Raw genomic sequence first — 56700 nt, 5'->3', positions numbered from 1 at the left:
GCCAGGCCAATGGTGAAGCGCTGGACTATGCGGATGGTTCGTTCGACCTGATCACCACCGCCATGTTCTGGCACGAGAGCTCGGCCACGGCGATGCCACGCAAACTGCGCGAGATCCAGCGCCTGCTGGCCAGTGGCGGCCTGACCGCGCATCTGGAGCAGCCGCAATACCACGGCATGGACCCCTACGAGCAGTTCATCCGCGACTGGGATGCGTACAACAACAACGAGCCGTTCTGGAGCGTGATGCACGAGTACGACCTGCGCCAGATGATGGCCGCGGCCGGCTTCGATGCCGAGCGCTATTTCGAAACCAAGGTCCGCGGCGTGGTGGACAGGGACATCTTCCCGGTCGCCAGCGAGAGCGGCGAAGACCACGGCCGTGCCGCGCTGTGGACCATGTTTGGAGCCTGGAAAGCATGAGCATCGATCCGATCGCCCTGGCCGGCAGCCGCGCCCGTGGCAAGCGTCCCTATTTCTTCAAGGACCCGGACGTGGAGCGGGTGCTGTCCATCGCCATGGCCATCGCCATGGAGAACGCGGTTACCCATCAACGCCTGGACGCGCTCGAGCGCCTGATCGAACACAAGGGCCTGCTCAGCCGCGAGGAACTGGACCAGTTCCGCCCGGACCGTGAGGCAGAGGCACAGCGCACGCTGTGGATGAAGGAATACATCGCCCGGGTGCTGCGCATCGTGCAGCAGGAAACCGAGGCGGTGGAAGGCGGTGCTATGGACGTGCCGATGGAAGAAGTCATGGATGAACTTCGCGACCAGTAAGACGCAACGGCGTCGCCCATCAAAGACCACAACCAAGGAAAGCACATGACCGATCTGGCCAAGCACATGCCCGCCCTCGCCCGCCATGAGGGCGTCTGGGATGGCGTGTACCGTTACTACGATGCCAATGGCGACAAAATTGACGAGCACAAATCGCGCCTGATCTGCCGCATTACTGGCGACGAAAAAGCGCCATACCACCAGACCAACCATTACAGCTGGGAAGACGGCAAGACCGAAGTACGTGACTTCCCGACGTCCTACCTGTTCGGCCGCATCATTTTCGACAATGAATTGATTTACGGTTGGTGCACCGAAATCCCGGAGGACGACCATCACCGCACCTTGATGCTGTATTGGCAGCGCAAGGGTGAGGACGGCCTGGAGCTGTACGAAATGATCCAGCTCTCTGACGACGGCCAGCTGCGCAACCGCATCTGGCATTGGTACAAGCGTGGGGTGCTGGTGCAGCGCACACAGATTGACGAGACGTTTGTGAGCCGCGAGTGGCAGAAGATCAAAGGCGAGAGCTTTTACGGCGACGCGATTTGATCTTCCGCTTAAGCCCCACTCCCGCGCGCGGGGTGAGAAGGGCAGCTTGCGAACCACCGGTTCGCTGCCCATCGAACGCCCTTGCGCCAGCGCAAGGGCCGGGGCGCGGAGCGGGGGTTGGGGTGAGGGGAAGCTCCTGGCTAGCAGACCCTACGCTTTAAAAGCTCTTGAAGCTTTTAAAGCTCCCCTCATCCGCCCCTTCGGGGCACCTTCTCCCGCAAGCGGGAGAAGCAACAGCACAAGCAACAGCAACTGCAACTGCAACTGCAACAGCACAAGCACAAGCACAAGCACAAGCAACAGCAACTGCAACAGCAACTGCAACTGCAACTGCAACTGCAACTGCAACTGCAACTGCAACTGCAACCAAGATGATCCACGCCGTACATCCATCGAGGCAAGCAATGAGCAACACCCGCAGACATTTCCTCGGCAGCGCCGCCGGCCTGGCAGCACTCGGCGCCGTCGGCCCCGCCCTGCTTGGCAGCTCGGCGCCCGCACAGGCAGCCATGGGCAAGGGGCCGGATGCGCTCAACGAGCGCACCGACGGCACCTACGCCACGGTTGAACTGGCCAAGCCGGCATGGACCCTGGGCCTGGTGCAATCGCGCGTGCACAGCTTCGATGCCAGGGAATGGAAGGCGGGCAGCAAGCGTAATCTGGCCCATATGCTCGAGCTCATCGACAAGGCGCATTACCACGCCAAGCCCGATCTGCTGCAGTTCCACGAGTTCCCGCTCAGCGGCTGGCGCAAGTGGACCCGCGATGAAATCCTCAAGTTCGCCATCACCATTCCCGGTGCGGAAACCGAAGCCATCGCCGCCAAGGCACGCCAGTACGGCACCTGGATCGTGTTCGGCGCCTACGCCACCGATCCGGACTGGCCGGGCCACGTCTTGTCGATCACCACGATCATGAACGACAAGGGCGAGATCGTGGACAAGCACTGGAAGGCGCGTAACCTCAAGGGCGCGTTCCCGGACTTCGAGCTGTTCACCACCACCACCTATGACGTGCTCGATCGCTACGTGGAAATGTACGGCCGTGATGCGGTGGTGCCGGTGACGCGCACGCCGCTGGGCAATATCTGCACCAGCTCCACCCAGCGCGAGCCGGAGCTGTTCCGGGCGATGGCGTTCAAGGGTGCCGAGGTGTTCCTGCGTACTGCCTCGGGTGGTTTCTCGGACATGGATATCGCCGCCTGCGCGATGTACAACGGCGTCTACTCGTCCATCGTCAACAACTCGATCTCGCCGGACAACGGCCCGTACTTCGATGATCCGGGTTCAGGCGGCACCGCCCTGTATGACCCCAGCGGCAAGATCGTCGCCGAGGCACAGAGCAAGGAGGAGACGCTGGTGCTGGGCCGCGTGCCGATCGCCGAGCTGCGCGCGCGCAAGCGCCAACCTGTCGTGCACATGGATCTGTTCCGCGACGTCTACGACACCTACCAGAATGCCTATCCGCCCAACCTGTGGTCGCAGTACCTGCCCACTTCGCTGGAAGACGCGGCGCGCTACATCCGCGGCAAGTCGCGCTGGAAGTAAGTTGAACCGACAACGGCGCCGCAAGGCGCCGTTGCTTCATCCGGCGCCACCGCTGATTCCAACCGATCAAACCAAGACAGCTTCAAAGCGCAGCGCGGTTCTGCCCACAGCTACTCCAACTCACAAGCAGGTGACGCTGCTCGGGGCAAGCTGGGTGTCCGTCCTGCGACAACGGACTCGTCAATGCCAACCGTCTTCCATCTCGGCCTGCTGCTGTGCTGGGCGGTGGTGCTTGGCTATTGGGCCATCACCGCACTGCGCGCCAAGCCGGTGACCCGCAGCGAATCGCGTGCCAGGCAGTTCCTGGCGTACTGGCTGCCGTTGATCATCGCGGTACTGCTGCTGGGCCCGGGCCATTGGTTCGGCCACGGTTGGCTGCGTGAGCAGTTCGTTCCGCATTCATTGCCGGCCTACACGTTGGGTCTGCTGCTGTGTGCGGCCGGTGCAGCACTCGCGTTGTGGTCGCGCTGGCAGCTGGGCCGCAACTGGAGCGGCAACGTGCAGATCAAACAGGCACACGAGCTGATCAGCAGCGGTCCGTATGCGCATGTGCGCAACCCCATCTACAGCGGCTTCCTGCTGATGTTCAGCGGCACCGCATTGGTGGTTGGCGATTGGCGCGGGGTGATCGCCGTGGCAATCGTGTTCGCCTCGTTCTGGGTCAAGCTGCGGCAGGCGGAGCGCTTCCTCGCGGCCCACTTCGGGCCCGCCTACAGTGCCTATACTGCACGCACCAGACGCTTGATTCCCGGCCTGCTGTAAGGCCTCAGGCGCCGCGCTCCGGGTCATCCTCACCGCCGCGCCCTGCGCCGTAACCCAACCCGGCGCCCATGCCCATGCCGGCGCCCATGCCGCCCATGCCGCCACCACCGGCACCGCCTTTGCCACCACCCGCGCCGTCCTTGTTGCCGCCACCGCTGCCCGCCGGACGCAACGGCCCTTGGCGGGGAATGGCGACGGCAGCCGGTATCACTTCCAGGTCCAGCACGCTGCGGACGAAGTCGCGCAGTGACACCACCAGCTCGGCGGTATGGATCGGCCGGCCCTCGACCATATCGGTGGCAGCGCGCGCGGCCAGCCGCACCTGCTCCTCGGTGCCCAGCAGGATCACATCCGACAGCGCCGCCTCCACCGCGTCGCGGATACGACGCGCCCGGTCACCCGCCTCGCCCGGATCCGCGCTCGGCAACAGCAGGGCACCATCGGCGGTCGTAGCGGTCTGTCCCTGCGCCAGTTCGGCCGCACGTCGGCGTAGATCGCGCAGGTGGCTGGGGTCAACGCTGAGATCGCCTGTAAAGGAACCACCCAAGGTTTTGTAGGCGGCAATCAGGGTCTTCAGCCGCTCGTTGATCTGCCGGTTGGCCGCCTCACGTTTCTGCTGCACCGCCTGCATCACCAGCAGGCGGATGCCCACGCCGATCAGGGTGATGATCGCCAGGCCCACCAGCGTCGACAGCAGGCCCTGCCAGGAACTGAAATCCAGACCACGCATCCGCGCACCCGTTGCTGCAGGCGCACATGCGCGCCGGGACCTGCATCGTACCGGCAGCATGCCAATCCCCACCAACGGCACAGCCACTGCGGCGGGCGGACGCGGTATCGTGTCGCCCTCTTCTTGTCCTAGAACCCGCCGATGCCCAGCACTTCTTCCGCCCCGGCCAGCGCCCCCTCACACAAGCTGGAACGCGCGCTCAAGCCGCGCCAGCTGATCATGATGGGGCTGGGCAGTGCCATCGGCGCCGGCCTGTTCCTGGGCTCGGGCGTGGGCATCCAGGCCGCCGGGCCGGCCGTGCTGATCTCCTACCTGGTGGCCGGCACCCTGGTCATCATCATGATGCACGCCATGGGCGAGATGGCGGCCGCGCGGCCGGCCAGTGGCGCGTTCTCGGTGTACGCGGCCGATGCCCTGGGCGCCACCGCAGGGGCCACCGTGGGCTGGCTGTGGTGGGCGCAGCTGGTGGTGGTGATCGCGGCCGAATCGGTCGGCGCGGCCGGCCTGCTCAATACGGTCTGGCCACAGTTGTCGGTACCGATGACCTCGTTGGCCTTCATGCTGGTATTCACTGCCATCAACCTGCTGGGCGTGCGCAATTTCGGCGAATTCGAGTTCTGGTTCGCCATCCTCAAGGTCGGCGCCATCATCGCCTTCATCCTGGTCGGCATTGCCCTGCTGCTGGGCCTGCTGCCGAACGTGCCCTCACCCGGCCTGGCCAACATCACCGGCCATGGCGGCTTCATGCCCAAGGGCCTGGCCGGCATCGGCGCGGCCCTGCTGGTGGTGATCTTCGCCTTCGGCGGCACCGAGATCGTGGCCGTGGCCGCGGCTGAAACCCAGGACCCCGAGCGCAGCCTGGCCCGCGCCATCCGTACCGTGGCCTGGCGCATCCTGGTGTTCTACATCGGTTCGATCGGCGTGATCATCGCGGTGGTGCCGTGGAACAGCGAGACCCTGAAATCGCCGTTTGCCGCGGTACTGCAGGTCGCCAACATCCCCGGGGCCGCCACGGCGATCACCCTGATCGCGGTGATCGCCCTGCTCTCTGCGCTGAACGCCAATCTGTACGGCGCCTCGCGGATGATCTATTCGCTGGCCGAACGGGCCGAAGCGCCGCGCTGGCTGGGCCTGACCAATACCCGCCAGGTGCCGGTAGTGGCCGTCCTGGCCAGCGTGCTGTTCGGCTTCGTCGCCACCGTGCTGGAGCTGATCTACCCGAACAAGGTGTTGCCGGTGCTGCTCAACGTGGTCGGCTCCACCTGCCTGCTGGTGTGGACCATCACCCTGGTATCGCAGCTGATCCTGCGCCGTCGGGCCGACCGCCTGGGTACGCCACTGCCGTTCCGCATGGCCGGTTTCCCCTACCTGACGGTGCTGGCACTGGCGATCCTGGCGCTGATTTTCGCGCTGTTGCTGGCCACCCCGGAAACCCGCCTGCAGTTCCTGTCGATGGCCGCCTTCACCGCTTTCATCGCGCTGTGCAGCGGCCTGGCAAGGAAGTCGCAGCGCGGCTGACCATGCCAGAACAGGCTGTTCGCCCGCCTACGACCATGGCGGGCTTGTTTTAACGCGAAACTAACGGCAGGCTGCGCCCATCCGAGGCCAGTCATGCCCACTCCAGACCCCCGCGTAGACGACTACATTGCCAATGCCGCCGCTTTCGCGCAGCCGATCCTGCACGAGATCCGCCTGCGTGTGCACAGCGGCTGCACCACGGCTGAGGAAGCCATCAAGTGGGGTATGCCGGCGTTCCTGTACAAGGGCAAGCTGCTGTGTGGCATGGCCGCGTTCAAGGCGCACGCCACGCTGGGCTTCTGGCAACGCGAGGCCGGCAGCGGCGATGACTCGGCCATGGGCCAATACGGCCGCCTGCAGTGGCTTGGCGACCTGCCCGGCAAACGCGAATTCACAAGCCAGCTACGGGCCGCCATGCAACGTATCGATGCAGGCGTAACCCGCCCCAAAGCGGCCCCGCGCGCGCCCTTGCCGATGCCCCCGGCCTTCGCCGAGGCGCTGGCTGGTGCAGCCGTCGCCAAGGCGCACTTTGACGGTTTCAGCCCCGGCTACCAACGCGACTATCTGGAATGGATAGGTGAAGCCAAACGCGACAGTACCCGCCAGCAGCGGATCGCCCAGGCCATCGAGTGGTTATCCGATGGCAAGCACCGCGGTTGGAAACATGAGAAGCATTGACGTGGACCGCGCCAGCGATTCCACTTGCCGCAAACATCCCCCCATCAGTCCTGTTGCTACGCCATGATCGACCTAGAAGACCTCATCCAGCGCTCCATCGACCCTGAATCCGTCAGGCTGGAAGGCACCCTGACAAATCCGCCGTCGTTCGGCGTATATGCCATCGAGAACATCGACGACGGCAGCACCCATTACCGCTTTGGCAACCACCCGGTGCGCAAGCAGGAACTGGAGGACAAGTTCGGCAGCGCCGAGCTGGAGTACCTGTTCCTCAGCCGCGAAGACGCCGCTGCATTGACCGCGGCCCTGAATCGCCCCGAAGCGGACTGAGCAGGCCGAGGTAACGCCGAGCCATGCTCGGCTGGGGTTTTACCCTGTAGTGGGGGGGGGGGGGGGGGGGGGGGGGGGGGGGGGGGGGGGGGGGGGGGGGGGGGGGGGGGGGGGGGGGGGGGGGGGGGGGCGGGGGGGGGGGGGGGGGGGGGGTGTTTCCGCGGCCGGTTGCTGGGGGGGCGGGGCGGCCCCCGCCGCGCCTCCGCTTACCCCCCACGGCCCCTCGCCCTGCTGGGCGCGCCACTACGCTGTTGCCCCCTCCTTTTGGCAAAGCCAAGGGGGAGGGTTGGGGAGGGGTTGGCTTTTCGCTGCCCGATGCAGCTGTAGCTTCGCGGCTCACGCCGCCCCCACACCCGCCGGGAACGCCCCTTTGCCGAGCATGGCTCGGCACTACATTTCGTTGCACCGGTGAAGCCCCTCGCCGTGCATGGCCCTGCACCACAATCGTGCGGGTTCTTGATATTAGTCATCGAGAAAGCAGGCCCGCTGCGCGGAACATGGAACTACCCCCGAAGCCGGATAGTTCGCACCATGCTCAGCCCCACCCAACGCGACCTGATCAAAGCCACCGTCCCCCTGCTGGAAACTGGCGGCGAAGCGCTGACCAAGCATTTCTATGGGCGGATGCTGAGCCAGAGCGATGTCGCGCGCCCGCTGTTCAACCCCTCGCACCAGAGCAGTGGCGACCAACCGCGGGCGCTGGCCAACTCGGTGCTGATGTATGCCAAGCACATCGACCGCCTGGAAGCGCTGGGTCCGCTGGTGGGACAGATCGTCAACAAGCACGTTGCCCTGCAGATCCTGCCGGAGCATTACCCCATCGTCGGCCACCACCTGCTGGCCTCGATCCGCGAAGTGCTGGGCCCGGATATTGCCACCGACGAGATCATCGACGCCTGGGGCGCGGCCTACCAGATGCTGGCCGACCTGCTGATCGGCGCCGAGGAAGAAGTCTACGCGGCAAATGAAAAGGCCCCGGGCGGCTGGCGCGGCGCGCGTACGTTCCGCGTTGCCGAGAAAGTGCCCGAAAGTGCGGAGATCACCTCCTTCCATCTGGTGCCGGTCGATGGCGGCGCAGTGGTGGACTTCAAGCCCGGCCAGTACATCGGCATGAAGCTGGAACTCGACGGCGAGGAAACCCGTCGCAACTATTCCCTGTCGCGCGCAGCCAATGGCGTCGGTTATCGCATCAGCGTCAAGCGCGATGGCAACGGCAAGGTATCCAACCATCTGCACGACAAGGTGCAGGTAGGCGACACGCTGGAGCTGTTCGCCCCGGCCGGTGATTTCACCCTGGTTGCCAGCGAGCGCCCGGTCGCCTTCATCAGCGGTGGCGTCGGCATCACCCCGACCCTGCCGATGCTGGAGCAGGCGCTTGCCAGCGGCCGTCAGGTGCATTTCATCCATTGCGCACGCAACGGCCAGGTGCATGCCTTCCGTGAGTTCATCGCTGACAAGCAGAAGCAGCACCCCCAACTGCACAGCTACACCTGCTACAGCGAGGCGCTGCCGGGCGATGCCGCCGACGCCGAAGGCTTCCTCAGCCGCGAGCTGCTGGAGCAGTGGTTGCCGGCTGAGCGCAACATGGACGCCTACTTCCTCGGCCCGAAGCCGTTCATGGCGCAGGTGAAGAAGCTGCTGCGTGATGTCGGCGTGCCGGAAGCGCAGAGCCGTTACGAGTTCTTTGGCCCGGCCGCGGCATTGGAAGCCTGAGTCGCGTCATAGCAAGTGTGCGAGGTAGGAGGCCGGCGGGGAAACCCGCCGGCCTTCTTTGTCGTGGCGGCTACGCAAGCGCACGCGACAGCGCTAGGATGCGGCATCGCTCACTGCCCAGGGGAAATGCATGAACGTCTATGCCGTGGTGTTGGCCGCTGTATCGAGCTTCCTGCTGGGCGGCTTGTGGTACTCACCCGTCCTGTTCGGCCGTGCCTGGAACCGCGAGAATGGCGGCGAAGTACCGCAGGGGCATCCGGGCAAGGTCTTCGGTGTGGCCTTTGTGTTTTCGCTGGTGGCTGCGTTTGCTTTTGCCTGGTTTGTCGGCCCGCAACCGGAGCTGCGCAAGGCCTTGCTATGCGGCCTGGTTGCCGGTTTCGGAATCGTCGCGGCCAGCTTCGGCATCAACTACCAGTTCGCCCAGCGCAGCGGAAAACTGTGGGCAATCGACGGCGGTTACCACACCGCGCAGTTCCTGCTGTTCGGCCTGATCCTCGGCCTGTGGCACTAAACCAGTAGTAGTAGCAGCTGTTGCTGTTGCTCTAGCCCCCTCCCTTTGCCGCAGGCAAGGGGAGGGCTGGGGAGGGGTAGCCTTTGCAGTTGCAGTTGCAGTTGCAGTTGCAGTTGCAGTGGATTTTGACTTTGCTCTACCGGGTCCCCTTCCGCAGCGACGGAGCTGACGGACAAGACCCCGCATGGGGCGACGTGCAGGACGCACGTCGTTTTTCGACGATACATGGATGTATCGTCGAAAAATCCCGGCAGCGGAGTGGACCTGGAGCGCGCAGCGCGGAAGGCGCGTAGGCAGGGTGTGCTTTCTTTTGGTTATCTTTTCTTTGCACAAGCAAAGAAAAGTAACTCGCTCCCCGAAGGGGAGAGAAAGCCTTGGCTTCCGTTATTGCTGTTACTGTCTGCAAAACCAAAGCAAATACAAGTGCAGAGCTTTCGCCCGCCTACGGCGCGCGAGCGCACCTTTCTTTGCTTGTGCAAAGAAACGTGGCCCAAAGAAAGCACACCCTGCCTCCGCGCCCACGCCGCTGCGCGACGCGGGTCCACTCCGCCAGCGGGATTTTTCGACACGACATCCCTGTCGTGACGAAAAACGACGTGCATCCATGCACGTCGCCCTTCGGGTTCTTCCCACTGGCTCCGTCGCTGTGGAAGGGGCCCGGTAGATCAAGGTCCGGAGCTAAAGCAAAGGCAAGGGCAACTGCAACTGCAACTGCAAAGGCTACCCCTCCCCAACCCTCCCCTGCGCTTTGCGCAAGGGAGGGAGCTGAAGAGCTGCCTTACGCGAGGTTTGCACGTAGCCAGCGCATCACCGTTTCAACCACACCCAGCTTTTGCGGCACGTCCAAAGCAATTGCCCGCGCAAAGCCATCAGCATTGCGAATGAACGTCTGCCGCGCGATCCGCTGCGCCTGCTGCACCGTCGACTGCTGCCGGCGCAGCTGCACGATCTGCACCGACGGACGACCCGGCGGCGCGAACTTCTGGTAACGGCGCAGCTCATCGGCGACCAGACTCACGTCATTGTCTGCCTTGAGCTGGCCTTCACCCGCCAGCAACAGCTGCTCCAGCGCCAAACCCGCCGCAGTCAGCGCTTTGCCTTCGGCAGCGAAGATTGCCTGCGTACCCAACAACGCCAGTGCGCCATCGCGCTGCTGCAGTCGCTGCAGTTGCGGTGCCCAGGGGAAGCTTGCGGGAGGGGTGGCCATGGTTGTCTGGAGTGATGGAAGGTGGCGCACTTTACGGGTTGGAGCAGGGATGTTCCAGCGAACGGCTCCCCCTCTCCCCAACCTCAACCGATAACCCGTTTGAACGGTGGCAGGGAATCAATGATGCGCTTGCCATACCTGCGCGTCAGCAGGCGCGAATCCAGGATGATCACCCGCCCGGTATCGGTGGAGGTGCGAATCAGGCGCCCGGAAAACTGGGTCAAGGTGCGCAACGCATGCGGGATCGCGATCAGGTTGAACGAGTTCAAACCACGGCTCTCGAACCATTCGCTCAGCGTCGAGGTCTGCGGGTCGGTCGGCACCGCGAACGGCACCTGGGTGATCACCACCGTGGTGCAGGCCTCGCCCGGCAGGTCCAGGCCTTCACCGAACGAATTCAAGCCGAACAACACCGAGCCTTCACCCGCCGAGGTGCGCTTGATGTGCTCGTCGATCATCTTCTGCTTGGCGCCGTCGCCCTGCACCAGCACCTTCTTGCGCAGCGTCGCCGGCATCAGCTCGGCCACCTTTTCCATCTTCCAGCGCGAGGTGAACAGGACCATGCTGCCCTTGTCCCAATCCAGCTCGTTGACCAGGTACTTGGCCACTTCCTTGGGATGGCGCTCGCGGTCATCCGGCGTCACCGGGAACTGCGGCACGATCAGTTCAGCCTGGTTCGGCAGGTCGAACGGTGACGCCAGCGACACCATCTCCGCTTCCTCGGGGATGCCGTTGTCGATCGCCAGCGACTGGAAGTCACCGCCACCGGTCAGCGTCGCCGAAGTCATCACCACCGAGTCCACTTCATCCCACAGCAGCTTGCGCAGCACCATCGCCGCCGATACCGGCGAGCAGTGCAGGATGTAATCGCCATCGCGTGACATCGTCACCCAGCGCGCGATCGGCGGCTGGCCTTCCTTGTCCTCGCGGCGCCAGCCAGCCCACAGGTTGTACTGCTGCTCGACCATTTCCTGGGCCATGCCCAGGTTGCGCTGCAGGCGTTCGACCGCGGGATCATCCTGCTTGCCCTTGGCCACCGCCGAGGCCGCCGCCGTTGCCCAGTTGAGCAGCGTGCGGGTTTCATCGGCCAGCACTTCGATCGGCTGGCGCCAGGATTCGGGCAGGCGGCCATTGGCAGCGCGCCACATCGGCTCGCGGTCATCGGGCTGCGGAATCCAGACATTGCCGATCTCGTCGCGGAATGCCTTGAGCAGCTTGCTCACCCGCGATGCCACATCGATGGCCTCGTTCGGCAGCAGGTTGCCGATCTTGTCCTTGTCCACCGCACGGTAGGCACCGGCAATCAGGATCTGCAGGCGGCCGGTACGCTTGGCCATGTCGTCCAGCGGCAGATTGGCCGCGCCCTGGTCGATGGCGACGTTGCCGATGTGGTGGCCTTCGTCCAGCACCAGCAGCATGTCGCCGGGCGGCGCGATCAGGGGCTGGCCGCTGTCACTGTCGCCCAGCGACAGCGCCGACAACAGCAGCGCGTGGTTGGTGACGATGATCTGTGCGTCGCGTACTTCGGTACGTGCACGCAGAACCGGGCATTGCGCCGAATACGCGCAGCGGCGCCCGGCGCAGGCCGAGGCCGGCGTGGTGATGCGCATGCGCAGCGTGGGCGTGACGTTCTCCGGCGCGCTGTCCAGATCGCCGTTCCAGCGGCCCTCGATGAAGGCCTTGGTCAGCTTTTCGGCAACGTCCATTTCGATCGGCGCCAGTGGCCGGTCGTAGAGCTGCACGTCGTCGCCGAACATGCCTTCCTGCACGCCCTCGCCCTGCGCTTCGGCGGCGTTGCGGGTGCACAGGTAACGGGTGCGGCCCTTGGCCAGGGCAACGGTGGCCTGCAGGCCGGTGGACTTGAGGAAGTTGGGGATGTCGCGCTCGACCAGCTGCGACTGCAAGGCCACGGTGCCAGTGCTGATCACCAGCTTCTTCTTGCTGGCCAGCGCGATGGGTACGCCGGCGGTGAGGTAGCCCAGGCTTTTGCCGACGCCGGTAGGTGCTTCCACCACGCCGACGCCACCAGTGCCCAGCGCGCGCGACACCACGCCTATCATCTGGCTCTGCGAGCGGCGCGTGCTGAAGCCCGGCGTGTTTGCCTGCAGCTTGCTGTAAGCATCACGGATGCCGGTTTTGATGTCCTCGGTCAGCGCCCGTGGTGCTTCTACTTTTTCCGTCACGCCAACCTGCCCGCAGCTCAATCAAGGCGGATATTTTCCCATACCCGCCCGCATTCACCGAATGCGTTGCGGGCTCAGGCTTTGCCGGGGGCTTGCGGCCGTCGCAGGGCCTGCACCAGCGCCCAGGCCAGCATGATGTAGCCAACCGCTTCCAGCAGCGCCAAGCCAACATGGCCGATGCTGAGCAGCGTATTCATCGCGCCCATGCCGGAATAATTGCCAGTGGCGATAAGCACCAGCGGGATTGCCGTCAGCCCACCGCCTATCAAGGTGACGGCCAGCAGCAGCGACAGTGCGCCCAATGCCACGCTGCGCACCTTGCCCCGCGGGGTATCAAGCAGCATCACCACGGCGACGCCAAGCGCAATCATGATCGGCAGACGGTAGCCGATGGAGACCAGCAGTGTGGTCAGCAATTCAGTGGGTTCCATGTCCGGCCTCAGTCCGCGGTAACTAGCAGCGCATCACCGGCACGCAGTTCGGCGTAGATCGCATCGGTCTCCGGACGCATGCCGTGCCATTGCTGGAAACTCTCCGCGGCCTGCTCGACCAGCATGCCCAGGCCATCAAAGCTGTTGCGGCAGCCCGCCGCGCGCGCCCAGGCCAGGAACGGAATCGATGCCTCGCCGTAGTTCAGGTCCACCGCCGTGGTCATGCTGTTGACCAGCGACAGCGGCAGGTTGAAACCGCTGCCCTCGCCGCGTGCGGCCGAGGTGGCATTGATGATCAGCTCGAAATCGCCCTGCTCGCGCAGGTCATCCCAATACGCGGAGATGGCGCGGCCGGGTTCGCTCATCGCATCGACCAGCGCGTCGGCGCGTTCGGGCGAACGGTTGACCACGATCAGTTCGAGAATGCCGGCATCCAGCAGCGCCGGTGCCACACCGCGTGCGGCGCCACCGGCACCGAGCAGCAGCACCCGACGGCCGCGCAGGTCCAGGCCGTGGCGACCAGTGAGGTCACGCACCAGGCCGATGCCGTCGGTATTGTCGCCATGCCAGCGATCACCCTTGCGCAGCAGCGTGTTGACCGCACCGGCGCGATGCGCGCGCGAGGTAGTGGTGGTACACAGCGCGAACGCAGCTTCCTTGTGTGGCAGCGTCACGTTGGCGCCGACGCCGCCGTCAGCGGCAAAGGCTTCCAGCGCCGCCACGAAATCTTCGGGCGAGGCCTCGATGGCGCGGTAATCCACGGCGATGCCATGTGCCTTGCCGAACGCGGACTGGATGCGCGGCGACTGCGAATGGGCGATGGGCTGGCCGAAAACTGCGTAGCGTGGAGCGCTCATTGTGATCCTCTGCATGACCTAGACTGGACGCGACTTTGCTTGCTGGACCCGTATGCGGACCCGTCATTTGCTGCTCGCGCTGACCCTGAGTTTACCCTTTAGCCCCATGGCCTCGGCGCTTTCCGAGTTCGGCATCGAAGGCATGGGGGTAGTGTCCACCCGTGCAGATGAAATCCGCGCCACGTTGTCGGCGGACGGGCAACGCATCATCTGGGCCAGCAACCGCGAGGGCGGTGCCGGCGGCTGGGACCTGTGGCAGGCGACGCTGCAGGACAAGCGCTGGATGGAGCCGCAGCCACTGGCCTTGAACAGTGCCGCTGATGAGGTCGATCCCTTCCTCAGCGGCGATGGCCGCTGGCTGTACTTCGCCTCCAACCGGAAAGGCGGCCACGGCGGCTTCGACCTGTACCGGGCGGCCGTCGCCGCCGATGGCAGCCTCGGCCAGCCGCAGAACCTGGGCCCGGCGGTGAACGGCAGGCAGGACGAACGTTCACCCGCACTGGCCGACGACGGCCGGCTGTTGTTCTCCAGCAATCGTTCCGGTGGCAGCGGCGGTTGGGATCTGTGGCGTGCGCCGGCTGCAGGCGATGGTTTTGTCGCACCGTCCGCCTTGCTCGGCATCAATACCGCGGCCGACGAACTGGATGCGAGCTGGCTGGGTGGCGGCCGCGCGGTGGTGTTTGCCCGCGCCAATGCGGCGGGCGGTGCCCAGCTGTGGCTGTCGCAGTGCCGGCAGAGGCAATGGAGTGAGGCGACGCCGCTGGGCTTGTCGTTCAACAGCGCTGATGGCGACACGCGTGGCGCGGTGATTGATGCCAACAAGCCCGGAGAGCTGGTGGTCAGCGGCAAGGCGCGCTCACCACGGGCCGGCGGCATGGATCTTTACCGGATGAAGGCGCCGTTGGTTGATGGGGATGATTCTTGTCGGTGAGGCAGGAGCTTCACCCCTCCCCAGCCCTCCCCTTCGCTGCGCGAAAGGGAGGGAGCAGAAGCAACCCCTCCCCAGCCCTCCCCTTGGCCTTACGGCCAAAGGCAGGGAGCCAAGCAATCCGCCCCCTCCCTTTCGCGCAGCGAAGGGGAGGGTTGGGGAGGGGTGCTTCTGCTCTACCGCCTTCAGCTTTTAGCGTCAGCCAACACCGCAGCACGCATCGCTTCGTACTCCGCCTCACCAATCTGCCCACCCTGCCTGCGCTGTTCCAGCGCACGCAACCTGGCGTCCACATCGCCGCCCTGCGCCGCCTCACGCTGCAGCCGCTCGGCGGCAGAGTGCAGCTGTGGCGGACGCTTGCCGGCGCGGACGATGGCGGCGATGAACACACCGATCGCCACCGCGAACAGCAGCACGCCGATCAGCCATACCGCCCAGTTGTAACCTTCAAGACCGGGAACATTCATCTCAAGCCTCCTTCAGCCAGCGCGCGATCTGCGGCGCGTAATAGGTCAACACACCATCGGCACCGGCGCGCTTGAAGCCGATCATCGTCTCCATCACGCACTTGCGCTCATCCAGCCAGCCATTGGCTGCGGCCGCCTTCAACATCGCGTACTCGCCACTGACGTGATACGCGAAGGTCGGCACGCCGAACTCGGTCTTCACCCGGCGCACGATGTCCAGGTACGGCATCCCCGGCTTGACCATCACCATGTCCGCGCCTTCGTCCAGGTCCAGCGCGATCTCGCGCATGGCCTCGTCGCTGTTGGCCGGGTCCATCTGGTAGGTCTTCTTGTCGGCCTTGCCGAGGCTGCCGGAGCTGCCCACCGCGTCGCGGAACGGACCGTAGAAGGCCGAGGCGTACTTGGCCGAATAGGCCATGATGCGTGCGTTGATATGTCGGGCATCGTCCAGCGCGGTGCGGATGGCGCCGATGCGGCCGTCCATCATGTCCGAGGGCGAAATGATGTCCACGCCGGCTTCGGCATGCGACAGCGACTGCTTGACCAGCGCCTCGACGGTGATGTCGTTGAGCACGTAGCCGCTGTCGTCGATGATGCCGTCCTGGCCGTGCGTGGTGTACGGGTCCAGCGCCACATCTGTCATCACGCCCAATTCGGGGAAACGCTGCTTCAGCGCGCGTACCGCACGCTGTGCCAGGCCGTCCGGGTTCCAGGCTTCGGCCGCGTCCAGCGACTTGCGCGACGGGTCGATCACCGGGAACAGGTCGATCACCGGCACGCCCAACTCCAGCGCCTGCTCGGCTTCGCGCAGCAGCTCGTCGATGGACATGCGGTCCACGCCCGGCATCGATGCCACCGCCGCACGGCCGTCGAGCTCATGCACGAACACCGGCCAGATCAGGTCGTTGCTGGTCAGCGTGTTCTCGCGCATCAGACGGCGCGAGAACTCATCGTGGCGCATGCGCCGCGGGCGGTACTGGGGGTGCATCATCGCGGTACTCCTTGATACTGAAAACGGGAATTACTGCAGCCGGTAACCCTGCGGCTGCAGTGGCTCGGGCAGCGGGCGTTGGCCCAACACGTCGAGCAGATCGATTTCGATGGTACGCACCATCGCGTCCAGCGGCAGGTCATTGGCTTCGGTGCCGAACGGGTCTTCCATTTCCTCGCCGAGCTGGTCCAGGCCGAAGAAGGCATAGGCCAACAACATCGACACCACCGGCGTGGCCCAACCCAATGCACCGGCCAGGCCAAACGGCAGCAGCACGCAGAACAACCATGCACAGCGGTGCAGCAGCAAGGTATAGGCGAACGGCAGCGGTGTGCCGGAGATGCGCTCACAGCCGGCCTGCACGCTGGCCATGGCATGCAGGCGCGCCTCGAACTGGGCGTAGAGATAGGGATGCAAGCGGCCTTCGCGCAGCGGCGCGGCCAGCTCGCTGGCCAGTTGGGTCAGCATGCCGTCGGCGATGTTCTGCCGTGCCAGCACGGCGTGCTGGTCGGCCTGCAGCCAGGGCGCAGCGACAGCAGCCTGGTCGCGGCCGCGCAGGCGTGCCGCCAGCGCATGGGCAAAACCGATCACCAGGCGGGTGCCGCGCTCGCGTAGCTGCGGCTCGGCGGCCAGCAAGGCAGCCGCCTCACGGGCGAAGCTGCGCGACTCGATGACCAGTTGCCCCCACAGCTTGCGCCCTTCCCACCAGCGGTCGTGGCAGGCGTTGTTGCGGAAGCTCAGGAAGATCGACAGCACCAACCCCAGCAAGGTGAACGGCACCACCGACAAGCCACTACCACCCAGCGGGTGCCAGATCCGGCTGAACCCCGCCACCAGCACCGCCAGCACACCGATCGCCAGCACCTTGGGGGCGATGGCCGGCACGATGGAGCCGCGCAGGATGTACAGCAGCTGCCAGCCAGTGGGACGGGGGCGGATGATCATCGGGAAGCGGAAACGCCTGCAACAGGCCTACGGCGCCGGAAGGCTTCCGGCCAGCCGACGCATTTTACGCCCCCCGGCTGTCAGCCGCCGCCCCGGGCTTCCCCGCAGCCGGCGTGAACTCAGATGAAGCCGCCACCGATGCTCAGCCGGATCACCCCGACCACGATGACGATGGCATTGAGCAGCAGGCCGGTCTTGGCCCGGCCGCGCTTGCTGGCATGGGTGAACAGCAGTCCAATCGCGGCGATGATCGCGCCCACGGCGGCAAACGGGATCAGGAACCAGTTTCCCCAGCCCAGCAGCGGAATAAACGCCAGAATCATCCACAGCAAGGCAACAATGCCCCAGATCAGGCTGATCAGCCCCATGTACTTTCCTCCACCAGGCACAGCCTGCAAGATAGCCGGGAACACGTGCAGAGCAAAAGGCCCTCGCCCTGGCCGGAAGTTCTCGACAGATTCAGCCGGCGCCATGGATCATCCGCAATTACCGATCACCGGGGAGTGAAACCATGAAACTTCCGCTCGCTATCGCACTTTCGCTTGGCGTTGCCTTGGCCGTGGGCGGCTGCGCCAGTACCTCCAAGGTCATGCTGGGACAGGCCCGTGCGCCAGTAGACCCGGCCAGCGTGCAGATCTATTCCACGCCGCCGGCCGGTTCGGTGGAGATCGCCCAGCTCGAATCCTCCAGCGCGGTCGGCTTCGGCACCCAGGGCCAGACCGATGCCGCCATTGCCAGGCTCAAGCGGGAGGCTGCCGCACTCGGCGCCAATGGCGTGATCCTGATGGGCGTGGGCTCCGGTGGTTCGCCGGTCGGCATGTCGGTAGGCGCGGGCAGCTATGGCCGCCACACCGCTGGCGGCCTCAGCGTCGGCATCCCCACCCAGCAGAAGCGCGCTGCCGGCGTTGCGATCTGGGTACCGCCGGGCGCAGGCAGGTAAGTCTTCCCGCCAGTCCTGATGCAACAAGGGCGCCGTTCGGCGCCCTTGTCATGAGTGCTGCAGCAATCAGTTGTGATCGCGCAGGAAGCGGGCCATCGACGAGACGCCCGGTACCGCCGGCTCGAATTCGCCGGCAACGTCGATGAAGCCACGCATGATGGCGATGTCGCGCGGGCTACGGTTGATCGCATCGCGCATGTCCGGATCAGCGCCGGCACGCAGCAGGCGTTGCACCAGTTGTGGCAGGCCGTGCAGTGCCGCCAGGTGCAGCGGGCCGAAGCCACGCGGGTCGCGCACGTCCAGCGAAACCTCTTCGTCGAGCAGGCGGTCCACCGCGGCCAGCACCACGCTCTCGTCACAGGCGGTACCCGGTTCGGCACGTGCACCGAGCAGCAACAGCAACGGCGTCACCGTGCCGGCCGATGCCTGGTCCGGTTCGGCACCGGCCAGCAGCAAGGTATCCAGCAAGGCCAGCAGGCGGGTGCGGTCACGCGAGGTGAAGCCGTACAGCGCGGCGCAGTGCAGCGGTGCCAGCTGCTGGTCGTCACCGGCGTGCACGTCGGCACCGGCAGTGAGCAGGCGGGCGACGATGTCCGGCAAGCCCAGGGCAGCGGCCAGCATCAATACGGTGACGCCACCCGGCAGGCGGTGTTCAAGCTTGGCACCGGCATTGAGCAGTGCCGCCACGATCGTGGTCTGGCGCATGCTCACCGCCGCCGACAACGGCGTGGCACCGCTGGCAGCGGCGTGCTGCGGGTCGGCACTGCGCGACAGCAGCAGATCCACCACCGCCGCATGGCCGCCGCCGGCCGCACGCAGCAGGCCGGTGCAGCCCTGTGCATCGACGGCATCGACGGCAAAACCGAGATTGAGCAGGCGCCGTACCGCGTCGGCATCGCCGGCCATCGCCGCCGAGGCGACGTCGGCATCGCGCAGCGCGCGCAGCGGCAGCTGCCAGCCGCGCCAGTCCAGCAGGTCAGCCAGGTCGCGACGACCGCTGGACAGCGCAACACCCAACGGCGTCTGCCCGTCAGCGGCCCGCGCATCCGGTGAAGCGCCCTGCAGCACCAGCTGCTTGAGCGCGGACTCGCGTGCCAGGGCGGTGGCCAGGTGCAGTGCGGTCATGCCATGGCTGTCACGCGCCTCACGGTCGACGCCATTGAGCAGCAGGTACTGCTGCAGCTTCAGCCAGCCCAGGCGTACCGCCAGCGACAACGCCGGATCACCGGCCGGCGAAGCGGCGAACGGATCGGCGCCACGCTCCAGCAGTTCCAACGCGAATTGCTCGGTGCTGCGCGCACCGTGGTCGTGCTGCGCGCAGGCGGCGAGGAAGCGGGTCAAGCCACCGCGGCCGGCCGGCGACACGCCACGCTGCAGCAATACCTGCAGGGTCGGGATCGCATCGACGCCGCGCGACAGCAGCGCGAACATCGGTGTATCGCCGCAGGCGTCGAGCATCTCCGGCGCGGCATCGTGTGCCAACAGCCAATCGACCACGCGCGGCTGCAAGGCCAGCTCCGGATCGTGCAGCAGGCCGCCCAGTTCATCGGCCGCACACAGCCTGGCCAAGGGCGCCATGCCATCGACGTTGCCGAATACCAGCGCTTCGCGCAGCAAGGCCAGCGGCGCGCGATCGTTGAGCACCGGCATCGCATCACCATCGCCACCCTCGGCATTGCCGGCGGCCGCATCGCTGACCGCTGCCGGCAGCGGATAGCTCGGGTCGAGCAGCGAGACGATGCTCCAGCGACCTACTGCGGCAGCGTGCTCGATGGCACGACGGCCATCACTGCCGACCACATCGGCGGCAATGCCCAGGTCCAGCAGGCGGCGGATCAGCGCCGCCGATACGTGTTCGGCGCGGCTGGCCAGCAGCAAGGCATTGCTGCCTTCGCCATCGACGGCATGCACGTCAGGCTTGTGCGCCAGCAGGCGCTCGAGCACCGCGGCATTGCCCTGCGCGGCGGCATCCAGCCACGGCGTGCGGCCTGCGGCATCACGCGGCTCGACATTGGCGCCGGCATTAAGCAGGGTTTCGACGATATCGACGTGGCCAGCCAGGGCGGCCTCGTGCAGGGCGCTGCGGCGCTGACGGTCGCGCGCATCCAGCCGCGCCTTGTGCTTGAGCAGCAGCTGCACGCCAGCCGGGTCGTCGTCGTCGGTGGCCGCCGCCTGCACCAGCACCGGTACGCCATCGGCCGGTTCGACCTTGGCGCCGCGCTCCAGCAGGAACTTGCCCAGCCGCCAGTTGCCGGCCTGGCAGGCCACCGCCAGCGGGCTGTGGCCATCATTGTTGAGGGCATCGATCTCGGCCGCGGCATCGCGCAGCAGTGCTGCGACGCCCGGATCGGAACTGCGCGCGGCGTGGTGCAGCGGCGTATTGCCATCGGCATCGGGCGTGCGCGGATCGGCACCGTTGGCCAGCAGGGTCATCACCGCTTCCGGGCGACCGTGCCAGCTGTCGCGGGTGGCCGCCAGCAACGGCGTCATGCCTTTATGCGCCTGGTTGACGTCGACGCCACGGCTGATCAGCGCACGCAGCAGGCGCAGGTCCGGCAGCACTGCCGCCAGCACCGCCAGACTGCGCTGGTCGCGCGATTCGGCCGGGGCTGGCGCATGCGGATCAGCACCGGCATCCAACAGCTGCAGCGCGCGATCAATCCGGCCGCCGCGGGCGGCGTCATACAGCTGCGGCACCAGCTCGTGCTGGGCGATGGGCTCCAGCGGTGCCGGTTCGGCCAACGCTTCGGCAAACAGGTCGAAAGCAGGTTGTTGTGCCTCGCCAGCCTTGCCAGCGACGGCAACCGGCGCACTGCGCATAGCCTGCAGCAGGTGATGCAGCAACGGCGCGGCGACTGCGGTGGCAATGGCCAAGGGCCAACGCAAGGCACCGCCGACCAGACCCGGCCAGGCCGCTGCGACGATCGCCGCGCACAACAGCAACACCACCGCTGCCGCGCCCAGGCCATGCCATGAATCGAGATTCCGCCCGCTCAGGGCCTGCCATTGCGTGCGCAGCGAGCTGTCCTCGCGCTCCATCGCCTGCCATAGCGGCCAGGTGCGCCACAGCGCCAACAACGCCACGCTGACCGCGATGCTCAATGCCAACACCGCCGCCAGGCTGCCACTGTCATGCAGTGCCGCCAACGGCCAGGACACCAATACTGCAACCACCGCTGCGCCGCCGGTCCAAAGCCCCAGCAGGCCTGGCAGTTCACGTTTGAGTACGGCCAGCGACGGCGTCACCGTGCGGGTTCGCCGCCACCATGACACCGCCAGGGCGAAGGCGGGCTGGGCCAGCACGCCGCACACAGCCGCGGCCACACCACCGAACGCCGTGGCCAGGGTCAACAACACCCCCAGGCCCAGCGCGGCGGCAACTACGCGGCTGCGCAATGCTTCAGTCATCGCGACCGTCGATGCGGGCGATCTTCACCGGGGCCAACGGCAACGGCGGGGCCTGCAGGTGGAAACCACGCTCGGCCAGGTTGGCGCGCACCAGCGCGGCGTCGGCCTGGGCCAGGCGACGTTCGGGCGTCAGCGCCACCTCCAGCACGAAGGTGTAAGGCGCCAAGGTGTTGCCCAGCACCGCCGGGATCACTTCGAAATCATCACGCTTGGCGAGGTACAAGTAGGTGTCCTGCTTGCGTTGGCTTTTGTAGACGTAAGCTTGCATGCCAGCGGGCTTTGCCCTGCATCGGGAGTCAGGGATTGTGTCGGAAATCTGGCGCTGTTGAAAGGCGGCGGGCCAACAAGCACGTGGACCGACCAGGCTTTTGTACATTCATCTACATCAAGATTCCGTTGCCCCGGCCGTCCAGCCATCGCGTGTCGAAACGCCAGACAGCCAGCTGCCGATATACTCGCGCCCCGTCGAAGCCCTGGAAGATAACGTGACGCCTGCATCACCGCCGCGCCTGGCGCCGCTGAACATACTCGCGCACACCGCCACCACGGCCTTGGGTGCGGGTCTGGATGCACAACGGCGAGGCCTGGCCGGCTGCCACAGCGGTTTGCGGCAGAACGATTTCGGCGACCAGCCGCTGCCGTGCTGGATTGGCCGGGTGGACGGCCTGGAACGGCTGGCCTTGCCGGCGGAGCTTGCCGGGTTCGACTGCCGCAACAACCAGCTGGCCTGGCTCGCACTGCAGCAGGACGAGGTGCTGGCCGCGCTGCAGCAGGTACGTGAACGCCACGGCGCATCGCGGGTGGCAGTGGTGATGGGCACCTCCACCTCCAGCATCGGCGCCACCGAAGAAGCCTATGCCCGGCTTGAAAGCGGCGCCGATGGCGGCCTGCATTTCCCGCCGGACATGCTGCGCCCACGCATTCACACCCCACACTCGCTCGGCGATTTCGTACAGGTGGCTACCGGCTTGAGCGGCCCCTGCGTCACCGTTGCCACCGCCTGCTCGTCCAGCGCCAAAGTCTTCGCCCAAGCCGCGCGCCTGATCAACGCCGGCCTGGCCGATGCCGCCCTGGTCGGCGGCGTGGATACCCTGTGCGGCAGCGTGCTGTACGGCTTCAACTCGCTGCAGCTGGTTGCAGCGACGCCCTGTCAGCCGTTTGACGCTCGCCGGGTCGGCCTGTCGCTGGGTGAAGCTGGCGGCTATGCGGTCCTGGAACGTGCCGACGCAGGCCTGGCCACGGCCTTGCAGCTGCGCGGCTACGGCGAATCCAGCGATGCCCACCATATGTCCGCGCCACATCCCGAAGGCCTGGGTGCACGCCTGGCCATGCAGGCCGCGCTGCAGCGCGCCGGGATCGAGGCCGGCGACGTGGGCTATCTCAACCTGCATGGCACCTCGACCCCGGCCAACGACAGCATCGAGGCCGCAGCGGTCGCCACACTGTTCCCGCCCAGCCTGCACGCCAGCTCGACCAAGGGCTGGACCGGGCATACGCTGGGTGCAGCCGGCATCGTCGAATCGGTATTCGCATTGTTGGCACTGGAGGATGGGCTGCTGCCGGGCACCTTGAACAGCGAGATCCCCGACCCGGCCTGCGGCCCGCAGATCCGTTTCGAGAACGCGCAGGCCGATATCCGCTACGCAATGAACAATTCCTTTGGCTTCGGCGGCAACAACTGCTCGCTGGTCTTCGGCAAGGCAGGATGAGCACGATGCTGGAAGCAACACTGGAAGGCATCGGTTTCTGGGGTACGGGACTTCCCGATTGGGACAGTGCCTGCGCCTGGATGCGCAAGGGCGAACGCCCGCTGGATCCACCAGCCCGTCCCTCGCCGCAGCTGCTGGCAGCCAATGAGCGGCGCCGCGCACCCGGCACCGTGGCGGTTGCACTGGAGGCTGCGCTGGCTGCGTGCGAGGCCGCCGACCGCGCGCCGGCGACCCTGCCGTCGGTATTCACCTCCACCCACGGCGAGCTGACCATCACCGACTACATGTGCGCCACGCTGGCGGACGATCCCTGCGCCATCTCGCCGACCAAGTTCCACAACTCGGTGCACAACGCCGCCGCCGGTTACTGGACCATCGGCGCCGGCGCTCACGTCGCCGCCACCGCCATCAGCGCAGGCCGTTACAGCTTCGCGCAGGGCCTGCTGGAAGCGATGGTGCAGCTGCATGCCGGCGAAGAAGCCGTGCTGCTGGTTGCCTATGACGGCAATGCCAGTGGCCCGGCCGCCGAGGTGTCGCCAAGCACCGGCCTGCTGGGAGCAGCCTTCGTGTTGTCGCGCACGGCCTGTGCCGGCTTGCCTAGCCTGCAGCTCAGGCTGCACGACACCGCATCATCACCGCAGGACGCGGAGCAGGGCCTGCTGCTGCAGCTGTACGCCGACAATGCAATGCAGCCGGCGCTGCCGCTGCTGGAAGCCTTGGCAATGGATCAGGAAAAAGTATGGATGCGCTCAGGCACGGATCAGTGGCTGGAGATCGACATCCTCCATGAATGACCAGCGTCCGCTCTGCGCCGACAACGTCGCCGTGGTCATCCCGGCGCTGAACGAGGAACTGCGTATCCGCCAGGTGGTCGAGGGCGTGCTGCAGTACTTCCCCCATGTGATTGTGGTCGACGACGGTTCCAGCGACCGTACCACGGACTGCATCGCCGACCTCCCTGTCACCGTGCTGCGCCATCCACAGCGCATGGGCAAGGGCCAGGCGTTGCGCAGCGGTTTTGCCGAAGCCAATCGCCGCGGCCTGCGCGGCGTGCTCACCCTGGATGGCGACGGCCAGCATGTCGCCGCCGACCTGCCGCGGCTGCTTGCCAGCGCCAATCGTCATCCGGCCTGCATCATCATCGGCGCACGCCTGCGCAAACGCGCATCGCAACCGCTGTACCGGCGCCTGGCCAACGAGTTCGGCGACTGGGGCATTGCCTGGGGCACGCATTACCAGGTGGCCGACAGCCAGAGCGGCCAGCGCTTCTACCCCGCCGAGGTTATCGCCTTGCGCGAGATCTCCGCCGAGGGCTTCGTGTTCGAAGCGCAGGTGGTGATCTCGGCGGCGCGGCAACTGGGCACGCGGTGCGTGTCGGTGCCGATCGAATCGCGTTACCGCTGCGCCGACAGTGATGAGCAGTTCCGTCCAAGCCACTTCAAGCCGCTGCAGGACCTGTACCGCATCACTAGCCATATCGTGCTGCTTGCGCTGCGCCACGGCCATGTTTGGCGCGTTTACCGCACCATCCGCAGGAACCCACCGATCATCGACAGTACCGACGCCAACGGCTGAGCCGCGCGTTCAGCCCATGCCGCCGTTGATGCCGATCACCTGGCCGTTGATGTAACCCGCCGCATCACTGCACAGGAAGGACACCAGTGCTGCAACCTCCTCCGGCTTGCCGGCACGCGCGGCGGGTACGGTCTGCTTGATCAGTTCAGGCGGAAACGCCTCCGCCGCCATCTGGCCCTCAATCACTCCCGGCGCGACAACATTGACGCTGATTCCGCGACTGGCCATTTCCCGTGCCAGTGACTTGCTTGCGCCATGCAGGCCGGCCTTGGCTGCGGCGTAGTTGGTCTGGCCGCGATTGCCCAGCACCGCCGCCACCGACGACACGCTGACGATGCGACCCCAGCGGGTGCGCGCCATAGGCAACAGCAGCGGCTGGGTCACGTTGAAGAAGCCGTTGAGGCTGACATCGATCACCCGCTGCCAACGCTGCGCATCCATGCCAGCCATCGGCGCGTCATCGTGGATACCGGCATTGTTGACCACGATCTGGATCGGGCCCTCGGCCAGCAGCGCCTCCAGCGCAACACTGACCGCTCCGTCATCGGCAACATCGAACGCCACCGCCTGCGCGCTGCCACCGTCGGCAATGATCTGTGCCACCACTGCATCGGCACGCGCCAGGTTGGCGTTGGCATGCACGATCACATGTGCGCCATCGGCGGCCAGCCGGCGGCCAGCCGGCGGCAGATCGCACCGCCCAGATCACCACTGCCGCCGGTTACCAGCGCACGTCGCTGCTTGCTCATGAGGGGTTTGCTCCGCTTTGTCTCATTGAATGTTCATGGCAGCTGCAGCATCACCGCGGCCCGGCCTTCGGCCAGCAGCTGGTCGCGATGGTGGATGCGGAAGCTGTACTGCTGGCTGCCCTCGCCTTCGGCCAACACCTGTGCCGTGGCCTCCAGTGCATCCGGCAGGTCATCGATGCGCGCCACATGCAACTGCACATCGCGCAGCGCCACGAGCACGCCCGGCACCACCGCGCCACCGCGCTCGCGTCCGCGCAGGCCGCCATGCACGGCCATCGCCTGTGCACCGTACTCGCATAGGTGGATCGCGCGCAGCTGGTTGTCGCAGCGCAAGGGATGCAGGACATCGCGATGATTGAACGCGCGCAACGTGATGTCCTGCGCCGACCAGTCCACTACCTCGTCCCACAGGCACATGCTGCCCTGATGCGGAACGAGTTTGAGAATTTCCTCACGTCCCGGCATGGCCGAGCTCCTGGGCTGGATGGCGCGAGATCAACAACGCCAGGATGAAATTGCAGACCACACCCAGCGTCACCGTGCTGCCGATCGCACGCAGCACCGGGATCGACGACAACCCAAGCAGGCTGAATACCAGCAGCGTCATCACGCTGCACACCAGCAGCCCGTGCAGGGTGCGCAGCTGGTCGGCATGGCTGTCGCCGGCATGCTCGAAGAACAGACCGTAATCCAGGCCAAGCCCGGCGGCGAGGATCAGGCCGATCAGGTGGAACAGGTTCAACTCCACACCCAGGCCGCGCAGCACCGCCAGCACCAGCAAGGTGGTCAGGATCATCGGCAGCAACACCCGCAGCACGCGTCGTGGCGAGCGCAATGCAGCGCCCACGGTCAGTGCCAGCAGCAGTACGGCGAGCGCAAGCGCTACCAGCACACGGCTGCGATAGTCGGCAACCAGGGATTCGGAGGCCTGCTTCATGTCCAGCAACTGTGCGCCGTGCAACTGCACGGTGCTGGCTACGGCTGCCACATCGTTCAGGCCGCTCAACGAGACCAACGCGATGGCGTGATCCTTGCCCTGCACCAGCAGACCATCAACCGCCGTCGCCAATGGTGTGCCGTGCAGATCAGCCGGTTGCAGTGGCGCTGCGCTGCGTGCCTTCTGCACATCGGCGATGAATGGCTCGAACGCATCATCGATGAACGGCGTTCCCGCCACCGCCGTTGCCAGCGCGGCGCGAAGGTTGGCTTCATCCGGCAACTGTTGCTGGCGCTGGCGCTGCACGGCCGCGCTTGGCAGATAGCGCGCGGCCATGTCATAGCGCTCCAGCTCGCCGTTCGCAACCAGCGCATCCAGGGCCGGCCGCAAGCGTTCACTGGCGGCCAGTGCGGCTTGTGCATCGCTGCCGCGCACAGTGACCAGATAGCGCACATCCGGCGCGCCCAGTTCGCTGCGCAGCTGCGCGTCACGCTGCAGGTCCTGCGGGTCCACCGGGGTCAGCCGGCCCAGGTCGTTCTGCCAGAACGCACCAGGCGCCAACACCATCACCGCCACTGCCAGCGCGGCGAGCACGGCCAATGACCAGCGCGGTCGTGGCAGGCGCTGGGTGTGCTTCCACAGCCGCGCCAGCCGTGCGGAGTCGGCAAAATCGCGTGTCGCCGGATCGATCAATGCCGGCAGCAGATAGCGCGTGGCCAGCGCCGCCGTCGCCAACGCGGTGATGGTGAACACCGACAGCTGCTTCAGGCCATCCACGCCGGAGAACAGGAAGGTCAGGTAGGCGATGCAGGTAGCGATCACGCCGGTGCCCAAGGTCGGCCACAGCGCGCGCACGTTGTCCCACGCCGAGCGGCCAGGCCGCTGGTGGCTGAAGAAGTGGATGGGGTAATCCTGCACCACGCCGATCAGGGTGAAGCCGAACGCAATGGTGATGCCATGCACGCCATCGAAGCCCAGCGCCACCGCGCACAGGCCAGCGAGCCCCGCGCTGGCCAGCGGCAGGAAGCCGAGGATAGGCATCTTCCAGCTGCGGTAGGCAAACCACAGCAGCAGGATCATGCCGATGGTGTCCAGCGTGCCGATCATGCCGGCTTCGCTGGCGGTGCGGTTACCGATCTTCACCGAGAACGCGCCCGGCCCGCTCAACTCGATGCGGCTGCCGCTGTCCGCGGCAATGCGGGTGAACTGGTGGTTGATCGTATCCACCGCCAACTGCTGGGCGCCGGGATCAAAACCGGCGGCATGGGTCTGCACCAGCAGCAGTGCCTGTCTGCCGGCACGGTCGAACCAGACATCATCGATGCGCTGCGGTGCGTTGGCTGGCTGCAGGGCCTCGGCCACCCGCAGCACCTGCAGGGTGGGATCGGATGGCAGCAAGGGTTCGATCAAGCCGCCCGCCGGCGAGCCCAGGTCCTGCAGGCGCGCCTGCAGTTCCTCGCCGAGGGTGGCGCTGGAAAACGCATCTGCGGGCAATGCATCAATCAGATAGCGGTAGGGCAACAGGCGCTCGGGAAATGCCTCCAGCCCGGCCTGTTCGCCATTGGCGACCAACTCGAACTGGGTGTCGGCAGCCAACGCTTCACGCAGCGCGCGCGACTGCTGCGCCAGCTGCTCCGGCGCGGCTCCGGACAGTGCGACCAGCAACAGCCGCGCACCGGGGCCTTCGCCGAGTTCGTCGAGCAGTAATTTCTGTGCGGGTGTGCGTGCATCAGGCATGAACTTGCGCAGGTCGCCGCTGACCTGGATGCGGCTGCTGATCCACATGCCCAGCACGCCGAGCAGCAGCAACCAGACAATGGCCAGGCCGATGCGATGCGTGGACGAGAGCTTCAACGCGTGGTGCCCGAAGTGCACAGGCCATTCAATGCGGCAGCCTCGCGTACAACGGCCGCCGCGGTCGCAGCGCCGCCGAGCAGGGTGCGCTGCACATCGCCCTTCGCCGGCTGGGTCTCGATGCAACGCAGTTCCGCGTTCTGGCCATGCAGGGTCACGGCGCGCACGCGGCGGGCCAATGCCTCTGCCTTGGGCGTCAGCTGCAGCTGCCAGTGCTGGGCGCTGCCGGAGGCCTGCAGCCGGTAGCTGCGCTCCAGGGCAGCAAGGTCACCGGACAACATCGCGCCGAAGCTGGCCTGCAGGTCAGCCAGCTCAGGCACCCGCTGCAACGCGAACACGCGCGGTGGTTTGCCTGCACGGGCAATGCTGACCTGGCCATCGGCAATCGTGGTGGTTTCGGCATACGGCGCGCGTACCTCGCGGACCAGCGTGCCGGCATCGGGGCGGCGGTACTGGCCTTCGACCCGCAGTGGCTCCTTCAGCAACGCCGAGCCACGCAGTTCGAGGAAGCTGGTCTGGCTGGGTGCCGGCTGCGCCAGTTGCCGCAGTATCCACGCCGCATCGACGTCATTGGCCTGCGCCGGGCTACTGAGCAGCAGCGTCGTCAGCAGGCACAGCAACGGGCGCAGGGTCTTGGGAATGCCAGAAATCATAGAAATTGAACCAGTTGTAAGGGGCCTCGCGCAGGTGATGCTCCAACCTGCCGGCGTAACGGTGGATAAGTGCGGACAACAACTCGGCGCGACCGCGCCGGGGAATGTCCACGGCCTCGGCGAACGCCTCGAAGCGCAGGTCGTAGCGATTGCCGCCACGGTACAGGCCAAATGCCAGCACCACCGGTGCCTTCAGCACATTGGCGATCAACCATGGCGCGGTCGGGAAGGCTGCCGCGCTGCCCAGCAGCGGCGCCGCGATGGCGGGTTCGTCCGGGCGCGCCCTATCCACCAGCAAGGCCACCATCGCACCTTCCGCCAGGGCCTGCTGGATCGCCAGCACGATTGCCGTGCCATCCTGTGCGGCATCGATGATGCAGTCGGCCAGCTTCGGATCGAGTTCGGCCAGCAGCTCGGTGATGGCGGCGTTGTGCGCGCGGTCCATCAGCACCCGCAATTTCAGGTCCGGGCGCATCCGGGCCAGCACCCGCAGCGCATCGAAACTGCCCAGGTGGGAGCCGAACACCAGCACCCCGCGGCCCTGGTCCAGTAACTGCAGCAGCGGCTCGGTGCCGCTGCTTCGGATATCAAACAGAGCGGTGCGGCCGGCCAGCAGGAACACCCGATCCAGGATGGTGGCGGCAAAGGTATGGATATGCCGCGCCACTTCCAAAGCATTCACCGGACGACCATGCAGGCGCTGCAGGTAGTCGCGGGAGGCGCGCCTTTCGGCGCCGCGCACACAGTAGAAATAGCAGGTGATCGGGTACAGGCAGGCGCGCGCGATACCACGTCCACCATGGCGGGCAATGCCACCAATCAGGCGGACCGCGAAACGGCCGCCGCCTTCAGGTCGATGCTTCCAGTCGGACGCGTTCATGCCCATGCGTCAGCTTCGGCCAGCACCAGTTCGCCACGCACCAGCAGCTGGTCTTCGCGCAACACGCGGAATTTCCAGCGCGGCGCCTGTCCTTCCAGTTCTATCCGCGCCTGCTCATCCGGCAGCAGCGGCGCCATGAATTTCACCTGCGGCAGGCGCAGCGCGCCGACCGCATGCCCGCACTCGGCCGCCACCGCCTGCAATACCTGCTCCAGCACCACCACCCCGGGCACCAGCGGACGGCCCGGGAAATGACCCGGCAGGCAGGGGTGATCGGACGGAATGCTGAAGTACATGGCTGCGCTGGCGGCGATTTGTGCAGACAGGATACCGGCAGCCTTGTGCTTCAGCGCAGCAGGTCGCGCCAGAACGCCGGCCCAAGCTGGCCCATCTGGCGCATGAAATCCCAGGCGTTGCGGTAAGGGCGCTGCGGGAACAACTGCGAGCGCACCGCGTATTCCAACGCGAAGAAGCCGCCGATCAACCCCCAATCGGCGATGTTCGCGCACCACGACCATTGTTCATGGGTCACCGGCCACCACGGCTGGATGCCGAACGCCGCCAACAGGCCGTCCGGCACCGCGCTCATCGCCAGGCCCAGGTTGATCAGCGCCAGCAGCACCAGCACCAGGGCCCAGGCAGCACTGAGCCGCCGCGTGTAGCGTTCGAGCTGCGCCGTCAGCGGCATCTCTGCCCGCGCATACAACGCCCGCACGATGCGGGTGATCAGCGGAATCTGCCCGGGCAGCAGCGAACGGGCGAAGCCCCAGGCCACCAGCAACGGAAACACCACCGGCGGCGCCAGCAGCAGCATCCAGGCCCAGCTCGATCCACCCAGCCACCACAGCAGCGCACAGCTCGCCGCCAGCACACCGAATGCCCACGGCCGCCGTCGGGCAAGCGGTTCCAGCAGGCATAGCAGGACCAGCCCTGCCAGCGCGGCGGCAGCCCACATGCCTTCGTTGCGCAGGCTGGCCACGTGCGACAGCACCGGATAGGCCAGCAGCAGGAGCACCCGCAGCGCCAGCGCTACCGGCCCGTGGCCGGGTTCAGGGCTGGCAGCAGTCACGCCGTTCAGACCGTCTTGTTGGCTTGGATATGTGCCGACAGGGCACGCAGGGAACCGAAAATGCGGCGGTTGTCCTCGTTGTCCGAGCGCAGCTGGAAACCGTAGCGCTTGCTGATGGCCAGGGCCAGCTCCAGCGCATCGATCGAATCCAGGCCCAGGCCATCGTTGAACAGCGCCGCTTCCGGGTCGATCTGGGCCGGGTCCACGTCTTCCAGGTTCAGGCTCTCGACCAGCAGCCCGGCCAGCTCGCGTTCGGCGTCATTCTGTTGCGACATTTCCACTACCCACAGCAAATAGACCCGCAACGATCCGGCATCGCCGACTGTTGCGCAAGCATGACAGTTCAGACTCGCGGGGTATCATTGCCACCTCTGCGATGCCCGATACGCCGTGCAATGACGTTCCCGCTCCACTCTCGCCGCCGCCAGCCCTGCTCCGCCTGCCTGACCACCAATGTCACGGGGGCCTGAGATGAATGCCCTGACGTCCCCGGTGGCGGCTGCCGCGCTGCAGATCGACTATGCCGATCCATCCCAGTTGCCGGTCCTGCTGGCGGATCCGCAGGTGATGGCGATCTTCGGCTTCCAGGCCGGGGACGAGCCCGTGGCCAGCGCTGACCCGCGCTATCTGCAGGTAGGCCTGCAACCGGATGGCCAGGCCCAGTTGGAAGTGTGGCGCAGCGATAAGCCGGTCAGCAGCGGCCGCGACGCCAATGGCGTGGCCTGGGCCAGCGACGGTGCATTGATGTTCGGTGCGCTGCAGGTGGATGAGCACCAGCACGGCGGCATCATCGGCGCCTCCGAGCACGCCTATGCGCGCATGCTCGAAGCCCTGCCTGCGCATGCCTATCCGCACCTGCTGCGGATCTGGAACTACCTGGACGCGATCACCGACGGCGAAGACGACAGCGAACGCTACCGCGAGTTCTGCGTAGGCCGTGCCCGTGGCATCGGTGCCATCGACACCAGCACCCTGCCCGCCGCCACCGCCATCGGTCGCGTCGACGGCGTGCGCGTGCTGCAGGTGTATTGGCTGGCCGCGCGTGAGGCCGGCACACCGCTGGAAAACCCGCGCCAGGTCAGCGCCTACCGTTATCCGCGCCAGTATGGCCGGCAATCACCGAGTTTCGCCCGTGCCATGCTGGCCGCCAACGGCAGTCGCCTGCCGCTGCTGCTGTCAGGCACCGCCAGCGTGGTCGGCCACGCCACCCTGCACGGCGACAGCACCCAGCGCCAGTTGCAGGAAACCTTCGCCAATTTCGAAGCCCTGATTGGCGCTGCACGTGCGCATCGGCCGGGTTTGCCAACCCAGTTCGGCGACGGCAGCCGACTCAAGGTCTATGTACGCGATGCGGCCGAGATTGCCGAGGTGCGCGCAGCCCTGGCCGCGCATCTACCGCCACAGGTGCCGTATATCGTGCTGCATGCAGCGGTATGCCGACGCGACCTGCGGGTCGAGATCGACGGCGTCCACGACGCCTGATCGAACAAGCGCTGGTGAGCCATGCTCACCGGCATCACCTGCAGCGCGGCGTTTCAGTGCCCCAGCAAAGCCAGCACCGCGTCACGCGGTAGCTTGCCGGTATCGTTGCGTGGCAACACCGCCACCTTGCGCAGCGGCCGTGGCAGGAATACCGGGTCCATGAAGGCCCGCAGTTCGCGCAGGATCTCAGCCTCTTCACGCTCTGGCGCAACCACCAGCGCAGCGATGCGACCGACCGCATGACCAGGCTCGGGGGCCAGCTGCACCACCACTGCATCGACCACGCCCGGCACCGCCTGCAACTTGCGGGTCAGGTCGCCCAGCGAAGCGCGCTTGCCGGCAATTTCAAGCAGATCCGCGCGGCGGCCACGCAGCACGAAGCGATCACCTGGCAGCAGCTCCACCAGATCGGCCAGGTTCACCGGTGCCGGCAGATGCGCCGCATGCACGCGCGTGCCGTCCGGCTGCGGCTCCAGGCGCACGCCTGGCAGCAGGCTCCAGGCCGTCTCGCTGGCCGTGCGGCGGCGCGCGAAGATGCAGGTCTCGGTGGAGCCGAACATCTCACGCACCTCGGTGGAAAACGCCTGTTCGGCAGCCGCCGCAAGTTCCTGCGACAGCGGCGCGGTGGCGGTGACGATACCGGCCAGCGGCGGCAATTCCACACCTGATTCCACCAGCGCCTTGAGGTGCACCGGCGTGGTGATCAGCACGCGCGGCGCCTGCACCTGCTGCAGTGCCAGCACCACGTCCTGCGGAAAGAACGGACGCCCGGCCTGCAAGGTTGCCGGCGCCAGCAAGGGCAGCAGCACCGCCATCTCCATGCCGTACATGTGCTGCGACGGCACCGTCGCCACCAGCGCTGGCTGCGCATCACCCCACAGGCTTTGCAGCGCTTGCAGGTTCTGCGCGGTGCTGGCCAGGAACGAACCCCAGGTCTTGCTGTTGGCGCTGGGTGTGCCGGTGCTGCCGGACGTGAAGCCGATCGCCACCAGTTGATCGCTGGCCAGCTGCGGCAGATCGCCGTCCAGCTGCGGCAGCTCCGCGGGCAACACGAAGCTGTCCGCTGGCAACTGCTCGAGCGCGTCGTCGCTGATGCAATACGTCTGCGCATAGCGCTGCTGTACATCGGCGACGACGGCAGCTGCACGCGACGAAGGCAGCAGGTTCACCTGCCCGCGCAAGGCCACTGCACAGAACGCCACCAGGAAGCGATAGCGGTCATCGCACAGGTTGATCGCATGCTCGGCTGGTGGCAGCAACGCGGCCACGGCGCGCACATGCGCGAAGAAGGTCCGCAGATCGACCGAGCGACCCACGCCTACCGCCAGCAGACGGTGCAGCTCACCGTTGGCCAATGGATGGTGGGAAGGGGGTGACAACTGCTCGGGAACAACCGACATGCGACTACAGCGACCTCGTTCGATGGATGGCCCATCGTGACGCCAGCCACAACGGGGCGGCCAGCTTGGCCCTGCGGGGCCCGGCTGGCAAGCCGGGCCATGTCGCTGCGGTTCAGTGATAGCCGGTTTCAGCCGTCACCTTGCCGCGGAACACCCGGTACGACCACACCGTATAGCCGAGGATCACCGGCAACAGCAGCACCAGCCCGACCATGCTGAAACCCAGCGAAGACGCCGGCGCAGCTGCCTGCCACAGGGTCAGGTGCGGCGGCAGCAGGTAGGGCCACATGCCCAGCACCAGGCCGACGAAACCGAGCACGAACAGCGCCAGGGTCAGCAGGAAAGGCGGCAGGTCGCGGCGCGGGTGCATGGCGCTGCGCCATAGCGCCACCGCCACGGCCAGGGTCAGCAACGGCACCGGCGACAGCCACCAGAAGTTGCCATCACTGAACCAGCGCTCCATCACCCGCGACTGCAGGAACGGCAGCCAGGTACTGACCAGGCCCATGAACACGATCACCGCCACCATCAACGGCCGCGTCAGCGAGCGTGCCAAGGCCTGCTCGCGACCCTCGGTCTTGAGGATCAGCCAGGTGCTGCCAAGCAGCGCGTAGCCGGTGACCACCGCCACACCGGTCAGCATCGAGAACGGACTGAACCAGCCGAAGGCACCGCCGCTGTATTGCCCGTCCTGCATCGGCAAGCCCTGCACCAGCGCGCCGAGGATCACGCCCTGCGCGAACGAAGCCAGCAGCGAGCCCAGCGCGAACGACACGCTCCACAGCGCGCGCGAGCGATGCGCCTTGAAGCGGAACTCGAAAGCCACGCCGCGGAATACCAGGCCCATCACCAGCAGCAGCACCGGCAGGTACAGGCCCGACAGCAGCACCGCATAGGCCTTGGGAAACGCCGCCATCAGGCCAGCACCGCCGAGCACCAGCCAGGTCTCATTGCCATCCCAGATCGGCGCAGCGGTATTCATCATCACGTCGAGCTGCTGCTCGTCCTCGGCAAAGGGCGCAAGGATGCCAATGCCGAGCACGAAGCCATCCAGCACCACGTACATCAGCACGCCGAAGCCGATCACCGCGAACCATGCCACCGGCAGCCAGGTTGTCATCTCCATGTCAGCGCTCCTCCAGCGGTTCATTGACGCCGGACAGCGGCCGCGCCGGGGTGTGCATGCCGTCGTCGCGCGGTGGCAGGTCATGTGGTTTGGGCCCGCTGCGCATGATCTTGACCAGGTACCAGATGCCCCAGCCGAACACGAACAGATAACCGATCACATAGATGGCAAGCGACAGCACCGTCATCCACACACTCTGCGTACCCACCGCATCGGCGGTGCGCAGCACGCCATACACCACCCACGGTTGCCGACCCATTTCGGTGACGAACCAACCGGCCACCAGCGCGACGAAACCGCTGGGCAACATCCAGTTCCAGCCGCGCAGCAGCCACTTCGATTCCAGCAGGCGTCCACGCCACAACTGGAAGGCCGAGATCCACGCAACCAACAGCATCAACGAACCGATCCCGACCATGATGCGGAACGCGTAGAACACCGGCACCACCGGCGGCCGCTCGCTGGCCGGCACCGAGGTCAGCGGTGCGAAGGTACCGTCCGTGCTGTGGGTCAGGATCACGCTGCCGAGCTTGGGGATGGCAATCTCGTAATCGTTGCGCTCTTCCTTTTCATTCGGCACCGCGAACACCACCAGCGGCACGCCTTCGCCAGGCTTGCTTTCATGCCAGTGCGCTTCCATCGCCGCAATCTTCATTGGCTGGTGCTCCAGCGTATTCAAACCATGCATGTCACCAACGAATATCTGCACCGGCACAGTCAAAGCAGCAAAGGCGACGGCTGCCACCAGCATCTTGCGGCCGGCTTCCACATGCACGCCGCGACGCAGGTACCAGGCACCAACACCGCCAATGACGAAACAGGTGGTGATGAACGACCCCAGCGCCATATGCGCCAGTCGGTAAGGGAAGGACGGGTTGAACACGATCTGCCACCAGTCCTGCGGATGCACGATGCCGTCGACCAGCGTGTAACCCGCCGGCGTGTGCAGCCAGCTGTTGGAAGACAGGATCCAGAAGGTGGAAAACAGCGTGCCCAACGCCACCATGCAGGTGGAGAAGAAGTGCAGGCGCGGCGAGACCTTTTCCCAGCCGAACAACATCACGCCGAGGAAACTCGCCTCGAGGAAGAACGCGGTCAGCACTTCGTAGGTAAGCAATGGCCCGATCACCGTGCCGGCCACTTCACTCAGGCGCGGCCAGTTGGTGCCGAACTGGAAGGCCATGACGATGCCGCTGACCACGCCCATGCCGAAGGACACGGCGAAGATCTTCTGCCAGAAGAAAAACAGCTCGCGCCAGACCGGATTGCGGGTGCGCAGCCAACGCCATTCGACGAAGGCCAACCAACTGGCCGTACCGATGGTGAAGGCCGGGAACAGCACATGAAAACTCACCACGAATCCGAACTGGATCCGGGACAACAGCAGCGCTTCCACGGCCGCTTCTCCGCAACATTTTTAATTGGGGCGATTCTGGTCCGGTATTGGTGAAGAGCGGATGTGACCGGATGTCGCACTGCGTCAAAAAGTCGCAGCGGCTGTAGCCCCCTCCCTTTTGTCGAAGACAAAGGGGAGGGCTGGGGAGGGGTGCGCTTTTGCCTTTGGCTCTACAGCACCAGCTCAAAGCCAGAAAAGCAAAACCCAAAGCACCCCTCCCCAACCCTCCCCTGCGCCCATGGCGCAAGGGAGGGAGCAAGGCAACAAACATTGCCGATTCCGGCAGCTCAGCCGCCGAACCCTGCCTCCATGACCTGTGGCCCAGCCCGCCGCGCGGGCCTGCTGCTACCCTTGCCCGGTTCTCTACACCGGTGCCGAATGATGCCCAAGCTGCTGCCCCTGTCCCTGCTGTTGTTGACCGCTTTCGGCACCGCCCATGCCGCACCCACGCCGATCACCATCGAGCAGGCCATGGCCAACCCGGACTGGATCGGGCCGCCGGTGGAATCGGCCTGGTGGTCGTGGAACGGCCAGCAGGTCGAATACACGCTCAAGCGCCAGGGCAGCGCCGTGCGCGACAGCTTCCGCCTGCCGGTCAGTGGTGGTGTCGGCCAGCAGGTCGCCGATGACCAGCGCGGCACCCTCGATGCCGCCGACCGCGTCTATGACAGCAGCCGCCAGCGCATGGCCTTCGTCCGCAACGGCGACGTGTTCGTACGCGACCTGCGCAACGGCACGCTGACCCAGCTGACGCGCAGCAATGAACGCGCCGGTGGCGTCAATTTCGCCAGCGACGGCGGCGTGATCTGGGAAGTGGGCAACAACTGGTTCCACTGGAATCCACGCAACAACGTCACCAGCCAGGTCGCCCAGCTCAAGGCCGACAAGAACCCGGCCGACGCGCCCAAGGCCGACGTGCTGCGCGACCAGCAGATGCGCACCCTGTCCACCCTGCGCACCGATCGCGCCCAGCGCGAGGAACTGCGCGAGCAGGGCGAGCGTTGGCGCCAGGCCGACCCGACCCGTGCGCCGGCACCGATCTTCCTCGGCGCCGATGTCGAGATCGTCGACAGCGCGCTGTCGCCCGATGCCCGCCACCTGATCGTGGTCACCAAGCCCAAGGGCTACGACGAAGGCCGTGGCGGCAAGATGCCGCTGTACGTGACCGAGTCCGGCTACGAAGAAGCCGAAGACACCCGCACCCGCGTTGGCCGCAACAATCCCGAGCCGCATGCGTTCTGGCTGGCCGATGCAGTCACCGGCAAGGTCGAAGCGCTGTCGCTGGACAACCTGCCCGGCATCGCCACCGATCCGCTGGCCGAGCTGCGCCGCAAGGCCGGCAAGGACGCGCTGAAGGGCAACCGTCCGCTGGAACTGATGAGCGACTTCATGGGCGGCGGCATCCGCTGGAATGCCGACGGCAGCCAGGCCGCGCTGATGCTGCGTGCCAACGACAACAAGGACCGCTGGATCGCCACCACCAGCGCCACCAGCGCACGCCTGGAAAACCGTCACCGCCTGACCGACGGCGGCTGGATCAACTGGGGCTTCAACGATTACGGCTGGATGCCGGACGGCCGCACCCTGTGGCTGCTGTCCGAGGAATCCGGCTATTCGCACCTGTACACGCAGACCGGCAGCGCCAAGCCCAAGGCCATCACCTCCGGCAACTGGGAGACCTCGGCACCGGTGGTCAGTGCCGACGGCAACAGCTTCTACTTCGTCTGCAACCAGAAGTGGCCGGGCGATTACGAAGTCTGCAACGTCAACGCCAACGGCGGTGCCGTGCGCGAAGTGACCGCGCTCGATGGCGTGGAGGATTTCAGCCTGTCGCCGGATGGCCAGCAGCTGCTGGTCCGTTACTCCGCGCCCTACCTGCCTGCACAGGTTGCGGTGCTGCCGGTCAGCGGCGGCGAAGCACGCAAGCTCACCGATACCCGCAGCGCCGAATTCAAGGCCCGCGAATGGGTGCAGCCGCAGATGGTGCAGGTGCCGTCCAAGCACGGCGCCGGCCACGTCTGGGCCAAGTACTACGGCCCGGACAAGCTCGAGCCGGGCAAGCAATACCCGATCGCCATGTTCGTGCACGGTGCCGGCTACCTGCAGAACGTGCATGCACGTTATTCCAACTACTTCCGCGAGCAGATGTTCCACAACCTGCTGGTGCAGAAGGGTTACATCGTGCTGGACATGGATTACCGCGGCAGCGAAGGCTATGGCCGCAACTGGCGTACCGCCATCTACCGCAACATGGGCCACCCGGAGTTGGAAGACTATCTGGACGGCCTGGACTGGCTGGTCGAAACCAAGCAGGGCGACCGCGACCGCGCCGGCATCTACGGCGGCTCGTATGGTGGCTTCATGACCTACATGGCGCTGTTCCGCTCGCCGGGCACGTTCAAGGCCGGTGCCGCGCTGCGCCCGGTGGGTGACTGGCACCAGTACAACCACGCCTACACCGCCAACATCCTCAACACCCCGGACATCGATCCGGAGGCCTACCGCATCTCCTCGCCGATCGAGTATGCCGAAGGCCTGCAGGACAACCTGCTGATCGCGCACGGCATGATGGATGACAACGTGTTCTTCCAGGACTCGGTCAACATGACGCAGAAGCTGATCGAGCTGCACAAGGACAACTGGTCGATCGCGCCCTACCCGTTGGAGCGCCACGGCTATACGCGTGCCGACTCCTGGCTTGACCAGTACAAGCGCATCCTCAAGCTGTTCGAGCAGGAACTGAAGTAAGCATCAACAAGGGCGCCGCGAGGCGCCCTTGTTGTTTGTGGGTGTTGGATGTTGTTTGCGTACCGCGAAGAGCACCTCTCCCCAGCCCTCCCCTTGGCTGCGCCAAAGGGAGGGAGCACAGCGGCCCCTCCCTTGCGCGCAGCCAAGGGGAGGGCTGGGGAGGGGTGCTCTTGATCTTGATCCCGCTCCTGCCTACGCAGCACCCACCACCACCCAAGCCTCCAGTACCATTCCCCTCACGGAGCACTATTCGCAGGAAGCACATGTTCAACGCAGAAAACCCCATCCGCATCGTCACCGCCGTCATCCTCGATCCGCAGCAACGCGTGCTGGTCGTGCGCAAACATGGCTCGGATACCTTCATCCAACCCGGCGGCAAACGCGAATTCGGTGAGGACGCACTGCAGACACTTGCGCGTGAGCTCCTCGAAGAGCTCGGTGTTCACGTCGACGACAGCAGTGCAGTGGCACTTGGCAGCTTCGAAGACATTGCCGTCAACGAACCCGGACGCCGTGTGCAGGGCGAATCCTTCCTGGTAAGCATCACCGGCGTGCCGCAGGTGCAGGCGGAGATTGCCGAGCTGAAATGGATCCCGCTGCAGCCACCGCACGGCGTGAAGCTGGCGCCGCTGAGTGCGCTGCATGTATTGCCTGCAGCGTGCGCCGCGTTGTCCTCCTCGAAGAAAGCCGACTGACCCCTGCAACGATCCACCAGAACATCCGTAGCGAGCCACCGTGAATCCCCCACAGTTCCCACCAATCCCGGCCCCGCCCTCCGCAGCGGCCTCGTTCATCGCCGTCACCGCCAAGCTCTCGCTGGTAATGGCTGCGCTGGCCATTGTCTGGAGCCTGCTGCAACTGCTGGCAGTGGTCCTGATCGGCCGCCTGGACATCCTGCAGGCCATGCAGAACGAAGGCCTGCCGGTAACGCCGGGCATGCTCTGGATCGGTGAACACGCACTCTCGCTGAGCGTGCTTGGCCTGCTGCTGTCGATCGCGTTCCTTGCGGTGTCGTGGGCATTGCTCAGGCACCGCGAATGGGGCCGGATCGGCTTCATCGTCTTCCTGGTGCTGGTGGCCTTGGCCAACTTTGCCTCCCTGCCACTGATCCACGGCATGTTTGAAGCCATGCAGGCAATGGTGCCTGCCGACTTCCTCAATTCTCCAGAAGGCCTGGAAATGCGCGTGCAACTACGCGTTGGCCTGTGGACCTCGCTGATCACTGGCGGCATTGCCGCCCTGGCACTGGCCGGGCTGCATGCGTGGCTGGTGATCAAGCTGAGTCGCCCTGACGTTCGCGCCCTGTTTCGTTGAGTCCCCCGGAGTTTGCATGTCCCTCCTACGTTACCTCTCCGCCCTCACCGGTGGCCTGCTCGCGCTGAGTGCGCTGCCGGCCGCCGCCGCTACCCTGGGCTGCGGCAGCTATATCGCTGAAGAGGGGTCGGCCCGCTTCGTGGTTCAAAGCAGCAGCCAGGCCACGATGCGTTATGAAGGCCTGGCGCCTACCCAATATGTAATCCGCCAGCAGGGCAACACCCTGCACGCGGCTGACGTATCGAATGGCTTCAGCACTGAGTACAGCCTCAGCAGCGACGGCAAGCGCATCAGCGGCAGCCTCGGCGACTACGTGCTGGACACCAACAGCAGCTGCAAGACAGTGCCTACGCCGGCCGCAGGCAGCTGCCGTGCCGATATCGACAGCTGCATCGAGAATGCCAGCGCAGCAACGCCGCCGCAGCTGCGCCAGTGGTGCCAGGAAGACCTGCCCTTCGCCTGCGAGCGCCTGCTGTCCAGCTACCGCGATGAGGCCCAGGCCGCACAACAGGCAGTAACGCCGGACCCGGATCTGGAAGAGCCTGCCGTCTGCAAGGAAGGCACCCCGCAGTACAACGAAGCAGCCTGCCTGGCAGCGGCCAAGGAAGTCCTCGGCATCGCCATGGCCAAGGCGCTGGCCGGCGCCTTGAGCAGCAACACCGCGGTCCTGCCCGAACCGCGTTTGAACGAATTGCTGCAGCTGTGCCGCAGCCACCCGGACGCAGGCTTCTGCAGCGAAGTCGCCGATGCGCATTGGGATGCCGGGCGCTACCTGCCCGCGCGCGATGCGCTGCAGCTGGCCTGCAAGGCCGGCGCCGACGAGATGACCTGCAAGCGCGCACAAGCGCTGGCTGCACTGAGCGCTGCCGATGTTGACGTCGGCCCCGCCAGCAGCCTGCCCTGCGGCGACTACAAGGCCAGCACTGGCCTGATGGATGCGCTCGGTTTCGGCAACGATGGCCTGGTCACGATGGGCATGGGCAGCGAGCTGCGCGCACGCCTGCAGGATGGCGCCATCCATATCCGCCACGACAAGGGTGGCGACTTCGTGCTCAAGCCGCTGCGCAACGGCGGCCTGCTCGGCATCGACAGCTGGAACCGCTATGCCGTTTACCAACGCACTGGCGGCAGCAGCCAGTGCAGCGCGCCCAAGGTATTCGTCGAACTGCCGCTGCCGCAGGATTGCCCTGTGGGCAGTGATCCGCAGGCCTGCTGCGACAGTGGCAAGCTGCAGGGCTGCAATACCCTAGGCCATCGCCATGCGCTGGCCGGCGACTGGCAGGCCGCTGCGCCGGCATACCAGAAACTGTGCCAGGCCGGTGTGCGCGTTGGCTGTGAGAACCTGCGCGGCGTCTACGAGAACACCGGCGACGAAGACATCCCCGGCAAGCTGCTGTCCATCTGCAAGCGCGACGGCAAGGGCACCCATGTGGCCTGCGATGTCTACGAGACCACCAACTGGGCAATGGCCGGCCTTGGCGCGCAGCTGATGCGTGCCGCCGAAGACCTCGACAACGAAGAAGACGCCGACGCACCGGCAACGCCCAGCAAGGGCAAATCGCTGCGCAAGTAAGGCATGAGGCGCAGGCCGCGGCAGCGGCCTGCGCTACAGTACGCACATGAACGAATTCGACCGCGTACGCGACTATCTGACCGGCCTGCAGGACCGCATCTGCGCCGCCATCGAGCAGGCCGACGGCCAGGCCCGTTTCAACGAGGACCGCTGGCAGCGCGCCGAGGGCGGCGGTGGCCGCACCCGCATCCTGCGTGATGGCGCAGTGTTCGAGCAGGCCGGCATCGGCTTCTCCGACGTCGCCGGCACGCGCCTGCCACCCTCGGCCTCCGCCAACCGCCCGGAGCTCGCAGGAGCGTCCTGGCGCGCCTGTGGCGTGTCACTGGTGTTCCACCCCAGCAACCCCTACCTGCCGACCACCCACGCCAACGTGCGCTACTTCCAGGCCGAACTGGATGGCAAGACGGTGGCGGCCTGGTTCGGCGGTGGCTTCGACCTGACCCCCTTCTATCCCTTCGACGAAGACGTGCAGCACTGGCACACGGTTGCCCGCGAGCTATGCGCGCCTTACGGCGAAGATCGCTACGCCGCGCACAAGCGCTGGTGTGATGAGTACTTCTTCCTCAAGCACCGCAATGAAACGCGCGGCGTTGGCGGCCTGTTCTTCGACGACCTGCATGCTGACTTCGAAACCGACTTCGCCTACCTGCAGGCGGTTGGCGACGGCTTCCTCGATGCCTACCTGCCCATCGTCGAACGCCGCAAGGACACCGCGTATGGCGAACGCGAGCGCGAGTTCCAGCTGTACCGCCGTGGCCGCTACGTCGAGTTCAACCTGGTCTACGACCGCGGCACCCTGTTCGGCCTGCAGAGTGGCGGCCGCAGCGAGAGCATCCTGATGAGCCTGCCACCGCGCGTGCGCTGGGAATACGGCTATATCCCCGACAGCGGCAGCGACGAAGCACGCCTGGCCGAGTACCTGGTCCCGCGCGACTGGCTGTAGTGCCGAGCCATGCTCGGCAGGGGCTTTACCAGGAAACCAAACGTGTAGGAGCGGCGTAAGCCGCGAAGCTGACAGCAATGAAGTGGCGACGATGCTCGCAACCGGACCGACCATGAGCTTCGCGGCTTACGCCGCTCCTACAACACCTTTGCCGAGCATGGCCCGGCACTACCTGTTGTCCTTCTTGAGGATGATGGTGATGTGGCCGTTGGTTTCCAGCAGTGCCAGGTCTACTTCATCCACTTCATCGCAACCTGCATCGCGCATCGCCTTGGCGAAATCGGCCTTGCTGACCAGCTCGCGCTGCAGCACCTTCTGCAGCACGTGGCCATGCCGCGCCAACACCACCGGCTCACCTTCGATCACCTGCTCCATCACCGGGCTGCGGGTAGTGATCCAGCCCACGACGTAGTTCAACGCGATCAGCGTGGCTGCCAACAGCAAGCCGCCGCCCAATGAGGTGTCCGGACCGAGCAAGGCGTTCTGCACGGCGTTGCCCAACAACACCAGCAACAGCATGTCGAACGGGGTGAACTGGCCCAGTGTGCGCTTGCCCGCAACCCGCACCATCACCAGCACCACGACATAGACAATCACCGCGCGCAGGATGAACTCCCACCACGGCATCGCCAGTGCGAACAGGTCGGACATGATTCCCCTCCATCACTCGATGACCTCATCGTCGGCCAGTGCGGATAAAGATGGCGCGAGAAACTGGTCGAGAGCAGTCTCTCGTCGAAATAGTTTCAAATGACACAAAAAGAAGCCCCGCCGACCAGGGGGGGGTCGACGGGGCCGGGGAGCGGGCATTTGGGGAGGAATCCCCGCTCCGAGATCTGCTCCAGGGGATGGGAGAGATCCGCGACAGACGTTGCGTCTGTCGGGGACTATATGAGCATTCCCAACCTTGATGGATCGTGAAGATTCTGCCGCCTTTTCAAAAGAATTAAGGACAGATTCATCTGCCGAATAACACTGGCATTTACTAAATACGGTGTAACGCGACGCATTGTTTCATTTACTAAATGTTTCTAGTTAAGAAACTAGAAAATCAATGAGCTTCGTCCCAATTTTCACCGATTCCAGTGTCCACTACCAAGGGAACACGCAAGCTCGCTGCCGATGCCATTCGTTGCTCGACTTCCGCGCGCAAGGTGTCGATGAATGCGATGTCGGCCTCGAACACCAGTTCATCGTGCACCTGCAGGATCATCCTGGCCTTGTCACTGTGCCCTTGCAGCCAGGTGTCCACGCTGACCATCGCGCGCTTGATGATGTCCGCCGCGGTGCCCTGCATCGGCGCATTGATTGCGGCACGTTCGGCGCCTGCACGCAGGCCCTGGTTGCGGGCGTTGATGTCGTTCAAATACAGGCGGCGACCAAACAGGGTTTCCACATAGCCCTGCTCGCGCGCCTGCACACGCATGCGCTCCATGAAATCACGCACCGCCGGATAGCGGCTGAAATACAGCGCCACATAATCCTGCGCCTGGCCACGATCGATGCCCAGGTTCTTGGCCAGGCCGAACGCGCTCATGCCGTACATCAGGCCGAAGTTGATCGCCTTGGCCGCGCGACGCTCGTTCGGCGTCACTTCGTCCAGCGCGCGACCGAACACTTCGGCAGCGGTGGCACGGTGCACGTCGGCACCCTGCTCGAATGCGCGCACCAGGCCCGGGTCTTCCGACAGATGCGCCATGATCCGCAGCTCGATCTGCGAATAGTCGCAGGCCATCAGCTTGCGCCCCGGCGGTGCGACGAATGCCTTGCGGATACGCCGGCCGTCCTCGGTACGGACCGGGATGTTCTGCAGGTTGGGATCGGACGAGGACAGGCGCCCGGTCGCAGCACCCGACTGGTGGTAGCTGGTGTGCACGCGGCCGGTGTCCGGGTTGACCATCTCCGGCAGCTTGTCGGTATAGGTGCTGCGCAGCTTGGTCAGGCCGCGGTATTCGAGGATGACCCGCGGCAGCTCGTGCTGCTCGGCAATCGCTTCCAACGCTTCTTCGTTGGTGCTGGGCTGGCCCTTGGGGGTTTTCACCAACGCCGGCAGGCCAAGCTCATCGAACAACACCGCCTGCAACTGCTTGGGCGAATCCAGGTTGAAGGTATGCCCTGCCAGCTCGGTGGCCTTCTGCTGCGCGGCCAGCATGCGTGCGGACAGATCGCTGCTCTGCCGCTTCAGCTCGGCCGCATCGATGCGCACGCCGTTGGCCTCGATGCGCGCGAGCACCGGCACCAGCGGCATTTCGATATCGCGGTAGACGCTCTGCAGCGACGGCACCGCCGCCAGCTGCGGGCCCAGCACACGGTGCAGGCGCAAGGTGATGTCAGCGTCTTCGGCGGCGTAGGCACCGGCTTCGTCGATGCCAACCTGGGCAAATGAAATCTGCTTTGCGCCCTTGCCTGCCACGTCCTCGAACTTGGTGGTGGTGTAGCCAAGATAGCGCTGCGCCAGCGAGTCCATGTCGTGGCGGGTAGCGGTGGAATTGAGCACGAAGCTTTCCAGCATGGTGTCGTCGGCATAGCCCTGCACCTCGACGCCGTGGCGGCGCAGCACATGGATGTCGTACTTGCCGTGCTGGCCGAGCTTCTTCTTGCTGGCGTCTTCCAGCAGCGGCTTGAGCGCATCCAGCACCTGCTGCATCGGCAGCTGTGCCGGCGCGCCGGGGTAGATGTGGCCGACCGGGATATACGCACCCCTGCCGACCTCTACCGCCAGGCTGATGCCGACCAGGTTGGCGCGCATCGCATCCAGCGCATCGGTTTCGGTATCAAACGCGAATTCGTCGGCGGCCTGCAGGCGTTCCACCCAGGCCTGCAGCTGCTCGCTTGTGAATACCGTTTCGTATTCACCCTTGGCCGCCATCGCCGGGTCCAGCCCTGCAGCCGGCTCACTGTCGACGGCCTTGGCATAGCCAGCGGCAGTGCCGCGCAGGCCGCGCAGGCTGGGCTTGCTGTCGGCAGCGACGTCCGGTGCGGCAACCCCACCCAGTTCACGCAGCGCCTGGGTGAAGCCGTAACGCGCGTACAGGCCACGCAGCGACTCCACGTCCTGTTCGCGCAGCTGCAGGTCACGTGGCCCCTGTTCCAGCGGCACGTCGGTGCGGATGGTGACCAGATCACGGTTCAAGGGCAGCCGCGGCAGCGCGGCGCGCAGGTTCTCGCCAATCTTGCCCTTCATGCCCGGGGCAGCGGCGATCACGCCATCCAGGTCGTTGTACTCGGCCAGCCATTTGGCGGCGGTCTTGGGGCCGCACTTCTCCACGCCCGGCACGTTGTCGACGGTATCGCCCATCAACGCGAGGTAATCGATGATCTGATCGGCGCGCACGCCGAACTTGTCGATCACCGCCGCGTCCGAGTCGGTGCGGCTGCCGGTCATGGTATTGACCAGCACCACGCCTGGGCGCACCAGCTGTGCGAAATCCTTGTCGCCGGTGGAGATGGTGACTTCCAGTCCATCCGCAGCGGCGGCCAGCGCCAGCGTGCCGATCACGTCATCGGCCTCGACACCGTCGACGCGCAGGATGTCGATGCCCAGTGCCTGCACGATGTCGCACATCGGCTGCACCTGCGAGCGCAGGTCATCAGGCATGGGCGGACGGTTGGCCTTGTACTCGGCATACATGTCGTCGCGGAAGGTCTTGCCCGGCGCATCGACCACGAAGGCGACGTATTCGGGCTTTTCCTTCAGCGTGGACCGCAGCATGTTGACCACGCCAAACAGCGCGCCGGTAGGCTCGCCATTGGCGTTGGTCAGTGGCGGGAGCGCGTGGAACGCGCGGTACAGGTAACTGGAACCGTCTATAAGGACTAATCTGCTCATGCGCTGATTCTACGCGGCGGACCGTTGCCGCATGTGGACAGGCATAATCGAACCATTCCCACCGAAGGATGCGACCCCATGAAATCCCTGCTGCTGATTCCCCTGCTGGCCCTGGCCGGCTGCGCCTCCCTCGGCGACGGCTCGCCTCCGGTAGATGTCAAAGGTGCGGATATCACGCGCAAGTCGATGGACAACGGCGACACCATCGAGGAATACCGGGTCGGCGGCACCCTGCGCATGGTCAAGGTGACCCCGTCGCGCGGCGCACCGTTCTACATGTACGACCGCGATGGCGACGGCCGCATGGACAGCGACAAGGACGGCACCAAGCCGGTGTACTGGAAGCTGTATAGCTGGTGATCTTCTACTCCCTCCCTTGCGCGAAGCGCAGGGGAGGGTTGGGGAGGGGTGCTTTTGGCGGCCAAGCCTGAAGGCCAGCAGGCCCATTCACCCGGCACAACAAAGCCCTCGATCGAGGGCTTTGTTGATTTTGGTTTCTTGTTTCTTTGGGGCCACCGCGTGAAGCCCCCCCGCCCCAACCCTCCCCTTTGCCTACGGCAAAAGGGAGGGGGCACAAGCCCTCGCTCAGGGGGCCTTTGTTGATTCTGGTTGCTGGTTTCTTTGGCGACACAGCGGGAAGCACCCCTCCCCAGCCCTCCCCTTTGCCTACGGCAAAAGGGAGGGAGCTCAAAGCCTCAGCGGATTACCAGCACCGGGACCGTGCTGCGGGCCAGCACTTCGGAGGTCTGGCTGCCCAGCAATACCCGGGTGACGCCGCGGCGACCATGCGAGGTCATCACCACCAGGTCGCTGTTGCAGGCCTTGGCGGTGTCGATGATGCCGTCGGCGGCGTAGCGGTCCAGCACGTGGTGGGTCTGCACGTCGGCCACATCAGCGGCGTGTGCGGCGGCCAGTGCCGGCTGCAGGATCTTCTGTGCGGCTTCCTCGCGGTCCTTCTTGTACTCCGGGCTGGCCTCGTAGCCTGCGCTCCAGCCCATGGCGTCGTACATGCCCACCGCCCACGGCTCGGAAACCGTGACGATGTCGGCATGCGCGCCCAGCTGGGCGGCCAGCTCCAAGCCCTTGGCCAGGCCCTTGGCGGAAAGCTCGGAACCGTCGGTGGCGATCAGGATGCGCTTGTACATGGCAGTTCTCCTTGGATGAAGGGTGGTGGTGACACCATTGCACACCCGATGTTGCCCCCATGCCTTGCGCAAGATCAAACCCGGCCGATCAGGCGGTGACCCATACCTCCCAGTGTGGTCCGCGCTGCTGCCAGTCGAATTCCACCGGCAAGAACTTCTCGATAAGCCTGGCATTGCTGCGCAGGTGGTCGCTGAGCGTGGCGGTGGTGAAGCGACCGCCGCCGGCCAGGGCCATTGGCAACAGCAACTGGTCGGACAGGTGCTCGCCCACGCAGGCACCGCCCTCCAGGTAGGCCTGCACGGTGTCGGCCAGCCGACCCGCCACGTCCTCAGCAGCCAGCCCGCGCTCGCCATGGCTGTCGAAATGCTCGACATGCTGGTCATGCCGCACCGTCATCGAGGCCACGTTGCCCGGCCCCAGCGCCGGCCGCACCACCCGCACATGGCGTGGATGGGCGTCCACGCCGAAGCGCTTGGCCAGCACATCCAGCTCGCGCTGGCCGATGGCGGCGGGCAGGCCCGACACCAGTACCTGCGCCTCCAGCGCCTGCAATGGCCCGCGCACGCTGAACTCGAGTGGCTGCAGCTGCGCACACCCCTGCACCGTCGCTTCCAGCACCCCGCCACCGGCCGGATGGAAGCCCGGCACATGCAACTGCAGGTCCGCCTGCACGCCCATGCGCGCCAATGCCGGCAGATAGCAGCTGCTGATGAAGTCGGCACTCGGTGCCATCGGATTGTGCGTACCACCTTCCAGCCGCACACGTGACGGCGCGGAGGCCTGCCATAGCGCAGGCAGCACTGTCTGCAGCACCAACGTCGCCGAGCCGGCGCTGCCGATGGCGAAGTGGTAGTCGCCCGCCTGCACGATGCCGGGCACGAAACGCAGCGTGGTCGCCCCCAGCGCAGCGCCTTCCACCTGCGCATTGCTGATCCGCGCTGCGGCGTTGACCGCGGTCAAATGCTGGCGCATCAATCCCGGCCGCGGGCGCTTGGCACGGATGTCCTGCATGGCAAAGCCAATCCCGGTGCACAGGCTCAAGCTCAGCGCAGAGCGCAGCAACTGCCCGCCGCCCTGGGTTCCATCGATTTCAATCATTTCCATTGTCTTGCCTTCCTGTGGCGCCCCACCGCGGTGGAGCGCCATCTTGCCCTATCCCTTCACACATACCACCTGACGCAGGGTATGCATGATCTCAACCAGATCGCGCTGCGCCTCCATCACCGCCTCGATCGACTTGTAGGCGGCCGGTGACTCATCCACTACCTCGGCGTCCTTGCGGCACTCCACGTGCGCAGTGGCCTTGATGTGGTCATCCACGCTGATCAGCTTGCGCGCCTTGGTGCGGCTCATCACGCGGCCGGCACCGTGGCTGCAGCTGTGGAAGCTGTCCTCGTTGCCCAGCCCGCGCACGATGAAGCTCTTGGCGCCCATGCTGCCCGGAATGATGCCCATCTCGCCCTTGCGCGCGCTCACTGCGCCCTTGCGCGTCACCAGCACATCCTTGCCGAAGTGGTGCTCGCGGTTGACGTAGTTGTGGTGGCAGTTGACCGCCTCGGCCTGCGCCTCGAACGGCTTGCTGATCACCGTACGCGCGGCCGCAACCACATTGCGCATCATCACCTCGCGGTTGATGCGTGCGAAACGCTGTGCCCAATCCACCGCGAACACGTAGTCGCCGTAATGCGCGCTGCCTTCCGGCAGGTACGCCAGGTCCTGGTCCGGCAGGTTGATCATCCAGCGACGCATCTCCTGCTTGGCCAGTTCGATGAAGTAGGTGCCGATGGCATTGCCGACGCCACGCGAGCCGGAGTGCAGCATGAACCACACGCGCTGCGCTTCATCCAGGCATACCTCGACGAAGTGGTTGCCGGTACCCAGCGTTCCCAGATGCTTGAGGTTGTTGGTGTTCTTCAGCTTGGGGTGGCGCTCGCAGATCAGGGCGAAGTCGGTAGCAAGCTGCGACCAGCCTTCCACCGCAAGCTCCGGCGCGGTATCCCAGCTGCCCTTGTCGCGGCCGCCACGGGTCACGCTGCGGCCGTGCGGCACTGCGCGTTCGATCGCGCTGCGCAGCGCAGACAGGTTGTCCGGCAGGTCGCTGGCGGTCAGCGTGGTACGGGTGGCGATCATGCCGCAGCCGATGTCCACGCCGACCGCAGCCGGAATGATGGCGCCGATCGTCGGCACCACCGAACCCACGGTCGCACCCTTGCCAAGGTGCACGTCGGGCATCACCGCCACCCATTGATGGATGAAGGGCAGGCGCGCGATGTTCTTCAGCTGCTCGCGGGCTTCGTCTTCCAAGGGCACGCCGCGCGTCCACAGCTTGATCGGTGCCGCACCCAGCTCCTGGATGACGTTGTAATTGGTGTCGTTCATTGATGGCTTTCCTGTCATCTTCAAATCAAAGGTGCGGTGACAAAGGGGAGTGGAACTGTCCGCAGTACCAGAGCAGGTCTGGCAAGGCAGCCGGGACTTGAACCCGACCCCGAAGGGCTTCCAATGTAGTTCCACCTGCATTCACCGCGTGCAACATCTGCAAAAGGTGCCGGCCTGCACGACGAAGGTTGAAGGAACATCCTGCTCTAACCAGACTGAGCTACCGCTGCGTTTCCACAACGGGCGGGATTCGAACCCGCGACCCGGAGCTTAAGAGGCTGTAGTTCCTTCGGCATTCGTGCACGCCGCCGTTGAAACGTGTTCATGCCGAAACATGAAGCAATACGAACAAGGTGCCGGCAGATACGACAAGAATGATGGAACGTTTCACCGCTGTGCCACGAGGGCAAGGCGGCGATCCTGCTCTATCCACTGAGCTACCGATGCATCGCGGCATCGGGCGGGAATCGAACCCGCGACCTGGAGCGTGAAAGGCTGTAGTTCCATCGGCATTCGTACAAGCCGACATTGAGGGGGTGGGAGCAGACGGCAAGGGTTGGACTGACTCTCCGGATTCGAACCGGAGTGAACAACCAATGTAGTCAGGCCGGCATCCGCCTTCTCCCATGAAATAGTCTCCAGGCCCGGCCGGCCCCATTGCCGACCGGGCATCACATCGGCGACATCCGTATCGCCCTTACAGATCCATTGCCGCGATCCGCTGCACCCAGCGCGGACGCTGTGCCGGCGGCAGGCTGGCGTTGGCCAGCAGCTCGAACACCGCATCGCTGAAGCCGCCGATATGCAGCACGTCCTCGCGCTCTACCGTCTGGCTGCTGGCCACCGGCTGCAGATCAATGCAGACCAGCTGCGCCTGCGGGCAACGCGCCTTCAGCGCGGCCCACTCACGCATGGTTGCGGTCTCACGGTTGCCCCGGGTGTCACGCCAGCTTTCGTTGTCCGACACCAGCACCAGCAGATCCACCTGCGCCCGCTTGCGGTTGAGGTAGGCCAGCGGTGCACTTACCGACGTACCGCCACCATTGATTGCCAACTGCTTTGCCAGGGTCATCACGCTGTCACGCGGGTTCAACTGCTGTGGATGTACCTCGGTATCGAACGGCAGCACCTGCGCCTGCGGGTGACCGCGCAACACACAGGCCGCGATCAAGGCCGCCACGTCGACGCACCGCGCCGCCGAGCTTGCCCCCTTGCGATAGCCGGTCACCGGCCACTGCATCGAACCGGAGACGTCCACCGCCACAACTACGTTGCCCTGCAATGCCGGCACTGACGCGGTCGCCACTTCCATCGCGTCCTGCAGCGCGTCCAGGATCGGACGCGGCAGTGCCGCACCGGCGTGGTAAGCCATCAGCAGCTGGTAGGGCAGCACCCGCGAACGGGCGATCTGCTGCGGGTCACGCAGCTTCGCTGCCACTTCAGCCACCATCGCCGCATCCTCGAACACCCCGTGACGGGCAAAGGTGTTCAAGTTCATCCGCAGCTGCTGCCAGCTTGAGTTGCGCGCCAGCACCGACCACTGCGCGGCATCCAATGCCAGCGCGCTGTAATACTGGAACGGCAGGTCCGGCAGCATCCCACGCGGTTCGCGCTTGAACGCCTCGTAGGCACGCAGTTCCGCTGGCAACAGCGCCTCGTCGTATGGCCGCCCGATCACCCAGGCATACAGCGCCTCACGCGCGGCATCCTGCGGCTTGGGGTGGACCATGCGGATCACATCGGCCAGCGACGGCTGGTTGCCGATCGCCGCACGGATGATCGCCTTCGGCGACGCCTGCTCCAGCCACTGCCGCAGCAGGCGCTTCGGCAACGAGCCCAACGAACGGCGACCTACCCGACCACTGCGCATGATCTGCACGAAAGTACGCAGCATGCGGCCGTTGTCGATCACATGCGGGAAGGCCGCTGCAAACGCCTCACCATCACGCACGCTCAGCATCGCCAACAGCAGCGCGGGTACGTCCTTCATGTGCGCCACGCCGTGGGCATAAGCGGCGGTGCGGGCAATGAAGCCGGCATCGACCTCGTTGCACAGCGCCTGCACCTGCTCCAGCTGTCCATCGGCGCTGGCGTAGAAGGTGCTGTTCAAGCAACCGGTGGCGGCGAACAGGGCCAATGCCGCACGCGGGTCACGGGCATAGGCCGATCCACCGGCCTCGTTGCGGACCGTGGCCTTCGGCAGCAGCGCGCCGCGGAAGGATGCGAACAGGTTTGCGTTGGCCATTTCGTACTCCTTGGCGGGAACTGCCCGCCGCTTGTCTTGCCCCTATAAACGCAATGGCCGTGCCAACTTTTCCATCACTCGATCAATTCATTGATTTACAAAGGTATTTTTAGTTTCCAGGAGAGGGTTCGCGCATCCGTGATGCGGACTTACGTATACTTTCAGCGCGCCTTTTATAGGAATTGATATGTCCAAGCGTCAGGTCATCTTCGGCATGCTCGGCACCCAGCTCGATTCGGGCAGCGGCCCCGGTCGCTGGGAAAAATGGCGGCCCACCGTAGCCCTGGGCATGCATGAAGACTTCCAGCCCGATCGCATCGAGCTGATGCTGGACGAGCGCCGCTTCAGCCGGCTGGCCAAACTGGTGCAGGAAGATCTGGCACTGGTATCACCCGGTACCGAGCTGCGCCTGCACGACACCTACCTGGTCGATCCCTGGGAATTCGAAGGCGTCTACGCACGCCTGCACGACTTTCTCGCGGCCTATCCATTCCAGCCGGACGAGGAGGACTACTACGTCCACATCACCACCGGCACCCACGTCACCCAGATCTGCTGGTTCCTGCTGACCGAGAGCCGCCACTTCCCCGGCCGCCTGCTGCAGACCTCGCCGCCGCGCAAGCAAGGCAATGGCGACCCCGGCAGCCACGCCGTGATCGACCTGGACCTGTCGCGCTACGACCACATCGCCCAGCGCTTCGCCCAACAGCAGCTGCAGGATCGCGACCTGCTCAAGAGCGGCATCGCCACCCGCAACCCGGGTTTCAACCGGATGATCGAGCAGATCGAGAAAGTCGCCACGCGCTCGCGCGCACCGATGCTGCTCACCGGCCCCACCGGTGCCGGCAAAAGCCAACTGGCCAAGCGCGTGTTCGAGCTGAAGAAGCTCAAGCACCAGTTGCCCGGTCGTTTCGTCGAAGTGAACTGCGCCACCCTGCGCGGCGACGGCGCGATGAGTACCTTGTTCGGCCATACCAAGGGCGCCTATACCGGCGCCAGCAGCGACCGCGCCGGCCTGCTGCGCTCGGCCCACCAAGGCCTGCTTTTCCTCGACGAGATCGGCGAGCTGGGTGCGGACGAGCAGGCCATGCTGCTGCGCGCACTGGAAGAGAAGCGCTTCCTGCCGGTGGGCAGTGACCGCGAGGTGGAAAGCGACTTCCAGCTGATTGCCGGCACCAACCGCGACCTGCAGCACGATGTCCGCCAAGGCCGCTTCCGCGAGGACCTGCTGGCACGCCTGAACCTATGGACTTACCAACTCCCCGGCCTTGCCGAACGCAGCGAGGACATCGAGCCCAACCTGGAATTCGAACTGGAGCGCTGGTCACGCGAGCAGCACGAACGCGTGCGCTTCAACGCCGAAGCGCGTAGCCGCTATCTGACATTCGCCACCAGCAGCGAAGCTGCATGGCGCGGCAACTTCCGCGATCTGGGCGCCAGTGTTGTGCGCATGGCGACGCTGGCAAATGCAGGACGCATCCAGACCGACGGCGTCGATGAAGAGATCAACCGCCTGCGCACGCAATGGCATGGCGGCGATGATGCATCGCCACTGCAGGCATTGCTCGGCGATGTTGCCAACCAACTGGACCGCTTCGACCGCGTGCAGCTGGAAGAAGTGGTACGCGTCTGCCTGCGCTCAAAAAACCTGTCTGCGGCTGGCCGTGAACTGTTCGCGGTATCGCGAACGCAGCGCGCCAGCACCAACGACGCCGATCGCCTGCGCAAATACCTGGCCAAGTTCGATCTGGACTGGGAGCAGCTGCGGAATCACGCAACCCCACTGTAGTGCCGAGCCATGCTCGGCAGTCCTTCGCACACAGGCAATGCGCAGATCACGTCCCGGGTGCGCTGCGCTTACCCGGGCTACATGACTTACCGCTTGATCAAATCACCGTCAGATTCGCGTACGCCATCACCAGCCACTTGCTGCCGGCGTCGGCGAACTCGACCTGCACACGTGCATGCTGGCCGTTGCCTTCGTAGTCGGTGACCATGCCTTCGCCAAACTTGGGGTGATTGACCAACGCACCCAGCTTGATCGGCGGCGCTTCGATATTGGCGTGACCGCCCATCACCCGGTTTGCACCTAGCGAGGCCGGGCGCGAGACCTGCACCTTGGGACGAACCTCGTTGAGCAGCTCGCGCGGAATCTCGCGCAGGAAGCGTGACGGCAGACTGTAGTTGTCCTGGCCGTGGATGCGGCGCGACTCGGCATAGCCCAGCACCAGCTTCTGCCGCGCACGGGTAATGCCGACGTAAGCCAGACGGCGCTCTTCTTCCAGACGCCCACTTTCTTCCAGCGAGCGTGCACTCGGGAACAGGCCTTCTTCCATGCCGGCCAGGAACACCAGCGGGAATTCCAGACCCTTGGCCGAGTGAAGTGTCATCAGCTGCACACCCTCTTCGCCCGCCTGCGCCTGGCCTTCGCCAGCTTCCAGCGAGGCGTAGGACAGGAAGGCGACCAGCTCGCTCATGTCCTCGGCACCCTCCTCGATGTCGTCTTCGCGACGCACGAAGCGCGAGGCCACCGAGATCAATTCGTCGAGGTTGTCGGTACGCGATTCCGAGTCCAGCGCGTTGCGACTTTCCTTGCCCCAATGCTCACGCAGCGCCGAACGCGACAGCACGTGATCGATACGCTCGGACAGATCCATCTCGCCGGTCTCGGCGGTGATCTGCTGCACCAGGTTGATGAAGCCGGCCAGGGCATTCTTGGCGCGCGAAGTCAGGTCCGTGCCCTGCGTGGCCAGCATCGCCGCTTCCCACAATGGCAGCGCCTGCTGGCGCGCAATGCGTCGCACTTCATCTAGGGTACGCTCGCCGATGCCGCGCGTCGGCGTATTCACCGCACGCTCGAAGGCCGCATCGTCGTTGCGGTTGGTCATCAGGCGCAGGTAGGCCAACGCGTCCTTGATTTCAGCACGCTCGAAGAAGCGCATGCCGCCGTATACACGGTATGGCACCTGCTCGCTGAGCAGCGCTTCTTCGAAGGCCCGTGACTGCGCATTGCTGCGATAGAGCACGGCGACATCGCCGTAGCTGCCACCATCACGCACCCACTGCCGCGCACGCTCGACCAGGTAACGCGCCTCGTCCATCTCGTTGTAGGCAGCGAACAGGTCGATCGGATCACCGTCGCCGCTGTCGGTCCACAACTGCTTGCCGATGCGGTCCGGGTTGTGCGCGATCACCGCATTGGCGGCGCCAAGGATGTTGGCGGTGGAGCGGTAGTTCTGCTCCAGGCGAATGGTCTGCGCGCCGGGGAAATCCTTGAGGAAACGCTGCACGTTCTCGACCTTGGCACCGCGCCAGCCGTAGATGGCCTGGTCATCGTCACCGACCACGAATACATGCGCGCTGTCGCCGGCCAGCACGCGCACGAAGGCGTACTGGATGGCATTGGTGTCCTGGAACTCGTCGACCAGGATCTCGCGGAAGCGGGCGCGGTAATGCGCCAGCAGCGCCGGGTTGTCGCGCAGCAGTTCATGCGCGCGTAGCAACAACTCGGCGAAGTCGACCAGGCCGGCACGGTCGCAGCGCTCCTGGTAGGCCGCATAGGCCTGGCGCAGGGTTTCGCCCCACTGGTCGTGCGGCTCGGGCTGGATGTGCTGCGGACGTCGGCCTTCATCCTTCTGCGTGTTGATCCACCACATCACCTGCTTGGGCGGGTACTTGCTGTCGTCCAGCTCAAGTTGCTGGACCACGCGCTTGACCATGCGCAGCTGGTCGTCCGAATCCATCACCTGGAAGGCTTCGGGCAGCTTGGCATCGGCCCAGTGCAGGCGCAGCAGGCGATGGGCGAGGCCGTGGAAGGTACCGATCCACATGCCGCGGCTGCCCTTGCTCAGCTGCAGGTCGATGCGGTGGCGCATTTCGCCGGCCGCCTTGTTGGTGAAGGTGACCGCGAAAATGCCGTGCGCAGGTACACCGCAGACTTCGGTGAGCCAGGCGATGCGATGGATAAGCACGCGCGTCTTGCCGGAACCGGCGCCGGCAAGAATCAGGTGGTGACCAAGAGGCGCGGAAACGGCCTCGCGCTGGGCTGCGTTCAGCCCGTCGAGCAAGTGGGAGACATCCATGCGCCCATTTTACGGGAAGCGGGCCAACGCTACCTGTAGTGGGGGGGGGGGGGGGGGGGGGGGGGGGGGGGGGGGGGGGGGGGGGGGGGGGGGGGGGGGGGGGGGGGGGGGGGGGGGGGGGGGGGGGGGGGGGGG

General features: G+C 65.5%; 52 protein-coding genes and 1 pseudogene (1 of these 53 only partly in view). 23 read left to right on the top strand and 30 right to left on the bottom strand.

Features of this window, described 5'->3' with window-relative positions; genetic code table 11:
- The 3 genes in view from ACVOLI_RS04230 to ACVOLI_RS04220 are tightly spaced (at most 45 nt apart) and all read left to right on the top strand, a layout consistent with a single transcriptional unit that may run on beyond the window.
- On the top strand, window positions 1-422 hold the final stretch of the coding sequence (locus tag ACVOLI_RS04230; protein WP_481533651.1) for a class I SAM-dependent methyltransferase. 766 nt of this gene lie to the left of the window's left edge; 422 of the gene's 1188 nt are visible here — the last part of the coding sequence; its start codon lies off the left edge, out of view; its stop codon occupies window positions 420-422.
- A complete protein-coding gene (locus tag ACVOLI_RS04225; protein ID WP_481533650.1) occupies window positions 419-778 on the top strand; it encodes a hypothetical protein in 360 nt (119 codons plus the stop codon). Before ACVOLI_RS04230 ends, ACVOLI_RS04225 begins: the two co-directional genes overlap by 4 nt.
- A 45-nt stretch (window positions 779-823) precedes the next feature.
- Entirely contained in the window at window positions 824-1330 is a 507-nt protein-coding gene (locus ACVOLI_RS04220) for a hypothetical protein (RefSeq protein ID WP_481533649.1), read from the top strand.
- A gap of 150 nt (window positions 1331-1480) precedes the next feature.
- Here the strand turns inward: ACVOLI_RS04220 and ACVOLI_RS04215 are convergent, their stop codons facing one another.
- On the bottom strand, window positions 1481-1696 hold the full coding sequence (locus tag ACVOLI_RS04215) for a hypothetical protein (RefSeq protein WP_481533648.1): 216 nt from the start codon (window positions 1694-1696) through the stop codon (window positions 1481-1483).
- A 38-nt stretch (window positions 1697-1734) separates the two neighbouring features.
- Here ACVOLI_RS04215 and ACVOLI_RS04210 point away from each other — a divergent pair, with 38 nt between their 5' ends.
- Together ACVOLI_RS04210 and ACVOLI_RS04205 are read left to right on the top strand one after the other, a co-directional pair.
- Window positions 1735-2877, top strand: a complete 1143-nt coding sequence (locus ACVOLI_RS04210; RefSeq protein ID WP_481533647.1) for a nitrilase-related carbon-nitrogen hydrolase — start codon at window positions 1735-1737, stop codon at window positions 2875-2877.
- 183 nt (window positions 2878-3060) lie between these two features.
- Entirely contained in the window at window positions 3061-3639 is a 579-nt protein-coding gene (locus ACVOLI_RS04205; RefSeq protein WP_481533646.1) for a methyltransferase family protein, read from the top strand.
- A gap of 4 nt (window positions 3640-3643) precedes the next feature.
- Here ACVOLI_RS04205 and ACVOLI_RS04200 read toward each other — a convergent pair whose 3' ends face one another.
- A complete protein-coding gene (locus ACVOLI_RS04200; RefSeq protein ID WP_481533645.1) occupies window positions 3644-4369 on the bottom strand; it encodes a hypothetical protein in 726 nt (241 codons plus the stop codon).
- A gap of 141 nt (window positions 4370-4510) precedes the next feature.
- On the opposite strand from ACVOLI_RS04200, the gene ACVOLI_RS04195 reads away from it, so the two are divergent.
- The 5 genes from ACVOLI_RS04195 (at window position 4511) to ACVOLI_RS04175 (ending at window position 9119) form a co-directional block, all read left to right on the top strand.
- On the top strand, window positions 4511-5887 hold the full coding sequence (locus ACVOLI_RS04195) for an amino acid permease (protein ID WP_282272859.1): 1377 nt from the start codon (window positions 4511-4513) through the stop codon (window positions 5885-5887).
- Window positions 5888-5980: 93 nt separating this feature from the next.
- Window positions 5981-6565, top strand: coding sequence for a YdeI/OmpD-associated family protein (locus ACVOLI_RS04190; protein WP_481533644.1), 585 nt, complete (start codon window positions 5981-5983; stop codon window positions 6563-6565).
- A gap of 63 nt (window positions 6566-6628) precedes the next feature.
- The gene (locus ACVOLI_RS04185) at window positions 6629-6895 is read left to right on the top strand and encodes a hypothetical protein (protein WP_282272864.1); all 267 of its coding nucleotides are present in this window, start codon (window positions 6629-6631) and stop codon (window positions 6893-6895) included.
- Window positions 6896-7426: 531 nt separating this feature from the next.
- A complete protein-coding gene (hmpA, locus tag ACVOLI_RS04180; protein ID WP_481533643.1) occupies window positions 7427-8608 on the top strand; it encodes an NO-inducible flavohemoprotein in 1182 nt (393 codons plus the stop codon).
- Window positions 8609-8738: 130 nt separating this feature from the next.
- Window positions 8739-9119, top strand: coding sequence for a DUF1761 domain-containing protein (locus ACVOLI_RS04175; protein WP_481533642.1), 381 nt, complete (start codon window positions 8739-8741; stop codon window positions 9117-9119).
- 778 nt (window positions 9120-9897) lie between these two features.
- On the opposite strand, the gene ACVOLI_RS04170 is transcribed toward ACVOLI_RS04175, so the two are convergent.
- The 4 genes from ACVOLI_RS04170 to aroE form a co-directional block, all read right to left on the bottom strand.
- Window positions 9898-10326: a hypothetical protein gene (locus ACVOLI_RS04170; RefSeq protein WP_481533641.1), complete on the bottom strand. Its 429-nt coding sequence runs from the start codon at window positions 10324-10326 to the stop codon at window positions 9898-9900.
- A gap of 83 nt (window positions 10327-10409) precedes the next feature.
- A complete protein-coding gene (gene dinG, locus ACVOLI_RS04165; RefSeq protein ID WP_481533640.1) occupies window positions 10410-12509 on the bottom strand; it encodes an ATP-dependent DNA helicase DinG in 2100 nt (699 codons plus the stop codon).
- A 74-nt stretch (window positions 12510-12583) separates the two neighbouring features.
- The gene (locus tag ACVOLI_RS04160; RefSeq protein WP_481533639.1) at window positions 12584-12940 is read right to left on the bottom strand and encodes a hypothetical protein; all 357 of its coding nucleotides are present in this window, start codon (window positions 12938-12940) and stop codon (window positions 12584-12586) included.
- Window positions 12941-12948: 8 nt separating this feature from the next.
- Window positions 12949-13797 (bottom strand): shikimate dehydrogenase, encoded by an 849-nt coding sequence (aroE, locus tag ACVOLI_RS04155; protein WP_282269333.1) that lies wholly within the window; start codon window positions 13795-13797, stop codon window positions 12949-12951.
- A 52-nt stretch (window positions 13798-13849) separates the two neighbouring features.
- Between aroE and ACVOLI_RS04150 the strand changes: the two genes are divergently transcribed.
- A complete protein-coding gene (locus ACVOLI_RS04150) occupies window positions 13850-14728 on the top strand; it encodes a TolB-like protein (protein ID WP_481533638.1) in 879 nt (292 codons plus the stop codon).
- Between the two features lie 182 nt (window positions 14729-14910).
- Here the strand turns inward: ACVOLI_RS04150 and ACVOLI_RS04145 are convergent, their stop codons facing one another.
- The 4 genes from ACVOLI_RS04145 to ACVOLI_RS04130 all read right to left on the bottom strand — a co-directional run bounded on the left by ACVOLI_RS04145 (window position 14911) and on the right by ACVOLI_RS04130 (window position 17496).
- A complete protein-coding gene (locus tag ACVOLI_RS04145) occupies window positions 14911-15192 on the bottom strand; it encodes an SHOCT domain-containing protein (protein WP_481533637.1) in 282 nt (93 codons plus the stop codon).
- A 1-nt stretch (window position 15193) separates the two neighbouring features.
- Window positions 15194-16183 carry a porphobilinogen synthase gene (gene hemB, locus ACVOLI_RS04140; protein ID WP_282269327.1) on the bottom strand — a complete coding sequence of 330 codons (990 nt, stop codon included), beginning with the start codon at window positions 16181-16183 and terminating at the stop codon, window positions 15194-15196.
- 30 nt (window positions 16184-16213) lie between these two features.
- On the bottom strand, window positions 16214-17128 hold the full coding sequence (locus ACVOLI_RS04135; protein ID WP_296248358.1) for a bestrophin family protein: 915 nt from the start codon (window positions 17126-17128) through the stop codon (window positions 16214-16216).
- A 119-nt stretch (window positions 17129-17247) separates the two neighbouring features.
- Window positions 17248-17496 carry a hypothetical protein gene (locus tag ACVOLI_RS04130; RefSeq protein WP_481530425.1) on the bottom strand — a complete coding sequence of 83 codons (249 nt, stop codon included), beginning with the start codon at window positions 17494-17496 and terminating at the stop codon, window positions 17248-17250.
- Window positions 17497-17639: 143 nt separating this feature from the next.
- Between ACVOLI_RS04130 and ACVOLI_RS04125 the strand changes: the two genes are divergently transcribed.
- Window positions 17640-18068, top strand: a complete 429-nt coding sequence (locus ACVOLI_RS04125; protein WP_296248354.1) for a hypothetical protein — start codon at window positions 17640-17642, stop codon at window positions 18066-18068.
- A gap of 66 nt (window positions 18069-18134) precedes the next feature.
- Here ACVOLI_RS04125 and ACVOLI_RS04120 read toward each other — a convergent pair whose 3' ends face one another.
- Together ACVOLI_RS04120 and ACVOLI_RS04115 are read right to left on the bottom strand one after the other, a co-directional pair.
- Window positions 18135-21476 (bottom strand): ankyrin repeat domain-containing protein, encoded by a 3342-nt coding sequence (locus ACVOLI_RS04120; protein ID WP_481533636.1) that lies wholly within the window; start codon window positions 21474-21476, stop codon window positions 18135-18137.
- Window positions 21469-21744, bottom strand: a complete 276-nt coding sequence (locus ACVOLI_RS04115; RefSeq protein WP_481533635.1) for a YcgL domain-containing protein — start codon at window positions 21742-21744, stop codon at window positions 21469-21471. Before ACVOLI_RS04115 ends, ACVOLI_RS04120 begins: the two co-directional genes overlap by 8 nt.
- A gap of 241 nt (window positions 21745-21985) precedes the next feature.
- Between ACVOLI_RS04115 and ACVOLI_RS04110 the strand changes: the two genes are divergently transcribed.
- The 3 genes from ACVOLI_RS04110 to ACVOLI_RS04100 are packed head-to-tail and all read left to right on the top strand — an operon-like array spanning window position 21986 to window position 24760.
- Window positions 21986-23185 carry a beta-ketoacyl-[acyl-carrier-protein] synthase family protein gene (locus tag ACVOLI_RS04110; RefSeq protein WP_481533660.1) on the top strand — a complete coding sequence of 400 codons (1200 nt, stop codon included), beginning with the start codon at window positions 21986-21988 and terminating at the stop codon, window positions 23183-23185.
- 5 nt (window positions 23186-23190) lie between these two features.
- A complete protein-coding gene (locus ACVOLI_RS04105; RefSeq protein ID WP_481533659.1) occupies window positions 23191-23979 on the top strand; it encodes a beta-ketoacyl synthase chain length factor in 789 nt (262 codons plus the stop codon).
- Window positions 23972-24760, top strand: a complete 789-nt coding sequence (locus ACVOLI_RS04100) for a glycosyltransferase family 2 protein (RefSeq protein WP_481533634.1) — start codon at window positions 23972-23974, stop codon at window positions 24758-24760. Before ACVOLI_RS04105 ends, ACVOLI_RS04100 begins: the two co-directional genes overlap by 8 nt.
- A 9-nt stretch (window positions 24761-24769) precedes the next feature.
- On the opposite strand, the pseudogene fabG reads toward ACVOLI_RS04100, so the two are convergent.
- The 8 genes and pseudogenes from fabG to ACVOLI_RS04060 all read right to left on the bottom strand — a co-directional run bounded on the left by fabG (window position 24770) and on the right by ACVOLI_RS04060 (window position 31177).
- Window positions 24770-25509, bottom strand: a pseudogene (fabG, locus tag ACVOLI_RS04095) (3-oxoacyl-ACP reductase FabG).
- Window positions 25510-25542: 33 nt separating this feature from the next.
- On the bottom strand, window positions 25543-25974 hold the full coding sequence (locus tag ACVOLI_RS04090; RefSeq protein ID WP_481533633.1) for a hotdog family protein: 432 nt from the start codon (window positions 25972-25974) through the stop codon (window positions 25543-25545).
- Window positions 25961-28231, bottom strand: a complete 2271-nt coding sequence (locus ACVOLI_RS04085) for an MMPL family transporter (protein ID WP_481533658.1) — start codon at window positions 28229-28231, stop codon at window positions 25961-25963. The genes ACVOLI_RS04090 and ACVOLI_RS04085 overlap by 14 nt, the downstream gene beginning before the upstream one ends.
- A gap of 65 nt (window positions 28232-28296) precedes the next feature.
- The gene (locus ACVOLI_RS04080) at window positions 28297-28953 is read right to left on the bottom strand and encodes a LolA-related protein (protein ID WP_481533632.1); all 657 of its coding nucleotides are present in this window, start codon (window positions 28951-28953) and stop codon (window positions 28297-28299) included.
- Entirely contained in the window at window positions 28886-29833 is a 948-nt protein-coding gene (locus tag ACVOLI_RS04075) for an LpxL/LpxP family acyltransferase (RefSeq protein WP_481533631.1), read from the bottom strand. Before ACVOLI_RS04075 ends, ACVOLI_RS04080 begins: the two co-directional genes overlap by 68 nt.
- Window positions 29830-30129 (bottom strand): ApeI family dehydratase, encoded by a 300-nt coding sequence (locus tag ACVOLI_RS04070; protein ID WP_481533630.1) that lies wholly within the window; start codon window positions 30127-30129, stop codon window positions 29830-29832. The genes ACVOLI_RS04075 and ACVOLI_RS04070 overlap by 4 nt, the downstream gene beginning before the upstream one ends.
- A gap of 50 nt (window positions 30130-30179) precedes the next feature.
- Entirely contained in the window at window positions 30180-30902 is a 723-nt protein-coding gene (locus ACVOLI_RS04065) for a ketosynthase (protein ID WP_481533629.1), read from the bottom strand.
- Window positions 30903-30907: 5 nt separating this feature from the next.
- Window positions 30908-31177: a phosphopantetheine-binding protein gene (locus ACVOLI_RS04060; protein ID WP_303748293.1), complete on the bottom strand. Its 270-nt coding sequence runs from the start codon at window positions 31175-31177 to the stop codon at window positions 30908-30910.
- Between the two features lie 196 nt (window positions 31178-31373).
- Between ACVOLI_RS04060 and ACVOLI_RS04055 the strand changes: the two genes are divergently transcribed.
- A complete protein-coding gene (locus ACVOLI_RS04055) occupies window positions 31374-32384 on the top strand; it encodes a chorismate transformation FkbO/Hyg5 family protein (protein ID WP_481533628.1) in 1011 nt (336 codons plus the stop codon).
- A 53-nt stretch (window positions 32385-32437) separates the two neighbouring features.
- Here ACVOLI_RS04055 and ACVOLI_RS04050 read toward each other — a convergent pair whose 3' ends face one another.
- From ACVOLI_RS04050 to ACVOLI_RS04040, 3 genes are all read right to left on the bottom strand, one after another.
- Complete coding sequence (locus ACVOLI_RS04050; RefSeq protein ID WP_481533627.1) at window positions 32438-33784, bottom strand: AMP-binding protein; 1347 nt, start codon at window positions 33782-33784, stop codon at window positions 32438-32440.
- Window positions 33785-33896: 112 nt separating this feature from the next.
- Window positions 33897-34910, bottom strand: coding sequence for a cytochrome d ubiquinol oxidase subunit II (gene cydB / locus ACVOLI_RS04045; protein ID WP_481533626.1), 1014 nt, complete (start codon window positions 34908-34910; stop codon window positions 33897-33899).
- Window position 34911: 1 nt separating this feature from the next.
- On the bottom strand, window positions 34912-36306 hold the full coding sequence (locus ACVOLI_RS04040) for a cytochrome ubiquinol oxidase subunit I (protein WP_481533625.1): 1395 nt from the start codon (window positions 36304-36306) through the stop codon (window positions 34912-34914).
- A gap of 381 nt (window positions 36307-36687) precedes the next feature.
- On the opposite strand from ACVOLI_RS04040, the gene ACVOLI_RS04035 reads away from it, so the two are divergent.
- From ACVOLI_RS04035 to hemF, 5 genes are all read left to right on the top strand, one after another.
- Complete coding sequence (locus tag ACVOLI_RS04035) at window positions 36688-39054, top strand: S9 family peptidase (protein WP_481533624.1); 2367 nt, start codon at window positions 36688-36690, stop codon at window positions 39052-39054.
- Window positions 39055-39317: 263 nt separating this feature from the next.
- Window positions 39318-39749, top strand: coding sequence for an NUDIX hydrolase (locus ACVOLI_RS04030; RefSeq protein ID WP_481533623.1), 432 nt, complete (start codon window positions 39318-39320; stop codon window positions 39747-39749).
- 40 nt (window positions 39750-39789) lie between these two features.
- The gene (locus ACVOLI_RS04025) at window positions 39790-40368 is read left to right on the top strand and encodes a hypothetical protein (protein ID WP_481533622.1); all 579 of its coding nucleotides are present in this window, start codon (window positions 39790-39792) and stop codon (window positions 40366-40368) included.
- Between the two features lie 16 nt (window positions 40369-40384).
- Window positions 40385-41941 carry a hypothetical protein gene (locus ACVOLI_RS04020; RefSeq protein ID WP_481533621.1) on the top strand — a complete coding sequence of 519 codons (1557 nt, stop codon included), beginning with the start codon at window positions 40385-40387 and terminating at the stop codon, window positions 41939-41941.
- Window positions 41942-41987: 46 nt separating this feature from the next.
- Window positions 41988-42884: an oxygen-dependent coproporphyrinogen oxidase gene (gene hemF / locus ACVOLI_RS04015; RefSeq protein WP_481533620.1), complete on the top strand. Its 897-nt coding sequence runs from the start codon at window positions 41988-41990 to the stop codon at window positions 42882-42884.
- A 168-nt stretch (window positions 42885-43052) separates the two neighbouring features.
- Here hemF and ACVOLI_RS04010 read toward each other — a convergent pair whose 3' ends face one another.
- Window positions 43053-43535, bottom strand: coding sequence for a DUF421 domain-containing protein (locus ACVOLI_RS04010; RefSeq protein WP_481533619.1), 483 nt, complete (start codon window positions 43533-43535; stop codon window positions 43053-43055).
- Window positions 43536-43935: 400 nt separating this feature from the next.
- Window positions 43936-46713, bottom strand: coding sequence for a DNA polymerase I (gene polA, locus ACVOLI_RS04005; RefSeq protein ID WP_481533618.1), 2778 nt, complete (start codon window positions 46711-46713; stop codon window positions 43936-43938).
- Between the two features lie 78 nt (window positions 46714-46791).
- On the opposite strand from polA, the gene ACVOLI_RS04000 reads away from it, so the two are divergent.
- A complete protein-coding gene (locus tag ACVOLI_RS04000; protein ID WP_296248293.1) occupies window positions 46792-47073 on the top strand; it encodes a DUF2782 domain-containing protein in 282 nt (93 codons plus the stop codon).
- 335 nt (window positions 47074-47408) lie between these two features.
- On the opposite strand, the gene ACVOLI_RS03995 is transcribed toward ACVOLI_RS04000, so the two are convergent.
- From ACVOLI_RS03995 to ACVOLI_RS03980, 4 genes are all read right to left on the bottom strand, one after another.
- Complete coding sequence (locus tag ACVOLI_RS03995; protein ID WP_282270134.1) at window positions 47409-47858, bottom strand: universal stress protein; 450 nt, start codon at window positions 47856-47858, stop codon at window positions 47409-47411.
- Window positions 47859-47946: 88 nt separating this feature from the next.
- A complete protein-coding gene (gene rtcA / locus ACVOLI_RS03990; protein ID WP_481533617.1) occupies window positions 47947-48963 on the bottom strand; it encodes an RNA 3'-terminal phosphate cyclase in 1017 nt (338 codons plus the stop codon).
- A gap of 48 nt (window positions 48964-49011) precedes the next feature.
- Entirely contained in the window at window positions 49012-50238 is a 1227-nt protein-coding gene (locus ACVOLI_RS03985) for an RtcB family protein (protein WP_481533616.1), read from the bottom strand.
- Window positions 50239-50935: 697 nt separating this feature from the next.
- Window positions 50936-52483 (bottom strand): vWA domain-containing protein, encoded by a 1548-nt coding sequence (locus tag ACVOLI_RS03980; RefSeq protein ID WP_481533615.1) that lies wholly within the window; start codon window positions 52481-52483, stop codon window positions 50936-50938.
- 187 nt (window positions 52484-52670) lie between these two features.
- Between ACVOLI_RS03980 and rtcR the strand changes: the two genes are divergently transcribed.
- The gene (rtcR, locus tag ACVOLI_RS03975; RefSeq protein WP_481533614.1) at window positions 52671-54272 is read left to right on the top strand and encodes an RNA repair transcriptional activator RtcR; all 1602 of its coding nucleotides are present in this window, start codon (window positions 52671-52673) and stop codon (window positions 54270-54272) included.
- Window positions 54273-54369: 97 nt separating this feature from the next.
- Here the strand turns inward: rtcR and uvrD are convergent, their stop codons facing one another.
- Complete coding sequence (gene uvrD / locus ACVOLI_RS03970; RefSeq protein ID WP_312367205.1) at window positions 54370-56565, bottom strand: DNA helicase II; 2196 nt, start codon at window positions 56563-56565, stop codon at window positions 54370-54372.
- Between the last annotated feature and the right edge of the window lie 135 nt (window positions 56566-56700).

The sequence above is a fragment of the Stenotrophomonas sp. STEN029 genome (assembly GCF_056760015.1).
The sequence above is the reverse complement of the archived record's forward strand: the minus strand, read 5'-3'. Positions and strand labels throughout refer to the sequence as shown.

Excerpts from the sequence above, each read along its gene's own strand:
- hemB (WP_282269327.1), bottom strand. The coding sequence starts at position 16,183 with ATGATGCACCCCCAGTACCGCCCGCGGCGCATGCGCCACGATGAGTTC.
- ACVOLI_RS04020 (WP_481533621.1), top strand. The coding sequence starts at position 40,385 with ATGTCCCTCCTACGTTACCTCTCCGCCCTCACCGGTGGCCTGCTCGCG.
- ACVOLI_RS04075 (WP_481533631.1), bottom strand. The coding sequence starts at position 29,833 with ATGAACGCGTCCGACTGGAAGCATCGACCTGAAGGCGGCGGCCGTTTC.
- ACVOLI_RS04080 (WP_481533632.1), bottom strand. The coding sequence starts at position 28,953 with ATGATTTCTGGCATTCCCAAGACCCTGCGCCCGTTGCTGTGCCTGCTG.
- ACVOLI_RS04190 (WP_481533644.1), top strand. The coding sequence starts at position 5,981 with ATGCCCACTCCAGACCCCCGCGTAGACGACTACATTGCCAATGCCGCC.
- ACVOLI_RS04225 (WP_481533650.1), top strand. The coding sequence starts at position 419 with ATGAGCATCGATCCGATCGCCCTGGCCGGCAGCCGCGCCCGTGGCAAG.
- ACVOLI_RS03995 (WP_282270134.1), bottom strand. The coding sequence starts at position 47,858 with ATGTACAAGCGCATCCTGATCGCCACCGACGGTTCCGAGCTTTCCGCC.
- ACVOLI_RS04205 (WP_481533646.1), top strand. The coding sequence starts at position 3,061 with ATGCCAACCGTCTTCCATCTCGGCCTGCTGCTGTGCTGGGCGGTGGTG.
- ACVOLI_RS04135 (WP_296248358.1), bottom strand. The coding sequence starts at position 17,128 with ATGATCATCCGCCCCCGTCCCACTGGCTGGCAGCTGCTGTACATCCTG.
- ACVOLI_RS04115 (WP_481533635.1), bottom strand. The coding sequence starts at position 21,744 with ATGCAAGCTTACGTCTACAAAAGCCAACGCAAGCAGGACACCTACTTG.
- ACVOLI_RS04195 (WP_282272859.1), top strand. The coding sequence starts at position 4,511 with ATGCCCAGCACTTCTTCCGCCCCGGCCAGCGCCCCCTCACACAAGCTG.
- cydB (WP_481533626.1), bottom strand. The coding sequence starts at position 34,910 with ATGGAGATGACAACCTGGCTGCCGGTGGCATGGTTCGCGGTGATCGGC.
- aroE (WP_282269333.1), bottom strand. The coding sequence starts at position 13,797 with ATGAGCGCTCCACGCTACGCAGTTTTCGGCCAGCCCATCGCCCATTCG.
- ACVOLI_RS04200 (WP_481533645.1), bottom strand. The coding sequence starts at position 4,369 with ATGCGTGGTCTGGATTTCAGTTCCTGGCAGGGCCTGCTGTCGACGCTG.
- ACVOLI_RS04070 (WP_481533630.1), bottom strand. The coding sequence starts at position 30,129 with ATGTACTTCAGCATTCCGTCCGATCACCCCTGCCTGCCGGGTCATTTC.
- ACVOLI_RS04055 (WP_481533628.1), top strand. The coding sequence starts at position 31,374 with ATGAATGCCCTGACGTCCCCGGTGGCGGCTGCCGCGCTGCAGATCGAC.
- ACVOLI_RS04185 (WP_282272864.1), top strand. The coding sequence starts at position 6,629 with ATGATCGACCTAGAAGACCTCATCCAGCGCTCCATCGACCCTGAATCC.
- ACVOLI_RS04130 (WP_481530425.1), bottom strand. The coding sequence starts at position 17,496 with ATGGGGCTGATCAGCCTGATCTGGGGCATTGTTGCCTTGCTGTGGATG.
- ACVOLI_RS04035 (WP_481533624.1), top strand. The coding sequence starts at position 36,688 with ATGCCCAAGCTGCTGCCCCTGTCCCTGCTGTTGTTGACCGCTTTCGGC.
- uvrD (WP_312367205.1), bottom strand. The coding sequence starts at position 56,565 with ATGGATGTCTCCCACTTGCTCGACGGGCTGAACGCAGCCCAGCGCGAG.
- ACVOLI_RS04125 (WP_296248354.1), top strand. The coding sequence starts at position 17,640 with ATGAAACTTCCGCTCGCTATCGCACTTTCGCTTGGCGTTGCCTTGGCC.
- rtcR (WP_481533614.1), top strand. The coding sequence starts at position 52,671 with ATGTCCAAGCGTCAGGTCATCTTCGGCATGCTCGGCACCCAGCTCGAT.
- ACVOLI_RS04010 (WP_481533619.1), bottom strand. The coding sequence starts at position 43,535 with ATGTCCGACCTGTTCGCACTGGCGATGCCGTGGTGGGAGTTCATCCTG.
- ACVOLI_RS04100 (WP_481533634.1), top strand. The coding sequence starts at position 23,972 with ATGAATGACCAGCGTCCGCTCTGCGCCGACAACGTCGCCGTGGTCATC.
- ACVOLI_RS04220 (WP_481533649.1), top strand. The coding sequence starts at position 824 with ATGACCGATCTGGCCAAGCACATGCCCGCCCTCGCCCGCCATGAGGGC.
- ACVOLI_RS04120 (WP_481533636.1), bottom strand. The coding sequence starts at position 21,476 with ATGACTGAAGCATTGCGCAGCCGCGTAGTTGCCGCCGCGCTGGGCCTG.
- ACVOLI_RS04170 (WP_481533641.1), bottom strand. The coding sequence starts at position 10,326 with ATGGCCACCCCTCCCGCAAGCTTCCCCTGGGCACCGCAACTGCAGCGA.
- polA (WP_481533618.1), bottom strand. The coding sequence starts at position 46,713 with ATGAGCAGATTAGTCCTTATAGACGGTTCCAGTTACCTGTACCGCGCG.
- ACVOLI_RS04150 (WP_481533638.1), top strand. The coding sequence starts at position 13,850 with ATGCGGACCCGTCATTTGCTGCTCGCGCTGACCCTGAGTTTACCCTTT.
- ACVOLI_RS04145 (WP_481533637.1), bottom strand. The coding sequence starts at position 15,192 with ATGAATGTTCCCGGTCTTGAAGGTTACAACTGGGCGGTATGGCTGATC.
- ACVOLI_RS04160 (WP_481533639.1), bottom strand. The coding sequence starts at position 12,940 with ATGGAACCCACTGAATTGCTGACCACACTGCTGGTCTCCATCGGCTAC.
- hmpA (WP_481533643.1), top strand. The coding sequence starts at position 7,427 with ATGCTCAGCCCCACCCAACGCGACCTGATCAAAGCCACCGTCCCCCTG.
- hemF (WP_481533620.1), top strand. The coding sequence starts at position 41,988 with ATGAACGAATTCGACCGCGTACGCGACTATCTGACCGGCCTGCAGGAC.
- ACVOLI_RS04210 (WP_481533647.1), top strand. The coding sequence starts at position 1,735 with ATGAGCAACACCCGCAGACATTTCCTCGGCAGCGCCGCCGGCCTGGCA.
- ACVOLI_RS04085 (WP_481533658.1), bottom strand. The coding sequence starts at position 28,231 with ATGTGGATCAGCAGCCGCATCCAGGTCAGCGGCGACCTGCGCAAGTTC.
- ACVOLI_RS04000 (WP_296248293.1), top strand. The coding sequence starts at position 46,792 with ATGAAATCCCTGCTGCTGATTCCCCTGCTGGCCCTGGCCGGCTGCGCC.
- rtcA (WP_481533617.1), bottom strand. The coding sequence starts at position 48,963 with ATGGAAATGATTGAAATCGATGGAACCCAGGGCGGCGGGCAGTTGCTG.
- ACVOLI_RS04090 (WP_481533633.1), bottom strand. The coding sequence starts at position 25,974 with ATGCCGGGACGTGAGGAAATTCTCAAACTCGTTCCGCATCAGGGCAGC.
- ACVOLI_RS04050 (WP_481533627.1), bottom strand. The coding sequence starts at position 33,784 with ATGTCGGTTGTTCCCGAGCAGTTGTCACCCCCTTCCCACCATCCATTG.
- ACVOLI_RS04030 (WP_481533623.1), top strand. The coding sequence starts at position 39,318 with ATGTTCAACGCAGAAAACCCCATCCGCATCGTCACCGCCGTCATCCTC.
- ACVOLI_RS03980 (WP_481533615.1), bottom strand. The coding sequence starts at position 52,483 with ATGGCCAACGCAAACCTGTTCGCATCCTTCCGCGGCGCGCTGCTGCCG.
- ACVOLI_RS03985 (WP_481533616.1), bottom strand. The coding sequence starts at position 50,238 with ATGAACGACACCAATTACAACGTCATCCAGGAGCTGGGTGCGGCACCG.
- ACVOLI_RS04175 (WP_481533642.1), top strand. The coding sequence starts at position 8,739 with ATGAACGTCTATGCCGTGGTGTTGGCCGCTGTATCGAGCTTCCTGCTG.
- ACVOLI_RS04060 (WP_303748293.1), bottom strand. The coding sequence starts at position 31,177 with ATGTCGCAACAGAATGACGCCGAACGCGAGCTGGCCGGGCTGCTGGTC.
- ACVOLI_RS04105 (WP_481533659.1), top strand. The coding sequence starts at position 23,191 with ATGCTGGAAGCAACACTGGAAGGCATCGGTTTCTGGGGTACGGGACTT.